This is a genomic window from Streptomyces sp. G45, from assembly GCF_049542095.1.
GTDB lineage: Bacteria > Actinomycetota > Actinomycetes > Streptomycetales > Streptomycetaceae > Streptomyces.
This window is the reverse complement of record NZ_JBMUZU010000001.1, coordinates 2,823,015-2,880,685: the sequence shown is the minus strand read 5'-3', so window position 1 is coordinate 2,880,685 and position 57,671 is coordinate 2,823,015. Positions and strand designations below refer to the sequence as shown.

47 protein-coding genes, 5 tRNA genes and 2 pseudogenes (2 of these 54 cut by a window edge) are annotated in these 57,671 nt (G+C 73.0%); 36 read left to right on the top strand and 18 right to left on the bottom strand.

Annotated features, from left to right (window positions below; all coding sequences use genetic code 11):
* The 12 genes and pseudogenes from ACOBQU_RS11425 to ACOBQU_RS11370 all read left to right on the top strand — a co-directional run.
* A protein-coding gene (locus tag ACOBQU_RS11425; RefSeq protein WP_423626307.1) for a 3-isopropylmalate dehydrogenase crosses the window boundary here: on the top strand, positions 1-682 show its 3' portion. 359 nt of this gene lie to the left of the window's left edge; only the last 682 of its 1,041 coding nucleotides appear in the window; its start codon lies beyond the left edge, outside the window; its stop codon occupies positions 680-682.
* A gap of 245 nt (positions 683-927) precedes the next feature.
* Positions 928-2,016 carry a branched-chain amino acid aminotransferase gene (locus tag ACOBQU_RS11420; protein WP_423626306.1) on the top strand — a complete coding sequence of 363 codons (1,089 nt, stop codon included), beginning with the start codon at positions 928-930 and terminating at the stop codon, positions 2,014-2,016.
* A 311-nt stretch (positions 2,017-2,327) separates the two neighbouring features.
* Positions 2,328-3,007: pseudogene (gene ureA / locus ACOBQU_RS11415) on the top strand (urease subunit gamma).
* Positions 2,980-4,686 (top strand): urease subunit alpha, encoded by a 1,707-nt coding sequence (locus ACOBQU_RS11410; RefSeq protein WP_423634406.1) that lies wholly within the window; start codon positions 2,980-2,982, stop codon positions 4,684-4,686. Before ureA ends, ACOBQU_RS11410 begins: the two are co-directional and overlap by 28 nt.
* Before the next feature lie 11 nt (positions 4,687-4,697).
* A complete protein-coding gene (locus tag ACOBQU_RS11405; RefSeq protein ID WP_423626304.1) occupies positions 4,698-5,723 on the top strand; it encodes an agmatine deiminase family protein in 1,026 nt (341 codons plus the stop codon).
* 16 nt (positions 5,724-5,739) lie between these two features.
* On the top strand, positions 5,740-6,339 hold the full coding sequence (locus ACOBQU_RS11400; protein ID WP_423626302.1) for a TetR/AcrR family transcriptional regulator: 600 nt from the start codon (positions 5,740-5,742) through the stop codon (positions 6,337-6,339).
* A 221-nt stretch (positions 6,340-6,560) separates the two neighbouring features.
* Positions 6,561-7,802 carry a TolB family protein gene (locus tag ACOBQU_RS11395; protein ID WP_423626300.1) on the top strand — a complete coding sequence of 414 codons (1,242 nt, stop codon included), beginning with the start codon at positions 6,561-6,563 and terminating at the stop codon, positions 7,800-7,802.
* Positions 7,803-7,940: 138 nt separating this feature from the next.
* Positions 7,941-9,044 (top strand): TolB family protein, encoded by a 1,104-nt coding sequence (locus ACOBQU_RS11390; protein WP_423626299.1) that lies wholly within the window; start codon positions 7,941-7,943, stop codon positions 9,042-9,044.
* The gene (locus ACOBQU_RS11385; protein ID WP_423626297.1) at positions 9,041-10,150 is read left to right on the top strand and encodes a TolB family protein; all 1,110 of its coding nucleotides are present in this window, start codon (positions 9,041-9,043) and stop codon (positions 10,148-10,150) included. The genes ACOBQU_RS11390 and ACOBQU_RS11385 overlap by 4 nt, the downstream gene beginning before the upstream one ends.
* A 384-nt stretch (positions 10,151-10,534) precedes the next feature.
* On the top strand, positions 10,535-12,142 hold the full coding sequence (cimA, locus tag ACOBQU_RS11380) for a citramalate synthase (protein WP_423626295.1): 1,608 nt from the start codon (positions 10,535-10,537) through the stop codon (positions 12,140-12,142).
* 43 nt (positions 12,143-12,185) lie between these two features.
* Complete coding sequence (locus ACOBQU_RS11375; RefSeq protein ID WP_423626293.1) at positions 12,186-13,544, top strand: hypothetical protein; 1,359 nt, start codon at positions 12,186-12,188, stop codon at positions 13,542-13,544.
* Positions 13,545-13,668: 124 nt separating this feature from the next.
* The gene (locus tag ACOBQU_RS11370; protein WP_423626291.1) at positions 13,669-14,568 is read left to right on the top strand and encodes an alpha/beta fold hydrolase; all 900 of its coding nucleotides are present in this window, start codon (positions 13,669-13,671) and stop codon (positions 14,566-14,568) included.
* A gap of 4 nt (positions 14,569-14,572) precedes the next feature.
* Here ACOBQU_RS11370 and ACOBQU_RS11365 read toward each other — a convergent pair whose 3' ends face one another.
* Together ACOBQU_RS11365 and ACOBQU_RS11360 are read right to left on the bottom strand one after the other, a co-directional pair.
* Positions 14,573-15,115: a hypothetical protein gene (locus tag ACOBQU_RS11365; protein ID WP_423626289.1), complete on the bottom strand. Its 543-nt coding sequence runs from the start codon at positions 15,113-15,115 to the stop codon at positions 14,573-14,575.
* A gap of 944 nt (positions 15,116-16,059) precedes the next feature.
* On the bottom strand, positions 16,060-16,668 hold the full coding sequence (locus ACOBQU_RS11360) for a YceI family protein (protein ID WP_423626287.1): 609 nt from the start codon (positions 16,666-16,668) through the stop codon (positions 16,060-16,062).
* A gap of 388 nt (positions 16,669-17,056) precedes the next feature.
* On the opposite strand from ACOBQU_RS11360, the gene ACOBQU_RS11355 reads away from it, so the two are divergent.
* From ACOBQU_RS11355 to ACOBQU_RS11340, 4 genes are all read left to right on the top strand, one after another.
* A complete protein-coding gene (locus ACOBQU_RS11355) occupies positions 17,057-17,584 on the top strand; it encodes a toxin-antitoxin system HicB family antitoxin (protein ID WP_423626285.1) in 528 nt (175 codons plus the stop codon).
* A 157-nt stretch (positions 17,585-17,741) separates the two neighbouring features.
* Positions 17,742-18,581 carry a DUF4097 family beta strand repeat-containing protein gene (locus ACOBQU_RS11350; RefSeq protein ID WP_423626283.1) on the top strand — a complete coding sequence of 280 codons (840 nt, stop codon included), beginning with the start codon at positions 17,742-17,744 and terminating at the stop codon, positions 18,579-18,581.
* 489 nt (positions 18,582-19,070) lie between these two features.
* Positions 19,071-20,663, top strand: a complete 1,593-nt coding sequence (locus tag ACOBQU_RS11345; RefSeq protein ID WP_423626281.1) for an acyl-CoA carboxylase subunit beta — start codon at positions 19,071-19,073, stop codon at positions 20,661-20,663.
* A 26-nt stretch (positions 20,664-20,689) separates the two neighbouring features.
* Positions 20,690-20,881: an acyl-CoA carboxylase subunit epsilon gene (locus ACOBQU_RS11340; RefSeq protein WP_423626280.1), complete on the top strand. Its 192-nt coding sequence runs from the start codon at positions 20,690-20,692 to the stop codon at positions 20,879-20,881.
* 172 nt (positions 20,882-21,053) lie between these two features.
* Here the strand turns inward: ACOBQU_RS11340 and ACOBQU_RS11335 are convergent, their stop codons facing one another.
* From ACOBQU_RS11335 to ACOBQU_RS11300, 8 genes are all read right to left on the bottom strand, one after another.
* On the bottom strand, positions 21,054-21,638 hold the full coding sequence (locus ACOBQU_RS11335; RefSeq protein WP_030361923.1) for a GTP-binding protein: 585 nt from the start codon (positions 21,636-21,638) through the stop codon (positions 21,054-21,056).
* Positions 21,619-22,272, bottom strand: a complete 654-nt coding sequence (locus ACOBQU_RS11330; RefSeq protein ID WP_423626278.1) for a DUF742 domain-containing protein — start codon at positions 22,270-22,272, stop codon at positions 21,619-21,621. The genes ACOBQU_RS11335 and ACOBQU_RS11330 overlap by 20 nt, the downstream gene beginning before the upstream one ends.
* 62 nt (positions 22,273-22,334) lie before the next feature.
* Entirely contained in the window at positions 22,335-22,748 is a 414-nt protein-coding gene (locus tag ACOBQU_RS11325) for a roadblock/LC7 domain-containing protein (protein ID WP_030676106.1), read from the bottom strand.
* 10 nt (positions 22,749-22,758) lie between these two features.
* Positions 22,759-26,118: a nitrate- and nitrite sensing domain-containing protein gene (locus ACOBQU_RS11320; protein ID WP_423626276.1), complete on the bottom strand. Its 3,360-nt coding sequence runs from the start codon at positions 26,116-26,118 to the stop codon at positions 22,759-22,761.
* A 341-nt stretch (positions 26,119-26,459) separates the two neighbouring features.
* Positions 26,460-27,062: a GTP-binding protein gene (locus ACOBQU_RS11315; RefSeq protein WP_423626274.1), complete on the bottom strand. Its 603-nt coding sequence runs from the start codon at positions 27,060-27,062 to the stop codon at positions 26,460-26,462.
* Complete coding sequence (locus ACOBQU_RS11310; protein ID WP_423626273.1) at positions 27,043-27,450, bottom strand: DUF742 domain-containing protein; 408 nt, start codon at positions 27,448-27,450, stop codon at positions 27,043-27,045. Before ACOBQU_RS11310 ends, ACOBQU_RS11315 begins: the two co-directional genes overlap by 20 nt.
* Positions 27,451-27,588: 138 nt before the next feature.
* Positions 27,589-28,002 carry a roadblock/LC7 domain-containing protein gene (locus ACOBQU_RS11305; protein WP_190139150.1) on the bottom strand — a complete coding sequence of 138 codons (414 nt, stop codon included), beginning with the start codon at positions 28,000-28,002 and terminating at the stop codon, positions 27,589-27,591.
* 9 nt (positions 28,003-28,011) lie between these two features.
* Positions 28,012-32,256 (bottom strand): nitrate- and nitrite sensing domain-containing protein, encoded by a 4,245-nt coding sequence (locus ACOBQU_RS11300; RefSeq protein ID WP_423626271.1) that lies wholly within the window; start codon positions 32,254-32,256, stop codon positions 28,012-28,014.
* A 572-nt stretch (positions 32,257-32,828) separates the two neighbouring features.
* Here ACOBQU_RS11300 and ACOBQU_RS11295 point away from each other — a divergent pair.
* From ACOBQU_RS11295 to ACOBQU_RS11255, 9 genes are all read left to right on the top strand, one after another.
* Entirely contained in the window at positions 32,829-33,008 is a 180-nt protein-coding gene (locus tag ACOBQU_RS11295) for a hypothetical protein (protein ID WP_423635017.1), read from the top strand.
* Between the two features lie 177 nt (positions 33,009-33,185).
* Positions 33,186-33,962 carry a fumarylacetoacetate hydrolase family protein gene (locus tag ACOBQU_RS11290; protein ID WP_423626269.1) on the top strand — a complete coding sequence of 259 codons (777 nt, stop codon included), beginning with the start codon at positions 33,186-33,188 and terminating at the stop codon, positions 33,960-33,962.
* Complete coding sequence (gene gltX, locus ACOBQU_RS11285) at positions 33,955-35,442, top strand: glutamate--tRNA ligase (protein WP_423626267.1); 1,488 nt, start codon at positions 33,955-33,957, stop codon at positions 35,440-35,442. The genes ACOBQU_RS11290 and gltX overlap by 8 nt, the downstream gene beginning before the upstream one ends.
* A 197-nt stretch (positions 35,443-35,639) precedes the next feature.
* A complete protein-coding gene (locus ACOBQU_RS11280) occupies positions 35,640-36,365 on the top strand; it encodes an HAD family hydrolase (RefSeq protein WP_423626266.1) in 726 nt (241 codons plus the stop codon).
* An 87-nt stretch (positions 36,366-36,452) separates the two neighbouring features.
* Positions 36,453-36,524 (top strand) — tRNA-Gln (locus tag ACOBQU_RS11275).
* Positions 36,525-36,564: 40 nt separating this feature from the next.
* Positions 36,565-36,637: transfer RNA gene (locus ACOBQU_RS11270), tRNA-Glu, on the top strand.
* Positions 36,638-36,699: 62 nt separating this feature from the next.
* Positions 36,700-36,772 (top strand) — tRNA-Glu (locus ACOBQU_RS11265).
* 21 nt (positions 36,773-36,793) lie between these two features.
* Positions 36,794-36,865: transfer RNA gene (locus ACOBQU_RS11260), tRNA-Gln, on the top strand.
* Between the two features lie 37 nt (positions 36,866-36,902).
* Positions 36,903-36,978, top strand: a tRNA-Glu gene (locus tag ACOBQU_RS11255).
* A 176-nt stretch (positions 36,979-37,154) separates the two neighbouring features.
* On the opposite strand, the gene ndgR is transcribed toward ACOBQU_RS11255, so the two are convergent.
* Positions 37,155-37,871, bottom strand: coding sequence for an IclR family transcriptional regulator NdgR (gene ndgR, locus ACOBQU_RS11250; RefSeq protein WP_423626264.1), 717 nt, complete (start codon positions 37,869-37,871; stop codon positions 37,155-37,157).
* 193 nt (positions 37,872-38,064) lie between these two features.
* On the opposite strand from ndgR, the gene leuC reads away from it, so the two are divergent.
* The 4 genes from leuC (at position 38,065) to ACOBQU_RS11230 (ending at position 41,454) form a co-directional block, all read left to right on the top strand.
* Entirely contained in the window at positions 38,065-39,489 is a 1,425-nt protein-coding gene (leuC, locus tag ACOBQU_RS11245; protein WP_423626262.1) for a 3-isopropylmalate dehydratase large subunit, read from the top strand.
* Positions 39,490-39,495: 6 nt separating this feature from the next.
* Positions 39,496-40,101, top strand: a complete 606-nt coding sequence (leuD, locus tag ACOBQU_RS11240; protein WP_423626260.1) for a 3-isopropylmalate dehydratase small subunit — start codon at positions 39,496-39,498, stop codon at positions 40,099-40,101.
* A 259-nt stretch (positions 40,102-40,360) separates the two neighbouring features.
* Complete coding sequence (locus ACOBQU_RS11235; protein ID WP_423626259.1) at positions 40,361-40,597, top strand: hypothetical protein; 237 nt, start codon at positions 40,361-40,363, stop codon at positions 40,595-40,597.
* Between the two features lie 161 nt (positions 40,598-40,758).
* The gene (locus ACOBQU_RS11230; protein ID WP_423626257.1) at positions 40,759-41,454 is read left to right on the top strand and encodes an HU family DNA-binding protein; all 696 of its coding nucleotides are present in this window, start codon (positions 40,759-40,761) and stop codon (positions 41,452-41,454) included.
* Between the two features lie 102 nt (positions 41,455-41,556).
* Here the strand turns inward: ACOBQU_RS11230 and ACOBQU_RS11225 are convergent, their stop codons facing one another.
* Both ACOBQU_RS11225 and cofC read right to left on the bottom strand, forming a co-directional pair.
* A complete protein-coding gene (locus ACOBQU_RS11225; protein WP_030676060.1) occupies positions 41,557-41,760 on the bottom strand; it encodes a hypothetical protein in 204 nt (67 codons plus the stop codon).
* 143 nt (positions 41,761-41,903) lie between these two features.
* Entirely contained in the window at positions 41,904-42,539 is a 636-nt protein-coding gene (gene cofC, locus ACOBQU_RS11220; RefSeq protein WP_423626253.1) for a 2-phospho-L-lactate guanylyltransferase, read from the bottom strand.
* Positions 42,540-42,748: 209 nt separating this feature from the next.
* Between cofC and ACOBQU_RS11215 the strand changes: the two genes are divergently transcribed.
* The 3 genes from ACOBQU_RS11215 to ACOBQU_RS11205 are packed head-to-tail and all read left to right on the top strand — an operon-like array spanning position 42,749 to position 45,864.
* On the top strand, positions 42,749-43,651 hold the full coding sequence (locus ACOBQU_RS11215) for a lysophospholipid acyltransferase family protein (protein WP_423626251.1): 903 nt from the start codon (positions 42,749-42,751) through the stop codon (positions 43,649-43,651).
* Positions 43,648-44,658: an NAD(P)H-dependent glycerol-3-phosphate dehydrogenase gene (locus ACOBQU_RS11210; protein ID WP_423626249.1), complete on the top strand. Its 1,011-nt coding sequence runs from the start codon at positions 43,648-43,650 to the stop codon at positions 44,656-44,658. Before ACOBQU_RS11215 ends, ACOBQU_RS11210 begins: the two co-directional genes overlap by 4 nt.
* A 60-nt stretch (positions 44,659-44,718) precedes the next feature.
* Entirely contained in the window at positions 44,719-45,864 is a 1,146-nt protein-coding gene (locus tag ACOBQU_RS11205) for a D-alanine--D-alanine ligase family protein (RefSeq protein WP_423626248.1), read from the top strand.
* A 147-nt stretch (positions 45,865-46,011) separates the two neighbouring features.
* Here the strand turns inward: ACOBQU_RS11205 and ACOBQU_RS11200 are convergent, their stop codons facing one another.
* The gene (locus tag ACOBQU_RS11200; RefSeq protein WP_423626246.1) at positions 46,012-46,497 is read right to left on the bottom strand and encodes a DUF3515 domain-containing protein; all 486 of its coding nucleotides are present in this window, start codon (positions 46,495-46,497) and stop codon (positions 46,012-46,014) included.
* A 20-nt stretch (positions 46,498-46,517) separates the two neighbouring features.
* Positions 46,518-46,751 (bottom strand): Lrp/AsnC family transcriptional regulator, encoded by a 234-nt coding sequence (locus ACOBQU_RS11195; protein WP_055698135.1) that lies wholly within the window; start codon positions 46,749-46,751, stop codon positions 46,518-46,520.
* Between the two features lie 215 nt (positions 46,752-46,966).
* Here ACOBQU_RS11195 and ACOBQU_RS11190 point away from each other — a divergent pair, with 215 nt between their 5' ends.
* Positions 46,967-47,935, top strand: coding sequence for a thiamine-phosphate kinase (locus tag ACOBQU_RS11190; protein ID WP_423626244.1), 969 nt, complete (start codon positions 46,967-46,969; stop codon positions 47,933-47,935).
* On the top strand, positions 47,932-48,768 hold the full coding sequence (thiD, locus tag ACOBQU_RS11185; protein WP_423626242.1) for a bifunctional hydroxymethylpyrimidine kinase/phosphomethylpyrimidine kinase: 837 nt from the start codon (positions 47,932-47,934) through the stop codon (positions 48,766-48,768). The genes ACOBQU_RS11190 and thiD overlap by 4 nt, the downstream gene beginning before the upstream one ends.
* Here the strand turns inward: thiD and ACOBQU_RS11180 are convergent.
* From ACOBQU_RS11180 to rpmB, 3 genes are all read right to left on the bottom strand, one after another.
* Positions 48,743-50,143, bottom strand: coding sequence for an FAD-dependent monooxygenase (locus ACOBQU_RS11180; protein WP_423626240.1), 1,401 nt, complete (start codon positions 50,141-50,143; stop codon positions 48,743-48,745). The two genes, thiD and ACOBQU_RS11180, sit on opposite strands and share 26 nt — an antisense overlap.
* Before the next feature lie 145 nt (positions 50,144-50,288).
* Positions 50,289-53,453: a BTAD domain-containing putative transcriptional regulator gene (locus tag ACOBQU_RS11175; protein ID WP_423626238.1), complete on the bottom strand. Its 3,165-nt coding sequence runs from the start codon at positions 53,451-53,453 to the stop codon at positions 50,289-50,291.
* Between the two features lie 212 nt (positions 53,454-53,665).
* Positions 53,666-53,851 carry a 50S ribosomal protein L28 gene (gene rpmB, locus ACOBQU_RS11170; protein ID WP_030195073.1) on the bottom strand — a complete coding sequence of 62 codons (186 nt, stop codon included), beginning with the start codon at positions 53,849-53,851 and terminating at the stop codon, positions 53,666-53,668.
* A gap of 252 nt (positions 53,852-54,103) precedes the next feature.
* Between rpmB and ACOBQU_RS11165 the strand changes: the two are divergent.
* Both ACOBQU_RS11165 and recG read left to right on the top strand, forming a co-directional pair.
* A pseudogene (locus ACOBQU_RS11165) lies at positions 54,104-56,312 on the top strand (DAK2 domain-containing protein).
* A gap of 109 nt (positions 56,313-56,421) precedes the next feature.
* A protein-coding gene (recG, locus tag ACOBQU_RS11160) for an ATP-dependent DNA helicase RecG (protein ID WP_423626236.1) crosses the window boundary here: on the top strand, positions 56,422-57,671 show its 5' portion. It continues 967 nt past the right edge of the window; the window shows 1,250 of its 2,217 coding nt (coding positions 1-1,250); the start codon lies at positions 56,422-56,424; its stop codon lies off the right edge, out of view.

Here is a 57,671-nt window from a genome sequence, read left to right as displayed (position 1 = left end):
GGAGATCGACTTCGTCGTCGTACGCGAAGGCACCGAGGGCCCCTACACGGGCAACGGCGGCACGATCCGCACGGGCACCCCGCACGAGGTCGCCACCGAGGTGTCGGTGAACACCGCGTACGGCGTGGAGCGCGTGGTCCGCGACGCCTTCGCCCGCGCCCAGGCCCGCCCCCGCAAGAAGCTCACCCTCGTCCACAAGAACAACGTCCTCGCCTACGCGGGACACCTGTGGACCAACGTCTTCAACGCGGTGGCCAAGGAGTTCCCCGAGGTCACCACCGACTACATCCACGTCGACGCCGCGACGATCTACCTGGTCACGGACCCCGGCCGGTTCGACGTGATCGTCACCGACAACCTCTTCGGCGACATCCTCACCGACCTCGCCGCGGCCGTCTCCGGCGGCATCGGCGTCGCGGCCTCCGGCAACATCAACCCCAGCCGCGAGTTCCCCTCGATGTTCGAGCCCGTGCACGGCTCGGCGCCCGACATCGCGGGCCAGGGCAAGGCCGACCCCACCGCGACGGTCCTGTCCGTGGCCCTGCTCCTGCGCCACCTCGGGTACGACGCCGAGGCGAGCCGGGTCGAGCAGGCCGTCGCCGCCGACCTCGGCGCCCGCGGCACCGCGCCTCGTACCACCGACGAGATCGGCGACGCGCTCGCCGTACGCGTGGCGGGCTGAACCGACAGCACCCCGCCCACCCGCGGGAGCCGCCGGGTTGCATCGGACACCCGGCGGCTTCTCGCCGCCCGCTACCGGGTGTCACCATCGGATCCCAGGGGCCGCGGACACCGCCGTTTCGACCACCCGGACCCACGAGCGATAATCGGACGTGGGGCCGCGACACGGCGCACGCCCGGACGTCGCCAGACGCGTCCGGCCTGAGCGCGGTCCGTCACACACGAACCGGTGAAGGACACGCAACCATGACGACGCCCACGATCGAGCTCAAGCCCTCCTCGACCCCGGCCTCCGCCGCGGAGCGCGAGGCGGTCCTCGCCAACCCCGGGTTCGGCCGCCACTTCACCGACCACATGGTGACCATCCGCTGGACCGAGGGCCGCGGCTGGCACGACGGCCAGCTCGTGCCCTACGGCCCCCTCTCGCTCGACCCGGCGACGAACGTCCTGCACTACGCGCAGGAGATCTTCGAGGGCATGAAGGCCTACCGCCAGCCCGACGGCTCGGTCGCCCTGTTCCGCCCCGAGGCCAACGCGCGCCGCTTCCAGTACTCCGCGCGCCGCCTCGCCATGCCGGAGCTGCCCGTCGACACGTTCATCGAGGCCTGTGACGCGCTGGTGCGCCAGGACATCGACTGGGTGCCCGCGCACGGCGGCGAGGAGTCGCTCTACCTGCGCCCGTTCATGATCGGGACCGAGGCCGGGCTCGGCGTGAAGCCCTCCAACGAGTACCTGTTCGTGGTCATCGCCTCCCCGGCCGGTGCCTACTTCCCCGGCGGCGTCAAGCCCGTCTCCATCTGGCTCTCCGAGGACCGCGTGCGGGCCGTGCCCGGCGGCATGGGCGACGCCAAGACCGGCGGCAACTACGCCGCGTCGCTGCTCGCGCAGGCCGAGGCCGCCGAGAAGGGCTGCGACCAGGTCGCCTACCTCGACGCCGTCGAGCACAAGTGGGTCGAGGAACTGGGCGGCATGAACCTGTACTTCGTGTACGGCGACAAGATCGTCACGCCCTCCCTGTCCGGGTCCATCCTGGAGGGCATCACCCGCGACTCCCTCCTCACCGTCGCCCGCGACCTCGGGTACGAGTCCGAGGAGGCGCGCGTCTCCATCGACCAGTGGCAGGCGGACAGCGAGTCCGGGGCGCTGACGGAGGTCTTCGCCTGCGGGACCGCGGCGGTGATCACTCCCGTCGGCACGGTCAAGTCGCGGCGCGGCGAGTGGACGCAGAGCGGCGGGGAGCCGGGGGAGGTCACCCTGCGGCTCCGAGAGGCGCTGCTGGACCTTCAGCGGGGGGTTGGCGAGGACCGCCACGGCTGGATGCACACGCTGGCGTAGGCGCCCAGCACCGCGTTCATCGGCGCTCCGCGCCTCGTCCTCAAACGCCGGACGGGCTTGATTGTCGCGCTGCGCGCTCGTCCTCAAGCGCCGGACGGGCTTTCCTCGCCCGCCCACCCCGATCGGGGTGGGCGGGCGAGGTTTTTCGTGGGGGCGGGGCCTAGGGGAATCAAGCCCGCCCGGCGTTTGAGGGCGAGGTGCGGAGCGCCGATTGGGTTTGAGCGGTGCTCTAAGGGGTGCGGCCAGGGGGTTACCTGAACCTGCCGGAAAGGTTAGAGTGCCGTTCAAACACGCGCCCCCGCGAGGAAAACGTGAGACTGACTCCCACCGAACGCGACCGCCTCCTTCTCTTCGGCGCCGCCGAGCTGGCCCGGGCCCGCAGGGCCAGGGGACTGCGGCTGAACGTGCCGGAGGCCACCGCCCTGATCGCCGACGAGGTGTGCGAGGCGGCCCGCGACGGCGCCCGCCTCGCCGAGGCCATCGCGCGGGCGCGGGCCCTCCTGGGCCCGGACGACGTGCTGCCCGGCGTCGCGGACATCGTCACCGAGGTGCACGTGGAGGCCGTCTTCGACGACGGGTCACGGCTCGCCGTGGTGCCCCGGCCGATCGGCGGGGAGAGGACGCCGCCGCCCCGGGCGCCCTGCTGCCGGGCCCCGCGCACGCGGACCCCGAGCCGGTCGCACGGCTCACCGTGCACAACACCGCCACCGTCCCGGTCTCCGTGACCTCGCACTTCCACTTCTTCGAGGCCAACCCCCGGCTCGACTTCGACCGGTCCGCCGCGTACGGCACGCGGCTCGCCGTCCCGGCCGGGTCATCCGTGCGGTTCGGCCCCGGCGAGCGCGTCGACGTCGGCCTCGTACCCCTCGGCGGCGACCGGATCGCGATCGGCTTCGCCGGGCTCGTCGACGGGCCCCTCGACGCGCCGGGCGCGAAGGACGAGGCGCTGCGCCGGGCCGCCGCCTGCGGATACCTGGGGGCCGACCGGTGAACCCGTACCAGTACGCCGCCACCCACGGCCCCCGCGCCGGGGACCGCGTCCGCCTCGGCGACAGCGGCCTGACCGTCCGCGTGGAGTCCGACGCGCAGAAGTACGGCGACGAATTCCTCGCCGGATTCGGCAAGACCGCACGCGACGGGCTGCACCTGAAGGCCGCCGCGGTGCGGGACACCTGCGACGTCGTGATCAGCAACGTGCTGGTGATCGACGCCGTGCAGGGGATACGGAAGGTGTCCATCGGCATCCGCGAGGGGCGGATCGCCGCCGTCGGGCGGGCCGGGAACCCGGACACCCTCGACGGCGTCGACGTCGTCGTCGGGACCGGCACCTCCATCGTCTCCGGCGAGGGGCTGATCGCCACGGCCGGGGCCGTGGACACCCACGTCCACCTGCTGTCGCCGCGCATCATGGAGGCCTCGCTCGCCTCCGGGGTGACCACGATCATCGGGCAGGAGTTCGGGCCCGTGTGGGGGGTGGGCGTCAACTCGCCCTGGGCGCTGCGGCACGCGTTCAACGCCTTCGACGCCTGGCCCGTCAACATCGGCTTCCTGGGCCGTGGTTCGTCGTCCCACCCGGCCCCGCTGGTCGAGGCGCTGGCCGAGGGCGGGGCGAGCGGCTTCAAGGTGCACGAGGACATGGGCGCCCACACCCGCGCCCTGGACACCGCGCTGCGCGTCGCCGAGGAGCACGACGTCCAAGTCGCCCTGCACAGCGACGGGCTGAACGAGTGCCTGTCCGTGGAGGACACCCTGAAGGTCCTGGAGGGGCGGACCATCCACGCCTTCCACATCGAGGGCTGCGGCGGCGGCCACGTGCCGAACGTGCTGAAGATGGCGGGCGTGCCGAACGTCATCGGCTCCTCCACCAACCCCACGCTGCCCTTCGGCCGCGACGCGGTCGCCGAGCACTACGGGATGATCGTCTCCGTACACGACCTGAAGACCGAGCTGCCGGGCGACGCCGCCATGGCGCGGGACCGCATCCGCGCCGGGACCATGGGCGCCGAGGACGTCCTGCACGACCTCGGCGCCATCGGGATCACCTCGTCCGACGCGCAGGGCATGGGCCGCGCCGGGGAGACCGTGCGCCGCACCTTCGCCATGGCCGGGAAGATGAAGGCCGAGCTGGGCCCGCTGGAGGGCGACGGGCCCGACGACGACAACGCGCGCGTCCTGCGGTACATCGCCAAGCTCACCCTCAACCCCGCCATCGCGCACGGCCTCGCCCACGAGGTCGGCTCCATCGAACCCGGCAAGCTCGCCGACATCGTGCTGTGGCGCCCCGAGTTCTTCGGCGCCAAGCCGCAGCTCGTACTGAAGGCGGGCTTCCCCGCGTACGGCGTCGTCGGCGACCCCAACGCCGCCACCGACACCTGCGAACCCCTTGTCCTCGGCCCCCAGTTCGGGGCGCACGGCGCGACCGCGGCCGAGCTGTCCGTGGCCTTCGTCGCCCGCGCCGCCCTCGACCAGGGCCATGACCTCATGCCCACCCGGCGCCGCCGCGTCGCCGTGCGCGGCACCCGCGGCATCGGCCCCGCCGACCTGCGCCTGAACTCCCGCACCGGCGCCGTCGACGTCCACCAGCGCACCGGCCTGGTCACCCTCGACGGCGACCCGCTGCGCTCCGAGCCCGCCGACTCGGTCCCCCTGAACCGCCTGTACTTCCTCTGAGGACGCCACCGATGACCCTGTACATGCCCCCGGAGTGGGCCCCGCACGAGCGCACCTGGATGGCCTGGCCCGGCCCCAACCCCACCTTCGCCACCCCCGACGACCTCGACGCGGCCCGCCGGGCGTGGGCGTCCGTCGCCCGCGCCGTACGCCGCTTCGAACCCGTCACCATGGTCTGCGGCCCCGGCCAGGCCGCGTCCGCCCGCGCGCTCCTCGGCCCCGGCGTGGAGCTGGTGGAGCGGGAGCTGGACGACGCCTGGATGCGCGACATCGGCCCCACCTTCGTACGCGACACGGCGACCGGCCGTCTCGCCGCCGTGGACTGGACGTTCAACGGCTGGGGCGCCCAGGAGTGGGCCCGCTGGGAGCACGACGCGAAGGTCGCCCGGCACGTCGCCGACCTCGTCGGCGCCCCCGTGCACAGCACGCCCCTGGTCAACGAGGGCGGCGGCATCCACGTCGACGGCGAGGGCACCGTCCTGCTCACCGAGACCGTCCAGCTCGGCCCCGAGCGCAACCCCGGCTGGACCAGGGAGCGCGTGGAGGCCGAGATCCACGCCCACCTGGGGACGCGCAAGGCCATCTGGCTGCCGCGCGGCCTCACCGCCGACTACCCCGGGCACGGCTTCGGTACCCTCGGCCACGTCGACATCGTCGCCGCGTTCGCCGCGCCCGGCGTCGTCCTCGTCCACAGCCAGCGGGACCCCGCCCACCCCGACTTCGAGGTCAGCCGGGAGGTCGCCGGGCTGCTGCGGGCCCAGACCGACGCCCGCGGCCGGGCCCTCGACGTCGTGGAGGTGCCCGCGCCGACCGCCCTCGCCGACGACGACGGCTGGGTCGACCACTCGTATATCAACCACTACCTGTGCGACGGCGGCGTCGTCCTGTGCGCCTTCGACGACCCGCACGACGAGCTGGCCGCGGGCATCTTCCGGCGGCTGTTCCCCGACCGGACCGTGACTCTCGTCGACGCCCGTACGATCTTCGCGGGCGGCGGCGGCATCCACTGCGTCACCCAGCAGCAGCCCAGGATCTAGGAGTACGGGAGTACGGATGGCCGGTGCGCGCAGGAACGCGCCCCCGCGCGAGGACGTCCTCGCCGCCGCCATGGAGATGATCGCCGAGCGCGGCCTGGAGAAGCTCACCATGGCCGCGCTCGGCCGCGAGGTCGGCATGAGCAGCGGCCACCTCCTGTACTACTTCGGCTCCAAGGACGAGCTGCTGCTGCGCACCCTGGAGTGGAGCGAGGGCCGCCTCGGGGCCGAGCGGCGCCGACTGCTCGCCCGCGACACCACGGCCTGCGAGCGCCTGGAGGCGTACGTCGACCTGTACGTGCCCCGCGGCCACCGCGACCCGCACTGGACCCTCTGGCTGGAGGTGTGGAACCGCTCGCTCGGCGCCGACGCGGGCGCCCGCGAACGGCAGGCCGCCATCGAGGGCGCCTGGCACCGCGACCTGGTCGCGCTGCTCGCGGAGGGCGCCTCACGGGGCGAGTTCCGCGCCGTCGACCCGGACCGCGTCGCCACCCGGCTGCGGGCGCTCCTCGACGGCCTGAGCATCCAGCTGGCCATCGGCCTGCGCGGCACGGAACGGGGTCAAGTCCTCGGCCACGCAAGGGAGTTCGTCGCCGATTCGCTCGGTGGCGGGAAGTAGCCGGGCCCGCGCGGGCGACGACGGGACGGGCGTGCGGGTGGTACGCCAGACGTCCGATTGACCCGTACCCGGTGGTGCGCTTGTATCCCTCGGGGGCCCTCGGTGTCGGGCCGGGGCAACGCGCTCTGGGGGGATCGATGTCCTGTGCCGGACGGGTGTGCCGAGGCGCAGCCAGCGGACGTGCCGCACGCGGCCCCGCGGCTCGGCGCACGACCACCGCCGTGGCCCTCGCGCTCGCCGTCACCGTCCTCGCCGGGGCCGCCCTCGCCGGGGCCGCCCTCCCCGTCGCCGCGCTCGCGACCGCCCACGCGGACGCGTCCGGCGAGCCGCCCGCGCCGCGCGTGGCGCGCCTGTCCGTGGCCGCCGACGGCGGGCAGGCCGACGGTCCCTCCGGCTCCCCGGTCATCAGCGCCGACGGCCGGGTCGCCGCGTTCACCTCCGCCGCCACCAACCTCGTCCCCGGCGACACCAACGGCCGCCCCGACCTGTTCGTACGGAATCTGCGCCACGGCACGACCCAGCACGTCACCGACCCCCACGGCGAGCCGTCCTCGCCCGCGCTCAGCGCCGGTGGACGCTACCTCGCCTACACCGCCCAGGACGGCGCCACGTCCGCCGTCATCGTCCGGGACCTGCGCACCGGCCGCACCGAGCGCGCCGACGTCGACCTGTCCATGGAGCACGAGAACGGCCACGCGCCCGCCCTGTCCGCCGACGGCCGCACCGTCGCCTTCGCCGTCACCAGCACCGAGCCGGGCGACACCGGCGGCGCCGCCGTCTACCTGCGCGACCTGCGCGCCGGGCGCACCGAGCGCGTCAGCTTCCCCGTCCCCACCGGCCAGGGCTTCCGCAGCTTCCGCGCCCCCACCCTCTCCGCCGACGGCCGCACGGTCGCCTACCAGTTCGCGCACGGCACCCCGCCGCGCGGCGACTGGTCCGACCTGTACGTCCACGACCGCGACACCGGCGGCGAGACCCAGGCCGACACCACCCCCGACGGCGCCCCCGCGGACGGCGCCGCCACCGACCCGCTGCTCAGCGCCGACGGCACCACGCTCGCCTTCACCTCCGGCGCGTCCAACCTGGTGCCGGGCACCGACCCCAACGACAGCGTCAACCCGTTCGTCCGCGATCTGCGCACCGGCACCGTCACCCGCGTCGACGCCGTCGACCCGGGGCCCGAGGGCGTGCTGTCCGCCGACGGGATCTCCGCCGACGGGACGAAGCTGCTGCTCGACACCTGGCCGGTGCTGACCACCGACGACGCGGAGTTCGTCCGCGACCTGCGCACCGGCGCCCACACCCTGGTCTCCCCGGACCGGGAGGGGCGCCCCGCCAACGCCGTGGCCGCGCGCATGGACGCCCGCGCGCGGACCGTCGTCTTCGCCGGGTCCGACGAGGAGCACTTCGTCGCCGGTGACACCAACGGCGTCCCGGACGTGTTCGTCCGTACGCCGCGCTAGGCACTGCCCGGCCCACCCAGCCCCACGGGCCACCCCGCGCCATCCCTGAACCATCCCTGAGGCACGCCAGAGCCATCCCTGAGCCACCCCTGAGCCAGCCCGCACGGGCCATCCATGAGCCACGCCAGGAGGCAGTCGATGACCAGCAGCACGACGCACCCGACCGGCGTCAGCAGAGCCGCGCTCGCGGCCGCGCTCACCGCCCTGCTCACCACCGGCGGCCTGAGTGCCGCCCACGCCGAGCCGCCCGTGGCGCCCGCGGGGGCGCCCCGCGTGGAGCGCGTCTCCGTCGCCGCCGACGGCACCGAGGGCAACGGCGGCTCCTCCCACGGCAGACTCTCCCGCAACGGCGCCTTCACGCTGTTCAGCAGCGCGGCCACCAACCTCACGCCGGAGCCCACGCCCCGCCCGCCCGGCCCGGTGCACCTGCGCGACAACGCCACCGGCGAGATCACCCGCATCCGCGAGTCCCTCCAGGACCCGGCCGTCAGCGACGACGGCCGGTACGTCACCTACCTGGGCTGGGGCAGCCACACCACCAACGTGAAGCTCGTCAACCTGGAGACCGGCCAGACCATGATCATCAGGCATGGCTCGTCCAAGGCCGGGTCCGGCCAGGCCGTGATGAGCGCCGACGGCCGCTACATCGCCTTCCGGCAGAACAGCGAACACCCCCAGGACCCGGACCGCGTCGAGGTCTACGACCAGGAGACCGGCACCTACGAGGTCGTCAGCGACGGCCCGCCGGTCTCCGACCGCGACATGGTGCAGCCCGCCATCAGCGCCGACGGCCGCTACGTCGCCTACCGCGACAGCAAGACCGGCGACGTCTGGCTCACGGACCGCCAGAGCGGCACCCGCACCCGCGTCGACGACGGCGGTTCCAGCCAGCTCGTCCAGCTCAGCGACGACGGCCGCGTCATCGCCGTCAACGCGGCCGACGGCGCCTACGTACGCGACGTACGCACCGGGGAGACCACCCGCTTCCCGGGCAAGCGGGCCGCCGCCCTCAGCCCGGACGGCCGCCGTCTGCTCTACCAGGACGCCGGGCCCACGGCCTACTCCGAGCTGCGGCTGCGCCATCTGCCGAGCGGCAAGGAGACCGTCGTGCACGGCCACGCGCGGGGCGTGCCCGGCGCGCTCGCCGACAAGGGCCGCGTCGTCTTCGACAGCGACGCCGCCGACGTCGTCCCCGGCGACACCAACGGCGTGCCCGACGTGTTCCAGTGGAGCGCCCGTTGAGGGGCCCGGCCAGTCGCCGCCGTGCGCTGACCCTGCTGAGCGCGGCCCTGGTCGCCGCGCTCGGCGCCACCGCCGTGCCCGCCGCCGGGGCCGGTCCGCGCGCGCCGGGCACCGAGCGGGTCAGCGTCACCGCCGACGGCGGCCAGGCCGACGGCCCCTCGGAGAACGCCGCGCTCAGCGGCGACGGGCGGCACGTCGCGTTCGTGTCCCGGGCGCCCGCCTTCGGCTGCGGCGGCTTCTTCGCCTGCCTGCGCCTCAAAGACCTGCGCACCGGCGAGGTCACCGGCGTCGAGCAGGACGGCTACTGGGCGGGCGCCCCGCTGCTCAGCCACGACGGCGGGCGCGTCGCCTACGCCGTGGGCCGCAGGTTCCCCCAGCCCTACCTGTACGACGCGGCCACCGGCACCGCCGAGCGCCTGTGGCCCGCGGACCCGCCCGGCTTCAATGAGCTGGGCGCCCCCGGCTCCCTCAGCCCGGACGGCACCCACGTCACGTACACCCTCGGCAACCGGCACGGCAACGCCTCCGCGCACCTGCTGTACGTCCGCGACACCGCCACCGGCACCGACGAGCTGATCTCCCCGCCGGAGGAGGGCCAGAAGCACGCGTCGTCGGTCAGCGGCGACGGCGGCCTGGTGGCCTACCAGATCCGCCGCGACGACGACCAGGCAGACGACCAGGCGGACGTCCTCCTCAAGGACCGCGGCACGGGCGCGCGCACCCAGGTGGACACCGGTCGCGGCACGGCGGCCCTGGTGCGGATCAGCGAGGACGGCCGCCGCGTCCTGTTCAACGCCGACGACGGCCTGTACGTCCACACCGTGCGCACCGGCGCCACCGAGCGCGTCGCCCCCGAGCAGGCCCTCTCGGCCTCCGCCGACGGGCGGCACGTGGTGGTCGCCGGGGACGCGGGCCCGCTCCTCGTGGACCTGCGCACGGGGAAGCGCACCCCGGCCGGACCGCCGGACGCCCGCGTCGGCCCCACCGCGGTGACCGCCCACGGCAAGGCGCTGGCGTTCAGCTCGGCCGCCGCGGACCTGGTGCCGGGCGACACGAACGGCGCGGTGGACGTCTTCGTACGCGAACTGAGCCCGTCCGGCGTTTGAGGACGAGGCGCGAAGCGCCAAAGAAGGGGAAAGGGGCGGAGCCCCATCCGAAGCGGGGCGCGGGGCGGCAAGCCCCGGGAGCCCAGCCAGGGGCCCGCATGCTGAGACGCCACACCCGCGCGCCGCGCGGGTGTGGCATGGTGCCTCCATGCTCGTGTTCGCCATGATTATTGGCAGCAGGCGCGCCGGTCCGCAGTGACCGCCCGTACGCACCCCGTACGGGTGGGCACCGTCGTCCCAGACCCGCGCGCAGACCTCTCGCACCCGCGAGGGGTCTTTTCGTTTTCCGGCCCACCCGTGCCGGGAGGCGGCGGCGCGCGGGATCATGAGGGCGGTGGAGCCGGTTCTTCCGGTAGACCGAGATCCGACACAGGAGCCAGACAGATGACGACGGAAACCAGCAGGCCCGACGACGCTTTCCACGTGTTCGACACCACGCTGCGCGACGGCGCGCAGCGCGAGGGCATCAACCTGACCGTCGCGGACAAGCTGACCATCGCCCGGCACCTGGACGACTTCGGCGTGGGCTTCATCGAGGGCGGCTGGCCCGGCGCCAACCCGCGCGACACCGAGTTCTTCGCCCGCGCCCAGGACGAGCTGACCTTCCACAACGCCCAGTTGGTCGCGTTCGGCGCCACCCGCCGCCCCGGCGCCAAGGCCGCCGAGGACCCGCAGGTCAAGGCGCTGCTCGACTCCGGCGCCCCGGTGATCACGCTGGTCGCCAAGTCCCACGACCGGCATGTGGAGCTGGCCCTGCGCACCACGCTCGACGAGAACGTGGAGATGGTCCGCGACACCGTCTCGCACCTGCGCGCCCAGGGCCGCCGCGTCTTCGTCGACTGCGAGCACTTCTTCGACGGCTACCGCGCCAACCCCGAGTACGCCAAGGCCGTCGTGCGCGCCGCCCACGAGGCGGGCGCCGACGTCGTCGTCCTGTGCGACACCAACGGCGGCATGCTGCCCGCCCAGGTCCAGGCCGTCGTCGCCACCGTCCTCGCCGACACCGGCGCCCGCCTCGGCATCCACGCCCAGGACGACACCGGCTGCGCGGTCGCCAACACCCTCGCGGCCGTCGACGCGGGCGCCACCCACGTCCAGTGCACCGCCAACGGCTACGGCGAGCGCGTCGGCAACGCCAACCTCTTCCCGGTGGTCGCCGCCCTGGAGCTGAAGTACGGCAAGAAGGTGCTGCCCGAGGGCGCGCTGCGCGAGATGACCCGGGTGTCGCACGCCATCGCCGAGGTCGTCAACCTCACCCCGGCCACCCACCAGCCGTACGTCGGCGTCTCGGCCTTCGCGCACAAGGCGGGCCTGCACGCCTCCGCGATCAAGGTCGACCCGGACCTGTACCAGCACATCGACCCCGAGCTGGTCGGCAACCGCATCCGCATGCTGGTCTCCGACATGGCGGGCCGCGCCTCCGTCGAGCTGAAGGGCAAGGAGCTGGGCGTCGACCTCGGCGGCGACCGCGAGCTGGTCGGCCGGGTCGTGGACCGCGTCAAGGAGCGCGAGCTGAAGGGCTACACGTACGAAGCGGCGGACGCGTCCTTCGAGCTGCTGCTCCGCGCGGAGGCCGAGGGGCGCGCCCGGCGCTACTTCCGCACCGAGTCCTGGCGCGCCATCGCCGAGGACCGCCCCGACGGCTCCCACGCCAACGAGGCCACCGTGAAGGTGTGGGCCAAGGGCGAGCGGATCGTCGCCACGGCGGAGGGCAACGGCCCGGTCAACGCCCTCGACCGGGCGCTGCGCGTCGCCCTGGAGCGGATGTACCCGGAGCTGGCCAAGCTGGAGCTGGTGGACTACAAGGTCCGCATCCTGGAAGGCAAGCACGGCACGTCGTCCACGACCCGCGTCCTGATCTCCACCTCGGACGGCGACGGCGAGTGGTCGACCGTCGGCGTCGCGGACAACGTCATCGCGGCCTCCTGGCAGGCCCTGGAGGACGCCGTCACGTACGGCCTGCTCAGGGCGGGTGTCGAGCCCGCCGAGTAGACGCGGGCGGCACGAACCGGGCCGGGCCGGGTTAGCGTGGAGTATGAGGCCCACCCGGCAGGCGGCGTCCCGGCTGACCGTCATCCTGTCCGGACCGCTCCTGGCCCTGGCCGCCGTCCTCGCGACGGCGCCCGCGGCCGGGGCCGCCACGGACGTCCAGACGGTGGCCGACGCCTTGCGCGAGAATCCCGTGTACGTCGACGAAGCGGCGGCGTCCCAGGTGTCCCAGGCCGACGCCGACGCCCTCGCCGACAAGATCAAGAAGGCCGACAAGCCGGTCTTCGTGGCCGTGCTCCCGGCGGACTTCCCGAAGCGCGACCTGTTCCGGAACCTGCGTACGGCGACGGGGATCACCGGCGTGTACGCGATCCGGCTCGGCGACGCCTTCGACGCGAAGGCGGACGGAGCGGCCCTGTCGAAGAACGCCGTGAGCAACCTCGCGGCCCTCGTCCAGGGCGAGAGCGCGACCCGGCAGCTCAACGACTTCGTGGACCGCGCCCTCACCCAGACCTCGGGCCGCGCGCCCGCCTCCTGGGGCGACACCGGCGGCGACGACGGCGCGCCCGTCGGGGCGCTGATCGGCGTCGGCGCGGCGCTCGTCGCGGGCGGCGCGGGCGCGTACGCGCTCACCCGGCACCGGCGCCGCAAGCGCGCCGAGGAGGAGCGCGCGGCCCTGGAGAAGCTGCGGGTCGTCGTCGACGAGGACATCACCGCCTTCGGCGAGGAGCTGGACCGGCTCGACTTCCACCCGGCGGAGCCCGGCGCGGACGACGCGATGCGCGCCGACTACGAGCGCGCCCTGGACGCGTACGAGAAGGCGAAGTCCTTCATGGCGGCGGCGGAGCGCCCCGAGCAGGTGCGGGCCGTCACCCAGGCCCTGGAGGGCGGCCGCTTCAGCCTGGCCCTGCTCGCCGCGCGCCGCGAGGGCCGCGCGCTGCCCGAGCGGCGGCCTCCCTGCTTCTTCGACCCCCGGCACGGCCCGTCGGTCAAGGACGCCGAGTGGACCCCGGCGGGCGGCGCGCCCCGCGAGGTCCCGGTGTGCGCGGCCGACGCGGTGCGCCTGGCCGACGGCGCCGACCCGATGGCCCGCACGGTGGAGTCCGAGTCCGGCGAGCGCCGCCCCTACTGGGAGGCGGGCCCGGCCTACGGCCCCTGGGCGGGCGGCTACTTCGGCGGCGGCCTGCTGCCGGGCCTGCTCGTCGGCACGATGCTCGGCACCATGATGTCCAGCCCCGCCTACGCGGCGGCCTACGGCTCCGGCTACGGCGACTTCGGCCCGGGCGCGGGCTACGAGGGCGGCGACGTGTCCGGGGCGGACTTCGACGCGGGCGACTTCGGGGGCGGGGACTTCGGAGGGGGCGGCGACTTCGGGGGCGGCGGGGACTTCGGGGGAGGGTTCTAGGACCGCGCGGGGCGCGGGCCGAGCGGGACGGCGCTTGACGGCACTTGACGGCACTTGACGGCACGAGAATGAAGCGAGACGATACGTATCGTCTAATTCTCGTCCCGCACGCACCGGAGGTCCCATGCGTCACCCCGTCACCGAGCAGTACGTGACCCCCGCCCCCGGCGTGCGCCTGTGGACCGAGCGCCGCGGCGCCCCGGACGCGCCCCCGCTGCTCCTCGTCATGGGCGCCGGGGCCTCTGGTCTCGCCTGGCCGGAACCCTTCGTGGACGCGCTGGCCGAGCACCACCGGGTGATCCGCTACGACCACCGCGACACCGGCCGCTCCACGGCCGCGTACGACGAACACCCGTACTCTGTACGGGACTTGGCGGGCGACGCGGTCGCGGTCCTGGACGCCCTGGACGTCCCCCGCGCGCACGTCGCCGGACTCTCGCTCGGCGGCCTGCTGACCCAGCTCCTGCTGGCCGACCACCCCGACCGCGTCCTGAGCGCCACGCTCATGGGCACGGCCGCCCTGAGCGCCCTCCCGTACGAGGCTCCGGACGGCACGGTCACGGCCGCGGCCGAACTGCCCCCGCCCGCACCGGAGGTCCTGGAGTTCTGGTCGCACTTCGGGGACGACCGCGACCCGGAGGCCGAACTGGAGTGGCGCCTCGCGCACTGGCGGCTCCTCGCGGGCGGCCGACTCCCGTTCGACGAGGACTTCTTCCGCGACCAGGAGCGCCGGATCATCGCGCACACGGGTACGCACCTCACGTCGACGGCACACGCCCGCGCGGACGCCTCCGGTCTGCTGCGCACGGAGGAACTGGCCCGCAACGAGGTGCCGACCCTGGTGATCGCGGCCCCGGAGGAGCCGGTGTTCCCGCCGCCGCACGCGCGGCACCTGGCCCAGGTCATCGGCCGCGCCCACCTGGCCGAGATCCCCGGCATGGGCCACGCCCTGCCCCCGGCCGTCCACGGCCCGCTGGCGGCGGCGGTCCTGCGGCACACGCTCGGCGCCGGGGTGCGCGCGTGACGCGTCAGCTCCGAGGCGGCCTGGGCGGGGACACCTCCCACCGGCCGGAGTGCCCGGGCGGCAGCCCCAGGTCCTCGCGGACGGCGGCGTAGTAGGCGCTGCGGGCGGCGCGCTGCCGGGCCAGCAGCGCGGACCAGGTCTCGGGCTCGCGCGCGCCCGAGCGCAGGAAGGCCTCCATCTCGATGACCACGACCACCCACTCCCGCGCCCGCTTCACCACCGCGGGCGCGCCGAGCAGCAGCAGCGCCTCACCCGCCGGGTCCCGCGCGTCGGCCGCGGCGGCCAGCTGCTCCTCCGCGTCCCGGGCGGACAGCGGGTGCGGATGCGGGTCGTTGCCCTGGTGCGCGGCGATCCGGTAGGTCAGCGTGACGGTCTGCTTCAGCACCCGCGCGTACTCGACGTACACCCCGAGCCGCCGCTCCTCCCACCGAGCGTCCCGCTCCCGCCGAAACCGCACCTGCTCGCCGCGCATGACGACGAAGAACGACCCCACGGCCCCCACGACCACCCCAATGAGCGCGGGCAGTTGAGCCAGAAACCCAGACATCACCGCACCCTATCCCCCCGCCCCAGGACCCACGCACGGCCGGGCCTGCCGCGCGGAGGGGGGCGAGTGCCCCTTCCAAAGCCCCGGTCACTTGGGGACAAGCCCGGCTTCCCGGCCTGTCTGGCGTTTGAGGAGGGCCGCGCTAGCGCGATGAACCCGTGCCGGGTCTGGCAGGCGGCGACGAGCCCGCTTTCCAAGCCTGTCTGGCGTTTGAGGAGAGCCGCGCTAGCGCGATGAACCCGCGTCCGGTTTGGCAGGCGGCGACGAGCCCGCTCTTCAAGCCCGCCCGGCGTTTGAGGGCGTGCGCGGCAGCGTGATGGGCCCGCGCCCGGTCCGGCAGGCGGTGACGAGGCCGCTTTTCAAGCCTGTCTGGCGTTTGAGGACGAGCGCTCCAGCGCGATGAGCCCCGCGCCCGGTCCGGCAGGCGGCGACGAGCCCGCTCTTCAAGCCTGTCTGGCGTTTGAGGAGAGCCGCGCTAGCGCGATGAACCCGTGCCGGGTCTGGCAGGCGGCGACGAGCCCGCTTTTCAAGCCCGTCCGGCGTTTGAGGGCGTGCGCGGCAGCGTGATGGGCCCGTGCCGGGTCGGGCAGGCGGTGACGAGCCTGCTTTTCAAGCCTGTCTGGCGTTTGAGGACGGGCGCGCGTTAGCGCGATGAGCCCCGCGCCGGATCAGGCAGGCGGTGACGAGCCCGCCTTTCAAGCCTGTCTGGCGTTTGAGGACGAGCGCGCTAGCGCGATGAGCCCCGTGCCGGGTCGGGCAGGCGGTGACGAGCCCACCTTTCAAGCCCGTCCGGCGTTTGAGGACGAGCGCGCCAGCGCGACAAACCCCACCGCCACCGCCACCGCCACCCGAAGACGAGACCCCCCGACAAAGCCGGTCCGGCGCTTGAGGACGCGCGCGGAGCGCGAACCACCGCCGAAGGCCCGGCCCCCCAGGGGGTGCCCCTAGGCGTTCTTGATGGCCGAGATGTCGAACCGCAGCTTGATCTTGTCGGAGACCAGCACGCCGCCGGTCTCCAGCGCGGCGTTCCACGTCAGCCCCCACTCCGACCGCAGGATCTCCGCCTTGCCCTCGAACCCCACGCGCTCGTTCCCGAACGGGTCCTTCGCCGAGCCGTTGAACTCCAGGTCGATGGTGATCGGCCGCGTCGTACCGAGGATCGTGAGGTCGCCGGTGAGCCGGTAGTCGTCCCCGCCCAGCGCCTCCGCCTTGGTGGAGCGGAAGGTCATCGTCGGGAACTCGTCCGTCTTGAAGAAGTCGGAGCTCTTCAGGTGACCGTCGCGGTCCGCGTTGCCCGTGTCGATGCTGTCCATCCGGACGTCGAGGGTCGCCGTGGACGCGGACGGGTCGGAGCCGTCCAGGTGCAGGGACCCGGTGAAGTCCTGGAAGGAACCCTTGACGTTGGTGACCATGGCGTGCCGGGCGACGAAGCCGATCGAGGAGTGCGCGGGGTCGATCGTGTAGTCGCCGGACAGCGCCGAGAGGTCCGGTCCGGCCGCGGCGGGCGCGGAGGTGGCGGGGGTGGTGTCGTTCTTGCGGTTGAAGAGACCCATGACGTGCTCCTGGGGACGAGTAGTTGAATGCTCAACGAGATTCACCGTAGCGCGATTCAGTTCAATATTCAACATCAAGCGGAGGGTGTCGAGTCGATTACGCGCCGAGTCGATTGCGTGCCGAGTCGATTACACGCCGAGCCGGGGGAGAGGCGAGCGGGGAAGGGGAATCGAGGGAATGTGATGGCGCCACGCGTGGTGCCACGGCGAGGGCTTCCGGTGATGGCGGATGCGGCTGCCACGTCGTGCCGGATGTGCCGGGCGCTCACTCGTCGGGCGTCGCGAGCCTCAAGCTGACCTGCCGCGAAGGGGTGCGCGGGGGCGACGGGCTGCGATGTCGGGGCGCGGGGAACTTGCCATGGTGCCACCGTGGTGCCATAGTGATGCCATGAATCTCACGCCGTATGTCGACCAGCTCCGTCAGGAGCTCGCGGTCGCCGCCGAGGCGGGCGGGGAGGACGCTCGCGCGGTCGCCGAGCGTCTGATCGCGCCGCTGGAGTCGGCCACGCGACTCACCATGCTGAACGTGCTGTCCGCAGCCATGGACGAGATTACCCGAGACCTCGCTCCCGGCTCGGTCGACGTGCGCCTGCGCGGGGGAGACCCGGACTTCGTGGTGACGCCGCCGCCCGTCAGCGAGGCGTTCGAGGCGCCGGTCATGGAGGTGCCCGTGGCGCGCCCCGCCCCGGCCCCCGCCCCCGACGCGGAGGAGGGCGGCACCGCGCGGATCAACCTGCGGCTGCCGACGCACCTGAAGGCGCAGGCCGAGGAGGCCGCCGCCGCGGAGGGCCTGTCGGTCAACGCCTGGCTGGTCCGCACCGTCGCCGACGCCCTCAAGGCCGGGGACGCGAGCCGCCAGACCGCGCACCGCGGCGCCCAGGGCGCAGGACACAGCTTCACGGGATGGGCGCGGTAGCGCTGCGCGAACCGCCGATACTCGTCTGCGGCGCCGTCGTGGCTGAGCGCGCCCACGCGGCGGAAGCCGCACAGCGGCACGGCCCCGCGCCCCTCCGGGACGCTCCGGCGCCGCACCCACCACGCCCGCTCAGGACCCCCACGCCGAGGACAGCACCATGCCCACCTTCGACACCGCCAAGCCCGTCTACGTCACGGTGATCCTGGAAGTCGGGACACTGCGGATCACGGCCGACGACCGCACGGACACGGTCGTCGACGTCCGCCCCACCACCGAGTCGCGCGCCGCCGACGTGCGCGCCGCGGAGCAGACCCGGGTCGAGTACGCGAGCGGCAAACTGCTGGTGAAGGGCCCCAGGGACCGCTCCCTGTTCGGCAGGGGCTCCTCCGTCGACGTGACGATCGCGCTGCCCGAGGGCTCCCACGCGCAGGTCACCACGTCCATGGCCGACCTCACCACCGAGGGCCGCCTCGGCGAGGTCGCGTTCAAGACCACCAGCGGCGACGTCCGCATCGCCCGGGCGGGCTCGGTCCGCGCGAACACGGGATACGGGGAGGTCCTCGTCGACCACGCCGAGGGCCCCGTCGACATCACCACCGCGTCCGGCGCGGTGCGCCTCGGCACGGTCGGCGGCACGACCCTGGTGAAGAACTCCAACGGGACCACGGAGATCGGCGAGGCCACCGGCGAGCTGCGGGTCCGCTCCGCCAACGGCTCCGTCAGCATCGGCCGCGCCCACGCCGACGTCACCGTACGCACGGCCAACGGCCCCATCGAGGTCGGCGAGGTGGCCCGCGGCACCGTCGTCCTGGAGACCGGCACCGGGCGGCTCGGCATCGGCGTCCGCGAGGGCACCGCCGCCTGGCTCGACGTGCGCACCAAGTCCGGGGCGGTGCGCCAGGCCCTCGGCTCCGCCCAGGGCCCCGGCGACTCCGGCGAGACCGTCCAGGTGCGCGGCCGCACCAACTTCGGCGACATCGTCGTCCACCGCGCCTGACCGGATCCTTGCGGCGGCCCGGGGGCCCGCGCGCCCGCCGGGCCGGGCGCGCGGGCGGCGGACGACGCGCCCCCGACGGCCCCGGCGACCTCGCCCGAGGCGCCTCGCGGAGCGTCCCGGACCCCGCCCCCGGTTGTCGGCCCCCGCCAATTCGGTGGCACGGCGAAACGGCGCGCCCCCCTCCGCCGACCGCACCCCGACTAGGCCCCGGCCGCCGCGCGGCGGCCGGGCCCGGCGGGGAAAGTCAGGGGCCGCTAGGGGGCGTAAGCTGCGACATCGCGGTCCGGGCGGAGCACCCCGCTCCACCGCGGAGTGTGAGCCGAGTCTCATTCGGCGGCCTTGTGGAATCCCTACAGCCGAATGGGCCTCTGAGCAGTGGCTTCGGCTGTACCGCACAAAACTTCTGTCCGGGGGTGCCAGGAAAACGGTCCGGAGACTGTGCAGAGTCGACGGTCCGTTTTCCTCGGTCTCCTTCGTAAGGTCGAGAGCATGACCGTTTTGGACGAAGCTGGATCTTCGGCGGGGGAGCCCACCGACGCGCGGGGCCGAGTGGCCGAATTGGCCGAGATCCGTGCCCGGGCACTGGCGGGACCCAGCGAGAAGGCGACCGAGGCGCAGCACGCCAAGGGCAAGCTGACGGCACGCGAGCGCATCGCGCTGCTCCTCGACGAGGGCTCGTTCCAGGAGGTCGAGCAGCTCCGTCGGCACCGCGCCCAGGGCTTCGGCCTGGAGGCCAAGAAGCCGTACACGGACGGCGTCATCACCGGCTGGGGCACCGTCGAGGGCCGGACGGTCTTCGTCTACGCCCATGACTTCCGGATCTTCGGAGGTGCCCTCGGCGAGGCGCACGCCACCAAGATCCACAAGATCATGGACATGGCCATCGCGGCGGGCGCGCCCCTGGTCTCCCTGAACGACGGCGCGGGCGCCCGCATCCAAGAGGGCGTCTCCGCCCTCGCCGGGTACGGCGGCATCTTCCAGCGCAACACCAAGGCCTCCGGTGTCATCCCGCAGATCTCGGTGATGCTCGGCCCGTGCGCGGGCGGCGCGGCCTACAGCCCCGCCCTGACCGACTTCGTGTTCATGGTGCGCGACACCTCGCAGATGTTCATCACCGGCCCGGACGTGGTCCGCGCGGTGACCGGTGAGGAGATCTCCCAGAACGGCCTGGGCGGCGCCGACGTGCACGCCGAGACCTCCGGCGTGTGCCACTTCGCGTACGACGACGAGGAGACCTGCCTCGCCGAGGTGCGCTACCTCATCGCGATGCTCCCGCAGAACAACCGCGAGAACCCGCCCGTCACCGCCTGCGACGACCCCGTCGACCGCCGCTCCGACGTGCTGCTCGACCTCGTCCCCGCCGACGGCAACCGGCCGTACGACATGGCGAAGGTCATCGAGGAGCTCGTCGACGACGGCGACTACCTGGAGGTCCACGAGCGCTGGGCGCGCAACATCATCTGCGCGCTCGCCCGCCTGGACGGCCAGGTCGTCGGCATCGTCGCCAACCAGCCGCAGACCCTCGCGGGCGTCCTGGACATCGAGGCCTCGGAAAAAGCCGCCCGGTTCGTCCAGATGTGCGACGCCTTCAACATTCCGATCGTGACCCTGCTCGACGTGCCCGGCTTCCTGCCCGGCGTCGACCAGGAGCACGGCGGCATCATCCGCCACGGCGCGAAGCTGCTGTACGCGTACTGCAACGCGACCGTGCCGCGGATCTCCCTCATCCTGCGCAAGGCCTACGGCGGCGCGTACATCGTGATGGACTCCCAGTCCATCGGCGCCGACCTGACCTACGCCTGGCCCACCAACGAGATCGCCGTCATGGGCGCCGAGGGCGCCGCCAACGTGATCTTCCGCCGCCAGATCGCTGCGGCCGAGGACCCCGAGGCCATGCGGGCCCGCATGGTCAAGGAGTACAAGGCCGAGCTGATGCACCCGTACTACGCCGCCGAGCGCGGCCTGGTCGACGACGTCATCGACCCCGCCGAGACCCGCGCGGTGCTCATCAACTCGCTGGCGATGCTCCGCAACAAGCACGCCGACCTGCCGTCCCGCAAGCACGGGAACCCGCCGCAGTAGCGGCGCGCCACAAGGAGACGCCCACCATGACCACACCCGACATCCGCGTCGAGAAGGGCCACGCCGAGCCCGAGGAGGTCGCGGCCCTCACCGCGATCCTGCTCGCCCGTGCGGCCGCGCAGCCCGACGCGCCCGCGCGCCGGGGGCGCGACAAGGCCGGTTGGCGCCGCCTGGAGCGCACGCCGGGCTTCCGCGCCCCGCACAGCTGGCAGGGCTAGCCCGGCCCGGCCCGGAAACGCCTGTGGGCCCCGTACTCAAGCGAGTACGGGGCCCACAGCCATGTCACGACAACGATGGGAAAGCGCTCCGCGCCACCGTCCACCCCTTGACGGGGAGTCACGGGCGGGCGGGTGGGAGAAAGTAAACACCCACCCACCCGCGCCCGGAGGACTACCGCAACCGAGCCATCAGCGCATGCTCGACCAGGGTGATCAGCGCGGACTTCGCGTCGGCGCGATGCCGTGCGTCCGTCGTGATGATCGGCGTGTCTGGCCCGATCTGAAGGGCCTCCCGGACCTCGTCCGGGGTGTACGGCTGGTGTCCGTCGAAGCCGTTCAGGGCGATCACGAACGGAAGCCCCGAGTTCTCGAAGTAGTCAACGGCGGGGAAGCAGTCGGCGAGCCTCCTCGTGTCGACCAGGACGACCGCGCCGATGGCACCGCGCACGAGGTCGTCCCACATGAACCAGAAGCGGTCCTGTCCCGGCGTACCGAACAGGTAGAGGATCAGGTCCTGGTCCAGGGTGATGCGGCCGAAGTCCATGGCGACCGTCGTGGTCGTCTTGTCCCCGGTGTGGGTGAGGTCGTCGATGCCCGCGGAAGCGGACGTCATGACGGCCTCGGTGCGCAGCGGGTTGATCTCGGAGACCGCCCCGACGAACGTGGTCTTGCCCACGCCGAAGCCGCCCGCCACCACGATTTTCGCGCTGGTGGTGGAGCGGGCTGTTGCTCCGCCGCTAGAGCTTGCGAAGTCCACTGAGCACCCTTTCGAGCAGTGTCACGTCTGGCTGGCCGCCGGCGGACTCGTCACCGCCGGGCTGATGGATGGCGACGAGACCGGCCTCCGCCAGGTCGGCGACGAGGATCCGGGCGACGCCGAGAGGAATGGAGAGCAGCGCCGAGATCTCGGCCACTGACTTGATCTCGCGGCACAGGTTGCAGATCCGCTGGTGCTCGGGCAACTGCCCTTGCAACTGGTGCGGTTGCGCGGTGGTGTGCACCAGCGCCTCGATGGCGAGCTGGTACCGCGGCCTGGTCCGCCCGCCCGTCATGGCGTACGGACGCACCAGCGGATTGCTCGCGGGAGGCGCCGGATCGGGAGCGCGGTGCTGCTGCGGCCGCGGTTGCGGCTGCGGCGCGTGCTGCACGCGCGGTGCGTACGGCTGCTGGTCGTACGGCTGCTCGTACGGGCCGGGCGGGGCCGGTGCCTGCGGACCCGGCTGCCGGTACGGCGGCTGGCGGCGATGGCTGGGCGCGGAGGGGAAGTTGTACCGGTTCTGCGAACCGTCACCCTGGCCCTGGCCGTGGCCCGAGGGCCAGTGGGCCGATGACGAACCGTCTGGGGGTGTTGCAGCCACGTACTCCTCCTCCGAAACTGTGCCCGGCGCCATCACTGTGGAGCCGCGTCCCGAAACCTTACGGCCCCGGGACGCGAATACGCACCGTCTGTCTGTTAGTTGAGCAGGCTCCCCTGAAGCTCCGCGCGCAGGTCCGGAGTGAGGACGGTGCCCGCACGGTCGACGAGAAGTGCCATCTCGTACCCAATGAGGCCGATGTCCGCCTCTGGGTGGGCGAGTACGGCGAGGGACGAACCGTCCGAGATGGACATGATGAAGAGAAATCCTCGCTCCATCTCCACAACGGTCTGGGTCACCGAGCCGCCCTCGAAGATCCGGGAGGCCCCGGCGGTGAGGGACGTCAGACCTGACGCGACGGCCGCGAGCTGATCGGCTCGGTCGCGGGGGAAGCCTTCGGACATCGCCAGAAGGAGTCCGTCGGCGGAGACCACCACGGTGTGGGACACCCCGGGGGTGTTCTCCACGAAGTTGGTGATCAACCAGTTCAGGTTCTGCGCCGCCTGGCTCATCGGGCTCACACTAACGCTCCTGGTTGTAGGTGCTATCAGGGCTGAAGCCCTGGCCATTCGTGTCACTGCCCGCGCTGCGGCCCCGCTGGACGCCGCGGCGCAGGTTGCTCAGCCTGCCCCTGACCTCCTCGGGGTCGCGGGAGACCTGGGGGCCGCCCTGCGGGGACTGTTCCGCGGTGCCCTCGACCAGGTTGGCCTTGGGCACCCGCCGCGGCAGGCCGGACGAGGTGACTCCGCCCGCCTTCGGCTCCTTCAACTGCTCGGCACGGTGCCAGCGCTCGTCGTTGGCCGAACGCCAGCCGCTGCCGCCGGGCCCGCCGTTCGGGCTCGCGCCCTCCTGGCGGTCCTCGCCCTGCGCGGCGGGGACGTCACCGCCGCCGTTCGGCACGGAGCTGCCGCGGCGCGGAAGACCCGCGTCGGTCAGCTCGTGCACGACCGGGGACGGCGGCGCCTGATCGGTCGGGGTCACGGTCTCCGGGGCCACCGGGGTCGCGGAAGCAGCTCCCGGACCCTCGAAGCCTACGCGCTCCCGGTCGTCCGCGTCAGCGGCCGAGCCGGGTTCCGCTTCCGGAGCGTACTCGCCCTGGTAGCTCTCCTGGTAACCGTCGCGCAACGGCCAGTCGTCCTGGTGGGACCGTTCCGGATAAGAGAGGAACGGTTCCTGCACCCCGCCCGCGTGCGCGTCCTGACCGCCGTGGACGGACTCCGCATGCGCGCCGTCCTGGTAGCCGTCCGGCGTCGGGTAGTACGGCTCCTCGTACGCGGGCGCACCCTGGTCGTAGGTCGGCTGTCCGTCGTAGGACGCCTCGTAACCACCCTGGACCTGGTCGTAACCGGGCGTCTGCGCGGGGTCGTACGCGGCCTGCTGCGGGTCGTACGCCGACTGCTGTCCGGCGAATCCGTCGACTGCGGCGTGCCCGTCCGCTCCGCCACGGCCGTCGTAGCCGTGCTCGTACGCCGCCGGGGACCCGGGCTGGACCTCGTCGCGGAAGAGCGGTCGGCCCGCCGCCGGGTCGGGCTGGCCCGGCTGCGCCGACTGGGCCTGCGCCTCAAGGGCGGCACGGCGCTCCTCGCGCAGCAACGAGCGGCCCACCGGGTCGAGTTGGCCGTCCTGCCCCTGCTGGCCGTCACCGGAGTAGCGGCTGTCGTCGAAGCCCAGCTCGGCGGCCGTGCGGATCGGCTCGGTGGCCGTGGCCTGCTGCTCGGGGATGATCTGGGAGACCGTGAACTCGGGGTCCTGCGGCTGCTGCTGGCCACCGCCGCCGTGCGTGATGTTCTCCGGCAGCATGACGAGCGAGGTGGTGCCCGCCTGCTCGCCCGAGGGGCGCAGCTGGACCCGGATGCCGTGCCGGTCGGACAGGCGGCCGACCACGAACAGGCCCATGCGCTGCGAGATCGCGGCGTCCACGGTCGGCGGGTTGGCCAGGCGGTGGTTGATGTCCGCGAAGTCCTCGGCGGTCAGGCCGATGCCCTTGTCGTGGATCTCGACCATCACGCGGCCGTCGGGCAGCCGGGTCGCGGTGACCTTGACCTTGGTCTGCGGCGAGGAGAACGTCGTGGCGTTCTCAAGCAGCTCGGCGAGCAGGTGCACGAGGTCGGTCACGGCCAGGCCGTGGATCTCGGCCTCCGGCACGCCCTCCAGCTCGATGCGCTCGTACTGCTCCACCTCGGAGGAGGCGGCGCGCAGCACGTCGACGAGCGGCACCGGCTGGTCCCAGCGGCGGCCCGGCTCCTCACCGGAGAGGACCAGCAGGTTCTCGCCGTTGCGGCGCATGCGGGTCGCCAGGTGGTCCAGCTTGAACAGGGACTCCAGCTGGTCCGGGTCGGCCTCGTTGTTCTCCAGGTCGGTGATGAGGGACAGCTGGCCCTCGATCAGCGACTGGTTGCGCCGCGACAGGTTGGTGAAGATCGCGTTGATGTTGCCGCGCAGCAGGGCCTGCTCGGAGGCGAGCCGGACGGCCTCGCGGTGCACTTGGTCGAAGGCGCGGGCGACCTCGCCGATCTCGTCGGTGGTGGTGATCGGGATGGGCTGCACGCGGGTGTCGACGCGGCCCGGGTCGGTGCGCGAGAGCTGGTCGACCAGCATCGGCAGGCGCTGCTCGGCGATGCCGAACGCGGCGGTGCGCAGACTGCGCATGTTCTGGCTCATCTGGCGGGCCATGAACCCAGCCAGGACGAAGGCGGCGAGCAGCGCGACCACGACCGCGGCGCCGGTGATGAAGGCGTCGGTCTTGGCGTCGTCGGCGATGCCGGAGGCCTCGGACACGGCCTTGTCGGCGAGGTCCGCCTCGATGGTGCGGTACGCGTCGAACTTGGCGGTGGTCACGGCCCACAGCGCGGGGGCCGTGATGCCCTTGCCCGCCAGCTCCACGCGGGCGCTCGGCTGGGTGCTCTCCAGCGAGGCGATCAGGTTGATGGCCTTCTCGCCGTCGGGCATCGGCACGTACTTCTCGCCCTTGGCGCGCGCGTCGGCCTCGCCCTTCTCGGCGATCCGCTCGGCCTCGGCCGCGAGCTTCTTCTTCGCGTCGTCGAGCTTCTTGATGTCGGAGGGCGTGCCGCCGCCCGTGTACTCCTCGATGGCGATGCGCTCGAGGTAGGCGTACGAGGAGAAGGTGACGCGCTGCTTGGACAGCTCGTCCGGCGACGGGCCCGGCTTGACCAGCAGGTGGGTGCCGATGGAGCGCTCCAGGGAGAGCGCGGCCTTGGCGAGGGACACCGCGTAGACGGTGCGGCCGTAGGAGGTGATGTTGCCGGTGCCCAGGCCCAGCTCGTTGGCGAACTCCATCAGGGGGTGCTGGATGGCGACGTACGCCTCCTCGGTCCCCACCCCGGGCAGTTTGCTCGTGTAGGCGGCTTCGCGCAGGCCCGTCAGCTTGGGCTCGACCTTCTTGAAGGCGGCGAGGCGGCGCTTGAGGCCGTCCTTCTGAGGCATGTCCTTGGCGGCGTCGGCGAACGCCCGGGCTGCCTCGTCGGTGGCCTCGCGGGCCTTGGCCACCGCGGGGTCGTTCTTCTTGCCCCGCAGGAGCGGCGCGGCGGACACGTCGCGCTCTTCGATCAGACGGTTCCCGTAGTCGAGGGAGGCGCGCACCAGGCGGGCCGTGGCCTCGGCGTCGCGGGCCTCGTCCCAGGTGTCGATGGCGGCCTTGACCTGGAAGCCGCCCATGACGAGGCCGACGAGCACGGGTATGAGGAGGATCGCGTTCAGGCGGGTCGGCACACGCCAGTTCCTGGGTGACCACCGACTCCCGGAGGCGGCTCGGGGCCCGCCGTCCGGTGCGTCCGCGGACGGCGCTGCTGCGCGCGGCGGCGGGGTGAAGTTGCCCCGCGTGTCCCGGTCCGGGGGTGCGGGGCTCGTTTTGCTTCGCCTCACTCGACCAACAACCTCTCGGCGGCGGCTCCTGCGCTGGTGCCGCTGTCGTCTCCAAAGGCCCGTGCTACTGGGCAGTTCAGCGCATTCCAGCACGTCAGGTGGTGCTCTTCCAAACAGTAGGAAGGAAGCGTTCCGAGTGGTGTAAGCCTCAGATAAATCGGTCATAAAGAGCGAGCCCCGCCAAAAGGCGGGGCTCATGTGAGCACAGTGATACGAGCCGACCGCGTGGGGTTGCGGGGTCGGCTGAATTCTCTGTCGAAACGTTATGAACACGGCTGGCGCCCGTGTCAAAGGACACAGATCGTTCCGTGCGATATACGGCAACTTCCGTATGACCTCGCCTACTTGAGTCGTGCCATAAGTGCGTGCTCGACCAGTGTGATCAGGCCACTCTTTGCTTCCGCACGCTGTCGGGCGTCCGTGGTGATGATCGGCGTGTCCGAACCGATCTGCAGCGCCTCGCGGACCTCTTCGGGGGTGTAGGGCTGCTGGCCGTCGAAGCCGTTGAGGGCGATGACGAAGGGCAGCCCGGAGTTCTCGAAGTAGTCGACGGCCGGGAAGCAGTCGGCCAGGCGCCGGGTGTCGACCAGCACGATCGCGCCGATCGCGCCGCGCACCAGGTCGTCCCACATGAACCAGAAGCGGTCCTGACCCGGCGTGCCGAACAGATAGAGGATCAGGTCCTGGTCGAGCGTGATGCGGCCGAAATCCATCGCCACCGTGGTGGTGGTCTTGTCCCCGGTGTGGGTGAGGTCGTCAATACCGGCTGACGCCGACGTCATCACGGCCTCGGTGCGCAGCGGGTTGATCTCCGAGACCGCGCCCACGAACGTGGTCTTGCCCACGCCGAAACCACCGGCCACCACGATCTTGGCGGAGGTGGTGGAGCGGGCCTCGGCGCCGGAGTCCGGGTAGCCGCCCGCACTAGAGCTTGCGAAGTCCACTGAGCACCCTTTCGAGCAGCGTCACGTCAGGCTGGCCACCGGCGTTCTCGTCACCGCCGGGCTGGTGGATCGCCACGAGCCCGGCCTCGGCCAGGTCGGCGACCAGGATGCGGGCGACGCCGAGGGGCATCGAGAGGAGCGCGGAGACCTCCGCCACCGACTTGACCTCGCGGCACAGGTGGCAGATCCGCTGGTGCTCGGGGAGGAGCCCCATCAGCTGGGCCGGGTCGGCCGTGGTGCTCACCAGCGCCTCGATGGCGAGCTGGTAGCGGGGCCGGGTCCGGCCGCCGGTCATCGCGTACGGACGCACCAGCGGCTGGTCGCCCTCGATCCCGTAGTCGGCATGTGTCGCACCGTACGGGTCGTGAGAGGCGGTAGGCGGGGTCATGGATCCTCCGGGCGGGACAGCAGTGGTCTGCGTTCCGTCTGACTGAAGCCGGGTGGGGGCATGAGTGGCGGCCGGACGGTGGATGGTTGCGGTCGGTCGGGCGGCACCCGGCCGGTGGGGCGACCGGGGCGGGCCGGGCTAGTGCAGCAGGCTGCCCTGGAGCTCGGCCCGCAGGTCCGGGGTGAGGACGGTGCCCGCCCGGTCCACGAGCAGCGCCATCTCGTACCCGACGAGGCCGATGTCGCACTCCGGGTGCGCGAGCACCGCGAGCGACGAGCCGTCCGAGATGGACATGATGAACAGGAAGCCGCGCTCCATCTCCACCACGGTCTGCGTCACCGCCCCGCCCTCGAAGATCCGGGACGCCCCGGCGGTGAGGGAGGTCAGGCCGGAGGCGACGGCCGCGAGCTGATCGGCGCGGTCGCGCGGAAAGCCCTCGGACATCGCCAGAAGCAGGCCGTCTGCGGAGACCACGACCGTGTGGGACACCCCTGGGGTGTTGTCCACGAAGTTGGTGATCAACCAGTTCAGGTTCTGTGCCGCCTGGCTCATCGGACTCAACTAACGCTCCTGCTGGTGAGTGGGGCGAGGGTAACTGCCGGTCTGGCCGGTACCGGCCTGGCGACCCTGCTGGATGCCCCGACGGAGATTGGTCAGCCGACCGCGCACGTCGTCGGGCGCGCGCGAGACCTGCGGACCAGTGCTGTCCTGCGACTGCTGTGCGGTGCCCGCCACGAGGTTCGCCCGTGGTACGCGGCGCGGCAGCCCGGAGGTGGTGACGCCGCCCGCGGAGGGCTGCCGGACGCGCTCGGCCTGGCGGCCCAGCTCGTCGTTCGGCGAGGTGCGCCAAGCGGTGGTGCTGGTGGTGCTGTTGTTCGTGAAGCTTCCGGTGTCCGCGAAGCTCCCGGTGTCCGTGAGGTTCGCGGGGCCCGTGGTGTCCGCGGTGTTCGCCGGGGCGGCGTTGCCCACGCCGTGGGTGGCGCCGCGGGCCGGAGCCGCCGCGCCGCCCGGGCGCTGCGGCAGCGGCGCGTTCCCCGGGGACTGCGGGCGCGACGGGGCGCCCTGGCCCTGCGACGGGCGGGAGCCGCCCAGCGGGCGCCGCGGAAGCAGCGGCTCGCGCTGGGGCAGGCCCTGCTCGCGCGGGGACTGCGGCGACTGCGACGACTGCGGGGTCTGCTGCGGGGGCGTGCCCTCGGGGGAGCGCTCGCCGCGCCGCGGGAGCCGGGCGGCACCCGGGCGCTGCGGCAGGTCGGGGCGGTCGGGACCGGCGCCCCGCTCCTGCTCGGCCTGGCGCTGGGCCTCGGCCTGCCGCTCCCGCTCCGCCTGGCGCTCCTGCTCCGCCCGGCGCTGGGCCTCGGCCTGGCGTGCCTGCTCGGCCTGCCGCTCCTCCTGCGCCTGGCGCTCCTGCTCGGCCTGCTGCTGCGCCTGCTGCGAGAACCAGTTGGTCTCCAGCGTGTCGTACAGCGGAGTACGGCCGTCCAGCGGACCGGACGCGGGCGGCAGGGACTCCTGCCCGGGCTGCTGCTGGGGCTCGTGCGGCTGGTGCTGCTCGGGCGCGCCCGGCAGCTGGGCCTCGGGGCGCGGCGCCTGCGGCTGCTGCGGGATGCCCTGGTCCAGGTCGGCGCGGGGGGCCTGGCCGCGGCGCGGCGCGGGCGGCCGCGGCACGTGCGCGCCGCCGTCGGTGGCGTCCGTGCCGACCTGGGCGCCCTGGCCGAAGTCGCCCTGCCCGAAGTCGCCGCTGAACTCGCCGGTGGCGTGCGGGATCTGGCCCGGCGCGCCGGGGGTGGGGCCGCCGAAGACGTCGGAGCGGACGAACTCGCCGGTGCCCTGCACGCCGCCGGGGACGCCGGGGTCGGCCGAGCCGGGGGGCGGGCCGTCGTAGTCGGGGCGCGCGAACTGCGCGGTCGAGCCGGGGCCCTGACGCTCGTCGGTCAGGCCCGCGGGCTGCGGGAACTGGCCGGTGGACTCGTGCTCCTCGTGGCCGCGGGGCGCGTCGAAGGGGTCGCGGGAGACCTGCGGCAGGGCGTTCTCGTCGCTCCAGCTCGGCACGCGGGGGGCGGAGCTGGCGCCGGGCAGCTCGGCCCGGGGCCCGCCACGCGGCGGAAGCTGCGGCCTGCGGCCCTGGCCCTGGTCGGAGCCCGCCGGGCCGTCGGCGTTGTTCGTACGCTGCTGGGGCACCGGGGGCTGCGGCAGGCCGCCGCCCTGCGGGAAGCCACCGGGAGCGGCCGTCTCGGCCCCGCGCGTCCCGCCCTGGGAGCGCTGCGGAAGCTGCGGCGCCTGCGGGCGCCCTGCGGCGGGACCGGCCGGACCGCCGGGAGCCCCGGGGCCACCGGCGCCCGAGGGGCCGCCCGTGCCCGCACCGGCGAGGCCGCCCGGCGCCACCGGCGAACCGGCCGCGGGGCCGCCCGCCGACGGGCCCTGGGCGCCGCCGCGCGCGGGCAGCGCCGCCCGCGGACCGGAGCCCGCGACCTGGCCGCGCTGCGCTCCGGCGCCGGGACCGACCTGGTTGCCCTGGCCCGCCTGGTTGCCCTGGACCTGGTTGCGGGCGCGGGCCGCGCCGCTGAGACCGGCCGCCACGCCGCCGCCGCGCCGGGCCGCCGCGGGGCCCGCGGGTGCCGAAGGGCCGCCGGTCGGGGCGGGGGCGCCCGGCTTGCCGGGGGCCTTCTTGCCCTGGGCGACGTCCACGGGAAGCATGACGAGCGCGGTGGTGCCGCCGGAGTCGGACGGCCGCAGCTGAATGCGGATGCCGTGCCGCTGGGAGAGGCGGCCGACCACGAACAGGCCCATGCGGCGGGAGACCGACACGTCCACGGTGGGCGGCGAGGCGAGCCGCTCGTTGATCGCGGCGAGGTCCTCGGGGGAGAGGCCGATGCCGGTGTCGTGGATCTCGATGAGCACGCGGCCGTCGGGCAGCGCGTGTCCGGTGACCTTGACCTTGGTCTGCGGCGAGGAGAACGAGGTCGCGTTCTCGAGCAGCTCGGCGAGGAGGTGCACGAGGTCGTTGACGACGCGGCCCGCCACGTCCGTCGCGGGCACCGAGGCCAGCTCGATGCGCTCGTACTGCTCCACCTCGGACGCGGCGGCGCGGAGCACGTCGACGAGCGGCACCGGCCGGGTCCAGCGGCGGCCCGGTTCCTCACCGGCGAGGACGAGGAGGTTCTCGCCGTTGCGGCGCATGCGGGTCGCGAGGTGGTCGAGCTTGAACAGCGAGGACAGCTGGTCCGGGTCGGCCTCGCGGGACTCCAGCTCGGAGATGAGCGAGAGCTGGCGCTGGATGAGGCCCTGGGAGCGGCGCGAGAGGTTGGTGAACATCGCGTTGACGTTGCCCCGGAGCAGGGCCTGCTCGGCGGCGAGGCGGACCGCCTCGCGGTGCACGTCGTCGAAGGCCGCGGCCACCTGGCCGATCTCGTCCCGGGAGTGCACACCGACCGACTCCACGGACGTGTCGACGTCCTGCGGGTCGGACTCGGAGAGCTGCTTGACCAGCTCGGGCAGGCGGTCCTGGGCGACCTTGGTGGCGGTGTCCTGGAGGCGGCGCAGCGAGCGGATCATGGACCGGGCCACGACGAAGGCGCCGACGAGCGAGACGCCGAGCACGAGCAGGATGAGCGCACCGCTGATGATGGCCTCGCGCTCGGACTCGTTGCGCAGCTCGCGGGCCTTCTGCTCCATCTCGTTGAGGAGCGTGCGCTCGATGCGGGACATCTCCGCGATCTTGGTGGTGTCGGAGTCCACCCAGTCCTTGTAGGACCGCTTGCCGCGGAGCTTGATGCCGTCGGGCTGCTCCAGGACGCGCTTGGCGTAGGAGTTCGCCGACTCGATGGAGGAGTTGCCCTCGCTGATGGGCTTCAGGAGCTTCTCGTCGTCGCCGGTGTAGATCCGGCTGAAGGACTGGAGCTCGTCGCCCTCCTTCTCGAAGGCGGCGTAGGCGTAGCGGCGGTCCAGCTCGGAGAGCTTGCCGTACTCGCGCTTGTTCGGGGGCAGCGCGGCCGCGATGACGGCGCGCTGGATGGAGGCGTACTCCTTGGCGGACGAGAACGACGCCAGCGCGCGGGTGCGCTGGATCATCTCGGGGTTGCTGGTCGCCTTCGCCATGTCCTCGGAGAGGCCGAGAAGCTGCTCGATGAGCTGGCTGTAGGCGTCGACCGTCTGCGAGATCGTGTTCTTGTCGCGGTACGCGGTCTTGCGGACGTCGTTGATCTTCTGGAGCTGCCGGGTGATCTGGACCGTGCTCTGCCGGACGCCCAGCAGGCCCTTGTCGCCCTCGTTGCCCTCGAAGTTCTGCGTGGTGGTGAGGAAGTTCTTGTAGGCGTGGTCCGTCTTCTCGCGGACGCCCTTGACGGTGAAGTCGGTGGCGTTGGCGCCGTGCGCGAGGGGGCCCGCGGACTGGTCGCGCTCCTCCTGGAGGGCGGCGGCCAGCTCGGTGGCCTTCTGCGTCATGTCGGTGAGCAGCTTCATGTTGTCGAGCTGCTCGATCTCGTCGAGGGACGAGTTGATGCGCAGGGCGCCGAGGGAGGTCGCCGTGATGACGGGGAGCGCGAGGAGCGACACCAGACGGGTCGAGATGCGCCAGTTGCGCAGGGCTATTCGGGGGCCGGGACCGGGGGTGGCCTTGCCGCCCGACGCCTTGGGGTCGGTGGTGGGCACACCGCCGCCCGTCACTCCCCGACCGGCGGCCCCGGGGCCGCTGTCACCGGACTGCACCGGTGGGGGGTTCTGGGCGTGCTGGGGCGAGGAGCCGCGGTCACTTCCGCCGCGCTCCGGCTCCGCCGCAGCGCTGCCATCCCTCTTGAAACGTCCCTGCACTAGCGTCGCAACCTCTGGACCAGGCGTCCTGCCGTGTGCACGGCGGGACGGTGTCGGCGTCGTGGGGCGCCAGGGCACCCCATGGTGGTCGTGAGACCGGCGCTGCCCCCCTTCCCGCCGCTCTCGGCGCTGCGTTGCGCCCTTGTGCGCCGGTTCCATGCCGCGGCGGTCCCGGGAATTCCAGCACAGTGCCGGATCTCCAACAAGGCCCGTGGGCAACGCGGGGGCGGTGGTGACCGGGTGTGATTGGCGCGTTACGAGACGTAGAAAGTGAAGTCGGCTATATCGGACTTTCCCGTACGAGACGTGCGTGGCGTTCCGGTGTCCCAGTCTTCATGATCAGGAGCGGAATGCGCGCTTCAGTGGCGCATTGTCCGTTTTCAATGGGCGGACCACCAGCCGGAATTGACCGTTTTGCCCGCACCTCCGTGAGCAAACTCACACGAAGATCATGGCCTCTTCTCGCCATTGGTCGGGAATTGCATGTTTAGCCTGACGCTTTACAGGGATGGCGAATCCGACAACCCGGCGTCCCGCACGGGGCGCCCCGACCGACAGGGCCAGAACGGCAGATGAAGTCTGTGAAGTCGACGCTGATGTTCCGCAACATAGCCAACCCGCGCCGCACCACCCTCGCGCACCTCAAGGACGCCGACGAGGTCAAGCCCGCGGCGGAGCAGCCGGAGCACCCCGTGGAGCTGCCCACCCAGACCGCCAACCCCAAGCGCACCATCCTCACCGAAGCCCCGTAAGCGGAGCGTGTGAGCCCGTCCGGCGATCGAGGGCGCCTGAGAACGTCTGAGGACGCCTGAGGTCGACCGAGCGGCGAGTGAGGGCGAGCCGCGAAGCGGCGAAAAAGGGGGAGAGGGGCGAAGCCCCATAGACTGGATCCACCCAGATCCCCCGCACAAGCAAAGGGCACTGTCCACGTGCGTATCGCCAGATTCTCCATCGACGGCAATGTCGCCTTCGGCGCGGTCGAGGGCGACAAGCCGGACGAGCTCGTCGTCGACATCATCAAGGGCAGTCCCTACGCCGACTTCGAGCTGAGCGGCGTGAAGGTCCCGCTGAGCAAGGTGCGCCTCCTCGCCCCCGTCATCGGCCACAAGATCGTGGCCTTCGGGCGGAACTACGCGGCGCACGCCAAGGAGCTCGGCAACGAGGTCCCCGAGGCCCCGTTCGCCTTCTTCAAGCCCGCCACGTCGATGATCGGCTCCGGCGACGCCATCCAGTACCCGCCGTTCTCCGAGGAGCTGCACCACGAGGCGGAGCTGGCCGTGGTGATCGGCCGGATGTGCCGCGAGGTGCCGCGCGAGCGCGTACGGGACGTGATCTTCGGCTACACCTGCGCCAACGACGTCACCGCGCGTGACGTGCAGAAGCGCGAGAAGCAGTGGGCGCGGGCCAAGGGCTTCGACACCTCCTGCCCGCTGGGCCCCTGGGTCGAGACGGACCTCGACCCGGGCGACCTGACGATCCAGTGCACGGTCAACGGCCAGCAGCGCCAGCTCGGCCGCACCTCCCAGATGATCCACTCCATCGAGGACCTGATCGTCAACATCTCCGAGGCCATGACGCTGCTCCCCGGCGACGTCATCCTCACCGGCACCCCGGAAGGGGTCGGCCCCCTCCACGTCGGCGACGAGGTCGCCGTCACCATCGAAGGCATCGGCACTCTCACCAATAAGGTGATCAAGCGTGGCTAACGCGAATCCCGGCAGCGCTGTCCGGGTACGTTTCTGTCCCTCCCCGACCGGCAACCCCCACGTGGGCCTGGTCCGCACCGCCCTGTTCAACTGGGCCTACGCCCGGCACAACGAGGGCACCCTGGTCTTCCGCATCGAGGACACGGACGCCGCCCGCGACTCGGAGGAGTCGTACGAGCAGCTCCTGGACGCCATGCGCTGGCTGGGCTTCGACTGGGACGAGGGCCCCGAGATCGGCGGCCCGCACGCGCCGTACCGCCAGTCGCAGCGCATGGACATCTACAAGGACGTCGCCGCCAAGCTCATCGACGCCGGTCACGCCTACCCCTGCTACTGCACCACCGAGGAGCTGGACGCCCGCCGCGAGGCCGCCCGCGCCGCGGGCAAGCCGTCCGGCTACGACGGCACGTGCCGCGACCTGACCGCCGAGCAGAAGCAGGCGTACGAGGCCGAGGGCCGCAGCCACATCATCCGCTTCCGCATGCCGGACGAGGCGACCACCTTCACCGACCTGGTCCGCGGCGAGATCACCGTGCAGGCCGAGAACGTCACCGACTACGGCATCGTCCGCGCCAACGGCGCCCCGCTGTACACGCTGGTCAACCCGGTCGACGACGCCCTGATGGAGATCACCCACGTCCTGCGCGGCGAGGACCTGCTCTCCTCCACCCCGCGCCAGATCGCGCTCTACAAGGCACTGATCGAGCTGGGCGTCGCGAAGGAGATCCCGCAGTTCGGCCACCTGCCGTACGTCATGGGCGAGGGCAACAAGAAGCTCTCCAAGCGCGACCCGCAGGCGAGCCTGAACCTCTACCGCGAGCGCGGCTTCCTGCCCGAGGGCCTGCTGAACTACCTGTCCCTGCTCGGCTGGTCCTTCTCCGCCGACCAGGACGTCTTCACGATCGACGAGATGATCGCGAAGTTCGACCTCGCGGACGTGAACTCCAACCCGGCCCGCTTCGACCTGAAGAAGGCCGAGGCGATCAACGCCGACCACATCCGCATGCTGGACGTGAACGCGTTCGCCGCGGCCTGCGAGCCCTGGCTGAAGGCCCCGCACGCCCCCTGGGCCCCCGAGGACTTCGACGAGGCCGCCTGGGCGGCGATCGCCCCGCACGCCCAGACCCGCCTCAAGGTCCTCTCCGAGATCACGGACAACGTCGACTTCCTGTTCCTGCCGGAGCCGGTCTTCGACGAGGCCTCCTGGACCAAGGCCATGAAGGAGGGCTCCGACGCCCTCCTCACCACGGCCCGCGCCAAGCTGGAGGCGGCCGACTGGACGTCCCCCGAGTCCCTCAAGGAGGCCGTCCTCGCCGCGGGCGAGGAGCACGGCCTGAAGCTCGGCAAGGCCCAGGCCCCGGTCCGCGTCGCCGTCACCGGCCGCACGGTCGGCCTGCCCCTCTTCGAGTCCCTGGAGATCCTGGGCAAGGACCGCGCGCTGGCCCGCATCGACGCGGCCCTGGCGAAGCTCACCGCGTAAGCACCGCGGGTGCGCGCAGGCACCCCCCGAAGGGCCCGGAAGCCGCATCGGCTCCCGGGCCCTTCGGCGTACCTTCGCCCCGTGACGGCCGGGGCCGTGGTCGTGGACACCGCGGTCTGGGACATCGACGCTGTGTTCTTCGGGGGATAACCCCCGAGCCCCCAGCCGGTCGGGGCGGGGCCGCTACCGTCGGTGTCATGACGATCAGAGCCGTGGTCTGGGACATCGATGACACGATCTTCGACTACGCCACCGCCGACACCGTCGGCATCCGCGCCCACCTCACCGCCGAGGGCGCCCTCGCCAGATACGGCACGGCGGAGCGCGCCCTCGCCCTCTGGAAGGACCTCACGCGGCGGCACTGGGCCCGCTTCGGCGCCGGTGAGGTGGACTTCGAGGGCCAGCGCCGCGACCGCGTGCGCGACTTCGTGGGCGCCGCCCTCGACGACGCCGAGGCCGACGCCTGGTTCCACCGCTACCGCGCCCACTACGAGGCCGCCTGGGCCCTGTTCCCGGACGCCCTGCCGGTCATCGACGCCCTCGCCGGGGACTTCCGGCAGGCGGTCCTGTCCAACTCCGCCCTCGCCGTGCAGGACCCCAAGCTGCGCGTCCTCGGCGTGCGCGACCGCTTCGAGGCCGTCCTGTGCGCCGCTGACCTGGGCGTCTCCAAACCCGAGCCGGAGGCCTTCCACGCCGTCTGCGCCGCGCTCGACCTCGCCCCCGAGGAGATCGCGTACGTCGGCGACGAACCGGAGATCGACGCGCGCGGCGCCCGCGACGCCGGACTGCTCGGCATCTGGCTCGACCGCAACGGCGCGTCCCGGGAAGGGCCGTCGGGCGTCCACCGCATCACGGGCCTCACGGAGCTGCCCGCGCTGCTGCGCCCGCATACCCGTTTTGGAGCGCCGTCCACCTTCGGGTAATGTTCTTCCTGCGCCGCCCGAGAGGGCCGAAAGGTCCGGCCGGGAAGCGCAACCGGAACAGAACCCCTCCCGGGGGTTGCGTTCCAGTGGCCTATGGTGTAATTGGCAGCACGACTGATTCTGGTTCAGTTAGTCTTGGTTCGAGTCCAGGTAGGCCAGCTCGCAGAGCTCTTCTGCACCTGCGGATCCTGTCCGCAAAGCCCCCGTTGTGTAGCGGCCTAGCACGCTGCCCTCTCAAGGCAGTAGCGCCGGTTCGAATCCGGTCGGGGGTACAGATCCTTCCCGCGAGGACAGTGAGGGTAGCTCCCCCTGACCTCGATGCAGGATCGCTAGGGCCCCCGTTGTGTAGCGGCCTAGCACGCCGCCCTCTCAAGGCGGTAGCGCCGGTTCGAATCCGGTCGGGGGTACAAACTGGTCTAAACCATCATTGGTCTATGGTGTAATTGGCAGCACGACTGATTCTGGTTCAGTTAGTCTAGGTTCGAGTCCTGGTAGACCAGCTCGGATCTGCGGCGGTCTACCGCCCGCAAGATCCTCGCCCCCGTTGTGTAGCGGCCTAGCACGCCGCCCTCTCAAGGCGGTAGCGCCGGTTCGAATCCGGTCGGGGGTACCAGACGGCCCTCCCCTCGCGGGGAGGGCCTTTTGCGTCGCTCCGCCACCGGTGGCCGCCGGTGGATACGGAAGTGCCCCAACTCCCGCCCGCGACTGCGGCGTTGGAGCCGCGAGGGGAGTGGGGCACGTCGTACGGGTCGCACGGACAGTCGTACGGAGATCAGCGCGCAGACGGCGTCAGTTCGCGCGGCGCAGGGCGTCCGAGAGGCGGCTGGCCGCGTCGATGACCGCCTGGGCGTGCATCCGGCCCGGGTGCCGCGTCAGGCGCTCGATGGGGCCGGACACCGAGACGGCGGCCACCACGCGGTTGGAGGGGCCGCGCACCGGCGCCGAGACGGACGCGACGCCCGGCTCCCGCTCGCCGATCGACTGGGCCCAGCCCCGGCGCCGTACGCCCGACAGGGCCGTCGCCGTGAAGCGGGCGCCCTGCAGGCCCCGGTGCAGCCGCTCCGGCTCCTCCCAGGCCATCAGGATCTGCGCGGAGGAGCCCGCCTTCATCGTCAGCGTCGACCCCACCGGGACCGTGTCCCTCAGGCCCGACAGGCGCTCCGCCGCCGCCACGCAGATGCGCATGTCGCCCTGGCGGCGATACAGCTGCGCGCTCTCGCCCGTGACGTCCCGCAGGTGCGTGAGCACCGGGCCCGCCGTCGCCAGCAGGCGGTCCTCGCCCGCCGCCGCGGCCAGCTCCGCCAGGCGCGGGCCGAGGATGAACCGGCCCTGCATGTCCCGCGCCACCATCCGGTGGTGCTCCAAGGCCACGGCGAGACGGTGCGCCGTGGGTCGTGCGAGCCCCGTGGCCGCGACCAAGCCCGCGAGGGTGGCCGGACCGGACTCCAGAGCGCTCAGGACAAGGGCCGCCTTGTCCAGAACGCCTACGCCGCTAGAGTTGTCCATGCAACGATACTCGCGTCTCACTCTGTGAAACGCAAGTTCAAAATTCCCAGGAACCCGCCACCCTGTGAGGAGCGCGGGCCGCGGACCAACGGACCCGCGGCCGACGCCCCGGCGCGAGCTACGAGGGGTACGGCGTCGGCGAACTCTCATTCTCTAGTTGGGTCGGCGCACGACGCCGGTCGGAGGGAAAGCGATGGGTAGGACACTCGCGGAGAAGGTCTGGGACGACCACGTCGTCCGGCGCGCCGAGGGCGAGCCCGACCTCCTCTACATCGATCTGCACCTGCTGCACGAGGTGACCAGCCCGCAGGCCTTCGACGGCCTGCGCCAGGCGGGGCGCACGGTGCGGCGGCTCGACCTCACCATCGCCACCGAGGACCACAACACTCCGACCCTCGACATCGACAAGCCCATCGCGGACCCGGTCTCGCGGGCCCAGCTGGAGACGCTGCGCAAGAACTGCGCCGAGTTCGGAGTGCGGCTGCACCCGCTCGGCGACGTCGAGCAGGGCGTCGTCCACGTGGTGGGCCCCCAGCTGGGACTGACCCAGCCCGGCACCACGGTGGTCTGCGGCGACTCCCACACCTCCACGCACGGCGCGTTCGGCGCCCTCGCGTTCGGCATCGGCACCTCCCAGGTGGAGCACGTCCTCGCCACCCAGACGCTGCCCATGGCGCGCCCCAAGACCATGGCCATCACCGTCGACGGCGAACTGCCCGAGGGCGTCACGGCCAAGGACCTCATCCTCGCCATCATCGCGAAGATCGGCACCGGCGGCGGCCAGGGCTACGTCCTGGAGTACCGCGGCCCGGCCATCGAGAAGCTCTCGATGGAAGCCCGCATGACCATCTGCAACATGTCCATCGAGGCGGGCGCCCGCGCCGGGATGATCGCCCCGGACGACACCACCTTCGCGTACCTCAAGGACCGCGCCCACGCCCCCCGGGGCGCCGACTGGGACGCCGCCGTGGCGTACTGGAAGACCCTGCGCACCGACGACGACGCCGTCTTCGACGCCGAGGTGTACATCGACGCCACGAGCCTGTCGCCGTTCGTCACCTGGGGCACCAACCCCGGCCAGGGCCTGCCCCTGTCGGCCGCCGTCCCCGACCCGGCTTCGTACGAGGACGCTTCGGAGCGCCTCGCCGCCGAAAAGGCCCTGGAGTACATGGGGTTGACCGCCGGGCAGCCGCTGCGCGAGATCAAGGTGGACACCGTCTTCGTAGGCTCCTGCACCAACGGCCGCATCGAGGACCTGCGCTCGGCCGCCGCCGTGCTCGACGGCCGCAAAGTCGCCGACGGCGTACGGATGCTGGTCGTGCCCGGCTCGGTGCGGGTGGCGCTCCAGGCCGTCGAGGAGGGGCTGGACAAGGTGTTCACCGCCGCGGGGGCCGAATGGCGGCACGCGGGCTGCTCGATGTGCCTGGGCATGAACCCCGACCAACTCGCTCCCGGCGAGCGCTCCGCGTCCACCTCCAACCGCAACTTCGAGGGCCGACAGGGCAAGGGCGGCCGCACCCACCTGGTCTCGCCCCAGGTGGCCGCCGCCACCGCGGTCACCGGCCGCCTGGCCTCGCCCGCCGACCTCACCGACACCCCCGCGACCGCCGGAGTCTGATCAGCCATGGAAGCCTTCACCACGCACACCGGCCGGGCCGTCCCGCTGCGCCGCAGCAACGTGGACACCGACCAGATCATCCCCGCCCACTGGCTCAAGAAGGTCACCCGCGACGGCTTCGAGGACGGGCTCTTCGAGGCCTGGCGCAAGGACCCCGAGTTCGTGCTCAACCGGCCCGAGCGCCGGGGCGCCACGGTCCTGGTCGCGGGCCCCGACTTCGGCACCGGCTCCTCCCGCGAGCACGCCGTCTGGGCGCTCCAGAACTACGGCTTCAAGGCCGTCATCTCCGCCCGCTTCGCCGACATCTTCCGGGGCAACTCGCTCAAGAACGGCCTGCTCACCGTGGTTCTGGAGCAGCAGGTCGTGGACCGGCTCTGGGCCCTGACCGAGGCCGACCCGACCGCCGAGATCACCGTCGACCTGCGCGACCGCCAAGTCCGCGCCGAGGGCGTCACGGCGGACTTCGAACTCGACGAGAACGCCCGCTGGCGGCTCCTGAACGGCCTGGACGACATCAGCATCACGCTCCAGAACGAGGCCGATATCGCCGCCTACGAGGCCGGACGCCCCGCCCACAAGCCGAGCACGGCACAGCTCCAGGGGCAGGTCTGACGGTCCCTCGCGACCCGCCGCGGGCCCGGCCCGCACCCGATGTACCCCCAATCGTGGACGGTTGGGGGTACATCTGCGTCTGGCTCCGGAATGACCCGGATGACCTGAACGGGTGGACCCAACTGCCTTGATCTGTAGGGTAGAAGAGGCCGGAAATCCCCTTGCACCCATCGGGTGCGGGTATCCTCAGGAGGGCGCCGAGGGAGGGTAGTTACCCCCTGCGGAGGCGACAACTCGCCCCAGATGGCACAATCGGTGCATGGGACGCGACGACCAACTCAAGCTCTACGGACTCGTCGCCGACCAACTGAAGGAAGCGCACTCCCGGGTGCGCGCACTGCAAGTCCCGGAGGGCGTACGGATGGCGCTGACCCGGAAGCTGCTGGTCATTACGGCCGCGGCCAAACACGATCTGCCCGATGCGGCAAGGCGTCTGGAGCGACTGATGGCGTCCCTCGACGAGGTCGACGAGGGACGAATCCCCGAAGGCGACTGAGCGACAAGGCTCAACGGGCCTGCGAGGAACTCCTCAACAGCTCAGGACGTTGCGGCACAAGGGTGATTAGCCCGTTTCGTGTTTGATTTGCGGTATATATCTGCCTAACGTGCGAAAAAGCCTGGCGCATTCGCTCAGGCAATGTCTCCGAAGGGGAAGACGTGAACAAGGCGCAGCTCGTAGAAGCGATTGCCGACAAGCTCGGCGGCCGTCAGCAGGCCGCCGACGCCGTGGACGCGGTCCTGGACGCCATCGTCCGTGCCGTCGTCGGCGGTGACCGGGTTTCGGTCACCGGCTTCGGCTCGTTCGAGAAGGTCGACCGCCCCGCCCGGTACGCCCGCAACCCGCAGACGGGGGAGCGCGTCCGGGTCAAGAAGACCTCGGTGCCGCGCTTCCGCGCGGGCCAGGGCTTCAAGGACCTGGTGAGCGGCTCGAAGAAGCTCCCGAAGAACGACGTCGCGGTCAAGAAGGCCCCGAAGGGCAGCCTGTCCGGCGGCACCAAGGCCACCGTGAAGAAGGCCGCGGCCAAGAAGGCCACGACCGCCAAGAAGGCGACCACGGCGAAGAAGGCCACCGCCGCCAAGAAGACCACCGCGAAGAAGACCACGGCGGCGAAGAAGGCGACCACGGCCAAGAAGGCCACCGCCGCGAAGAAGACCACCACCGCCAAGAAGGCCACGACGGCCAAGAAGGCGGCCCCGGCCAAGAAGGCGGCTCCGGCGAAGAAGGCGACCACGGCCAAGAAGGCCGCCGCCAAGAAGGCCCCCGCCAAGAAGGCCACGGCGAAGAAGGCGCCCGCGAAGAAGTCCACGGCGCGCAAGACCACCGCCAAGAAGACCACGGCCCGCAAGCGCTGAGCGGCGCCACCAGGGCACGAGGTACTCACGCGCCGGGCCGGGCTCCCGCAGGGGAGCCCGGCCCGCGGCGTGCCCGGACGCGCCCCGCGCGGGGCGCGTCGGTCAGAACGTCTGGAGCGTGACCAGCGTGATCCGGCGGGCCTCGCCCTCGCCGGTCACCTCGATCCGCACCCGCTGGCCCGGACGCAGCAGCCGCAGGCCGCCCGCGTCGAACGCCGGGGCGTCGAACGGCACCGGCGTGCCGTCGTCGAGCAGCACGCTGCCGGTGCGGGTGTCGGAGTCGTACGTGTACGCGGTGGCCTGCATGCGCAGCAGCGTACTCAGCGCGGCGCGCGGGCCGCGGCGCAGCCCGCCGTCCGGGGCGGCGGCCCCGGGCCGGGTGCGCGGCCCGCGTACCCGACGCGTGCGCCCGGCCGGGTGCTCAGTGCCGGGTGCTCAGTGCCGGGCGCTCAGTCCGGGATGAGCAGCCCCGCGGCCACGGCCGCCGTGTGCGGGCCGAGCCCGAGGGCGAGCGCGGCCCGCAGGTCGTCGCCGGTGTCCACGTCCTGGCGGAGCGACGCGACGTCCACGAGCGGCAGCTCCCTGGCGCCGGACGCCGTGTGCCGGGCGCGGGAATCGGCGCCGAATCGGGGGTCCAATTCCGAGCCGGGGGCGGCGGTCAGGAGTGTCGTCCCGATTCCGGCGGCGTCCGGGAGAAACGCGCGCGGGAATTCCGCGGCGGCGTCGAGCGCGCGGACCAATTCGGCGGGGCGCAGCGCGGGCAGGTCGGCGTTCAGGGCCGCGACGGGCGCGTCGGGCCGGGCGCCGCGGGCCAGGTCGGCGCCGTGCGCCAGGGCGGCGTTGAGGCCCGCCGCCGGTGCGTCGGGGACGGGGCGGGCGCCGAGCGCGGCCAGGGCGCGGCCCGCCCGGGCGTCGTCCGTGACGACCACCACATCGCGCACCGCCGCGCAGGCCAGGGCCGCCGCCACGGTGTCCTCGGCGAACGCGAGGGCCAGCGCGGGGCGCAGACCGTCGCCCGCGGCCGGGGTGAGCCTGCTCTTGGCCCGTGCCAAGGGCTTGAGCGGTATCACCAGGGTCCACTGCACGGGCGGCTCCGTCCTTCGCGTCGGCGCCCATTGTGGCCCCCGGGGCGCGCCCCAGGGGGTGCCGGGGTGGGCGAACGGGCCGGTCAGAGGGGGCGTGCGGGCTCGTGGGGCGGTGCCGGGGGACGCGTGGGCGTACGGTGTTCTCGACAGGACGGCAGCCTGGGGCGACACTTGTGCGGCCGACCAGGCTCATGGAGGAAGGTGTCCGAGTGTCCCGCCGCAGAATCGGCTTCTGGTACCGCCTGGCAGCGGTGATCTGCAAACCGCCGCTGTTGGTTCTGTTCAAGCGGGACTGGCGGGGAATGGAGCACATTCCGGCCGACGGCGGCTTTATCACCGCCGTGAACCACAATTCGTATCTGGACCCGTTGGTCTACGCCCATTTCCAGTACAACACCGGCCGGGTCCCGCGATTCCTCGCCAAGCACAGCCTGTTCCGCAAGGGCTTCGTCGGGGCGGTCATGCGCGGCACCGGACAGATCCCGGTCTACCGCGAGACCACCGACGCGCTCAGCGCGTTCCGGGCCGCGATCGACGCCGTCGAGCGCGGCGAGTGCGTCGCGTTCTACCCCGAGGGCACCCTCACCCGCGACCCCGACCTGTGGCCCATGACGGGCAAGACGGGCGTGGCGCGCGTGGCCCTGCAGACGAGGCGGCCGGTCGTTCCCATCGCCCAGTGGGGCGCCAACCACGCCCTTCCGCCGTATGCGAAGAAGCCCGCCCTGTGGCCGCGCAAGACGCACCACGTGCTGGTCGGCGAGCCCGTCGACCTGGAGCGCTTCTACGACAAGGAGATGACCCCCGAGCTCCTGAAGGACGCCACGGAGGCCATCATGGCGGCCATCACCACGCTGCTTGAGGAACTGCGCGGGGAGAAGGCCCCGCCGAAGCGCTACGACCCCCGTGAGGCGCGGATCGCGCAGCGCCGGAAGGCACGGCAGTCCGCCGTCGCCAGCGCCGACGGCACCGCGCCCAGCAGCACCAGCACCACCAGCACCGACAGCGCCGACGGCGCGAGCGAGAGCGCCAGCGGCCTTACGGGGCAGGGCAGTTCGGCCCGTACCAAGGGCGGAGCGGCCCGTACCGAAGGCAGCGCGGAGGAGAGCAAGTGACCCGAACCCTGAAGGCCGCCGTCTTCGGAACCGGCTCGTGGGGGACGGCCTTCGGCATGGTCCTCGCCGACTCGGGCTGCGACGTGACGCTGTGGGGCCGCCGCGCCGAACTGGCCGACGCGGTCAACTCCACGCGTACGAACCCGGACTATCTGCCGGGCGTCGAGCTGCCCCGGAACCTGCGCGCCACCGCCGACCCCGCCGAGGCCGCCGACGGCGCCGACTTCACCGTGCTCGCCGTGCCGTCCCAGACGCTCCGCGGCAACCTCGCCGCCTGGACGCCGCTGCTCGCCCCCGACACCGTCCTCGTCTCCCTGATGAAGGGCGTCGAGCTGGGCTCCGCGATGCGCATGAGCGAGGTCATCGAGGACGTCACCAAGGCCCCCGCCGAGCGGATCGCCGTCGTCACGGGGCCCAACCTGGCCCGGGAGATCGCCGCCCGGCAGCCCGCCGCGTCCGTGGTGGCCTGCACCGACGAGTCGGTCGCCCAGCGCCTCCAGGCCGCCTGCCACACCCCGTACTTCCGCCCGTACACGAACACGGACGTCGTCGGCTGCGAGCTGGGCGGCGCCGTCAAGAACGTCATCGGGCTCGCCGTGGGCATCGCCGACGGCATGGGGCTCGGCGACAACGCCAAGGGCTCCCTCATCACCCGCGGCCTCGCCGAGACCACCCGGCTCGGCCTCGCCATGGGCGCCGACCCGCTGACCTTCTCGGGGCTCGCGGGCCTCGGCGACCTGGTGGCGACCTGCTCCTCGCCCCTGTCGCGCAACCACACCTTCGGCACCAACCTCGGCAAGGGCATGACCCTGCAGGAGACGATCGCGGTCACCAAGCAGACCGCGGAGGGCGTCAAGTCCTGCGAGTCCGTGCTCGATCTGGCCCGCAGGCACGGCGTCGACATGCCCATCACGGAGACGGTCGTGGGCATCGTCCACGAGGGCACGCCGCCCGTGGTGGCCCTCAAGGAACTGATGTCCCGCAGCGCCAAGCCGGAGCGCCGCTGACCCTCCGGCCACGGGCGGCACACTGACGGAGCCATGGCCAAGGGGTACCCTCGACCCGATATGAGCAGCGAGAACCTCTCCCAGAGCCCCCGCAAGCCGCGTGTCGCCGTCGTGTTCGGCGGTCGCAGCTCGGAGCACGGCATCTCCGTGGTGACCGCCGGTGCCGTCCTGGGCGCCATCGACCGGACCAAGTACGACGTGCTGCCCATCGGCATCACCGCGGACGGCCGCTGGGTGCTGACCGCCGACGAGCCCGAGCGGATGGCCATCACCGACCGCCGGGTGCCGGACGTCGCCGACCTCGCCGAGTCGGTCGAGGGCGGCGTGGTCCTGCCGCTCGCCCCCGGCGACCGCGCCGTCGTCCTCAGCGAGCCCGGACAGGTGCCCAAGGCGCTCGGCGAGGTCGACGTGGTCTTCCCGGTGCTGCACGGCCCCTACGGGGAGGACGGCACCCTCCAGGGCCTCTTGGAGCTGTCCGGCGTGCCCTACGTGGGCGCCGGTGTGCTCGCCTCGGCCGTCGGCCAGGACAAGGAGTACATGAAGCGGGTCTTCACCTCCTTCGGGCTGCCCGTCGGCCCGTACCTGGTGGTCCGGCCGCGCGAGTGGGAGCGCGACGAGAAGGCCGCCCGCGCGCGGATCGCGGACTTCGCGGGCGAGCACGGCTGGCCGCTGTTCATCAAGCCCGCCCGCGCGGGCTCCTCGATCGGCATCACCAAGGTCGACTCCTTCGAGGGGCTGGACGAGGCCATCGCGGAGGCCCAGCGCCACGACCCGAAGATCATCGTGGAGGCGCTGCTCCGCGGCCGGGAGATCGAGTGCGGCGTCCTGGAGTTCGAGGACGGCCCGCGCGCCAGCGTCCCCGCCGAGATCCCGCCGGTGCAGGCGCACGACTACTACGACTTCGAGGCCAAGTACATCGACTCGACGCCCGGCGTCGTGCCCGCCCCGCTGACGCCCGAGGAGACCGCCGAGGTCCAGCGGCTCGCCGTCGAGGCCTTCGAGGCCACATCCTGCGAGGGGCTGGTGCGCGCGGACTTCTTCCTCACCGAGGACGGGCGGTTCGTGATCAACGAGATCAACACGATGCCCGGGTTCACGCCCATCTCGATGTATCCGCAGATGTGGGAGAAGAGCGGGGTCTCCTACGAGGAACTCGTGGACCGCCTGGTTCAGGCGGCGCTTCGCCGGTCTACCGGGTTGCGCTGACGCGCGGGTTTGCGCTGGCGCGCGGCTTGGGGGCTCTCGCTTTCGGGGGATCTGCGGGCTCGAGTGGGCTGGGCGCGCAGTTCCCGCGCCCCTTCGGGGCGCGCTGCCCCGCGCCGGGGCGTTGGACGTACTGGCGTGGGCTCGTTGTTACGCGATGCCCTTGGGGATGGCCTTCTCGATGGGGGCGGCGAAGTCCGTCAGGGGGCCTACGCCGTCCTGTGTGCGCTCCTCGGGGATCGTCACCTCCACGTACGCCTTGCGCAGCGTCGTGGTGAAGCGGAACGAGCCGTCGTCGCGCTTCTGGAGGAGCCAGCCCACGCCGTTCACCGTCACGCCGTCGGCCTCGGGGTCGTTCATCTTCGCCGGTCGCGGGACGCCGCAGCGCAGTATGATCGCCGGGTCTCCCCACCCCGCGGTGAGCGGCGACGCGGGCTTCGGGTCGTGACGGGCCAGCCCGTTCACCTTCCGCGGCAGTTCCCCGTCCAGGTCCCGGCACAGTCGTGCGACGCCGGAGCCCGGAGAGGGAACCGCGGCCGTCCCGCCGTCGTCCGTTGATGAGCAGCCCGCACACGCGATCAACAGCGCGAGGGAGCAGGGGACGAGCGGGGAGCGGAGCCGGCGGGAAGCGTTCACCGGCCAAGGGTAGACGGGGGCTACAAGTGGACGACCGGGCAGGTCAGCGTGCGGGTGATGCCATCCACCTGCTGGACTCTGGCGACCACCATCCGGCCGAGTTCGTCGACCGTGTCCGCCTGCGCGCGCACGATCACGTCGTAGGGTCCGGTCACGTCCTCGGCCTGGATCACTCCCGGGATCTTGCCGATCAGCTCGGCGACGGTCGACGCCTTGCCGACCTCGGTCTGGATCAGGATGTACGCCTGTACCACGGAACCTCCAGGGCGGCCACGAGGATCATGTGGGGAGAAGGGACGCCACGGTACCGCGTCGCCGCTCGCCACGGGGAGACCCGGGGGAGCCGCGCCGCGCACATCACGGCGGACGGACAACAGAGGTTGACGGTCACGTCGACCGTACCGACGACAGGGACGGCTCGCGACCGCAAGCGGACCGCGGCGACCGTGGCAGAAGGAGCAGCACGCGCATGAAGGGCACCGTCGGCGAGTTGGGGGAGTTCGGGCTCATCAGGGAGCTCACCTCGCGGCTCACCTCCACTCCGGCCGTACGCATCGGCCCCGGCGACGACGCCGCCGTGGTGGCCGCCCCCGACCGCAGGGTCGTGGCCAGCACCGACGTCCTCCTGGAAGGGCGGCACTTCCGGCGCGACTGGTCCACGGCGTACGACGTGGGCCGCAAGGCCGCCGCGCAGAACCTCGCCGACATCGCCGCCATGGGCGCGGTGCCCACCGCGATCCTGCTCGGCCTGGTCGTGCCCGCCGAACTGCCCGCGACCTGGCCGACCGAGCTGATGGACGGCCTGCGCGACGAGTGCCAGGTCGCGGGGGCCGCGGTGGTCGGCGGCGACGTCGTGCGCGGCGACACCATCACCGTCGCCATCACCGCGCTCGGCGACCTGCGCAACCACGAGCCGGTCACCCGCGCCGGGGCGCAGCCCGGCGACGTCGTCGCCGTCACCGGCTGGCTCGGCTGGTCCGCCGCCGGGCACGCGGTGCTCTCCCGGGGCTTCCGCTCGCCGCGCGCCTTCGTGGAGGCCCACCGCAGGCCCGAACCGCCCTACCACGCGGGCCCCGCCGCCGCCGGGCTCGGCGCCACCGCCATGACCGACGTCAGCGACGGCCTGATCGCCGACCTCGGGCACATCGCGGAGGCCAGCAAGGTGCGCATCGACATCCGCTCCGGGGACGTCGACGTGCCCTCGCAGATGAACGACATCGGGCAGGCCGTTGGCGTCGACCCGCTCCAGTGGGTGCTCGGCGGCGGCGAGGACCACGCGATCGTCGCCACGTTCCCGCCGGACGTGAAGCTGCCCGCGCGCTGGAAGGTCATCGGCGAGGTCCTCAACCCCTCGGCCATGCCCCAGGTGACGGTCGACGGCGCCCCCTGGACCAGCAAGGGCTGGGACCACTTCGGGGACAACGGGGACGCGGAGTGAGTACGCCGCCGGGTGCCGGGGCGGGCGCGCCGCCGCGGGTCCTCACGGTCGCGGGCTCCGACTCCGGGGGCGGCGCGGGGATCCAGGCCGACCTGAAGACCATGCTGGCGCTCGGCACCCACGGCATGAGCGTCCTCACCGCCGTCACCGCGCAGAACTCCCTCGGCGTCCAGGGCGTCTGGGAGCTGCCCGTGGACGCGGTGCGCGCCCAGTGCCGCAGCGTCGTCGACGACATCGGCGTGCAGGCCGTGAAGACCGGCATGCTGGCCTCGGCCGAACTGGTCGAGGCCGTCGCCGAGTTGCTCGCGGGTACCGACGCGCCCGCGGTCGTCGACCCCGTCGGCGTCTCCAAGCACGGCGACGCGCTGCTCGCCGCGTCCGCGCTCGACGCCGTCCGCACTCAGCTGCTGCCGGTCGCCACCGTCGCCACGCCCAACCTCGACGAGGTCGCCCAACTCACCGGCGTGCGCGTCGAGTCCGAGGACGGGATGCGCCGGGCCGCCGCCGCCCTGCTCGGGTACGGGCCCACGTGGGTCGTCGTCAAGGGCGGCCACCTGCCCGGCGGCAGCGCCGCCGTGGACCTGCTGACCGACGGCGCGGAGGAGCACTGGCTGCGGGCGCCGCGGCACGACAACCGGCACACCCACGGCACGGGCTGCACCCTCGCCAGCGCCATCGCCGCGCACCTCGCCAGGGGCGCGTCCGTGCCGGACGCCGTGACCGCGGCCAAGGAGTACGTCACGGGGGCCATCGCCGCCGGGTTCGCGCTCGGCGGCGGGATCGGGCCCGTGGACCACGGGTGGCGGTTCAGGGGCGGCGCCCGGCCGTCGTAGGCCCGCTCTCCGTGGGGGCGGGGGTGGGGAGGCGGGTGCCCGCCGGGTGCGGCTCGGGGGCGTCGGGGGTGCCGGGGGTGTCGGGGGTGCCGGGGGTGGGGCGGTCCAGGGAGTCCGGGTAGCTCGGGTGGTCCGGGTGGTCCGGGTAGTCCGGGTAGTCCCTCAGGTCGATGTTGGTCGCGGCCTTCTCCGTCATGCGCTTGAAGAAGCCCGCGAGGAAGCGGGAGCTGAGCATCCGGTACGCCCGGTCGCGGCTGCGGATCTTCCGCTCGGTGGGCGGCGCGAGGAACGGGCCCGCGTTGCCCGCGATCTTCTGGCAGCCCTTCGCGAAGTCGGTGACCTCCGCCTCGTACGCGGCGAACGCCGTCCGGTGGTCGCCGTGTGCCAGGGCCAGCTCACCGGCCAGGACGTACGCCCCCACCAGGGCGGCGCCGGTGCCCATGCCGCCCATCGTGGCGCCGTACCCCGCGTCTCCGAGGAGGGCGACGCGCCCCTGGGAGAGCCGGTCGACGTGGACCTGCGCGATGGCGTCGAAGTACAGGTCGTCCGCGTCCTCCAGGGCCCTGAGGACCCCCGGCGCGTGCTTCCAGGGCACGTCGGCGAAGCGCTCGGCGAGGATCCGCTTCTGCCCGGCCACGTCGCGCCGGTCGTAGGCCAGCTCCTCGGACTGGAACAGCAGGAACGCGCTCGCCGCGTCCGGGGCGAGCCCGTGGTGGGCGACGCCGATGAGGCGGCCCGGCACGCTGCACAGGCGCGTGGTCCGTTCGAGGCCCAGGTGGTTGGGCATGTCGAAGCCCGCCACGTAGTAGCGCAGGAAGCGCACATACCGCGCCTCGTCCCCGAAGACGAGGCGGCGGGTGTGCGAGCGCAGCCCGTCCGCGCCGACGACCAGGTCGAAGCGGCGGGGCGCGCCCCGCTCGAAGGTGACGTCGACACCGTCGGCGTCCTGTTCGAGGCGCGCGATGGAGTCCCCGAAGACGTACTCCACGGAGTGCCGTGTCCGCTCGTACATGATCTTGGAGAGTTCGCCGCGGAGGATCTCCACGTCGCCGCTCATCAGGAACGCGGGCAGGTCCACCCTCTCGCGGTCGTCGGCGTCGACGATCGTCTGGCGGCCCATGCGGGTCTGGCGGCGGTGCACCTCGTCCCAGATGCCCATGCGGCGCAGCACCGTGCGGTGGGCGTGCCCCCGGAAGTCGACCGCGAAGCCGCCCTCGCGCAGTGCGGGCGCCCTCTCCACGACGGTGACGCGGGCGCCGTACCGGGCCAGCCACAGGGCGGCCGCGGGCCCCGCGACGCTGGCTCCGGAGACGAGCACGTCGAGGTGGGCGAGGGGGCGGGGAGCGGGCTGCGGGGGGTGCGTCGATGTCGTCATGCCCCACAGGGTGGGTGGGGGTGCTGACCGGGGGCCTACCGTCGGCTGACGGTTGCTGACAGGGCTGGCGGGGCCTGGCGGGGGCTGGCGGGGCTGCCGGGGCTGGCGGAGCCTTCAGGGGTTGCCGTGGGCTGGCGGGTGCCGCCTACGGCTCGTCCAGCGCCGCCGCCCCCTCCTCGCGGCCCCGCTCGAAGGCCTTCTCGTACGCCGTCCCGCCGAGCCGGTCACGGGCCGCCGCCGCCAGGGGCGTCACCTCGGGGTCGCCCGCGATCAGCGTGCCCCGCAGCCCGGCTGCCGCGCCCAGGAGGCGGGCGACCTCCTCCGGAGCGGTCGCGGCGGACGCCAGGGCCTCCGCCACCTCGGCCTGTTCGCGCGCGCCCCTGAAGCCGGTGGCCAGCTCCCTGGCCTGCGCGAACCAGTCGAGGGCCTCGTCCCGGCGGCACTCGGCCAGGGCGGCGCGGCCGAGCCCGATGAAGATCCGTGCCGTCTCGGTCCTGCTGAACCAGGTGGCCGCGCACGCCTGCAGGGCCTCTTCGTAGAGACGGCGCGCGCGGGCCGTGTCTCCTTGGAGGCGGGCCACGTCCCCCAGCCCCCGCAGGCCGGTCGCCACCTTGTCGCGCGTGCCGATGGACCGGGCCAGGTCGCGGGCCTGCCGGAAGTCCTCGGCCGCCGCCTCCAGGGCGCCCTGGTGCAGCAGGACCGAGGCGCGTCGGTGCAGCAGGTCGCTGATCTCCTCCGGGGCGGCGAGTTCGCGTACGGCGAGAAGGCCCTCGTCGAGCAGTTCCAGGGCGCGGGTCCGCTCGCCGCGCCAGTCGGCGAACATGCCCAGCGCGTCCAGGCAGTTGGCCGCGCCCCAGCGGTCGCCGTTGTCCCGGAAGGCCGCCAGCGCCCGCGCGACGCGCGCCTCGGCGGCGCCGGGCCGCCCCGCGAACAGCTCCTGGAACCCGACCCCGAGGTCCAGCAGTGCCCGCCCCCACGGGGTGGCGCCGACCTGCGTGCGCACCTGGTCCTCCACGGCCGTGCGCGGGCCGCCCGCGAGTGACCACAGCACGATCAGGAAAGGGAGCTTGAGCGGACGCTCAAGCGCTGTGAGGAGGGTGTGGACGCGCGCGAGCCGGTCGGGCCCGCCCGGGGCGTCGCCCTCGTCCCACACCGTGTTGATCAGGCACAGGACGTATTCCTCCGTGAGGCCGTCCGGCACCTCGTCGCCCACGGCGGCGAGCAGCCCGGTGGCGAGCCGGGACCGCTGGCCGTAGAGCCCGCGCAGCCGCCAGTACCAGGACAGGGCCGCCATCAGGCGCAGGCCCGCGCGCGGGTCGGTACCGGTCAGGCGCCGCAGGGCCGCGTCCAGGTTGCCGTCGTCGGCGGCGAGCCGGGCCAGCCAGGGCAGCTGCTCGCCGCCGTGCAGGTGCGGCGCGCCCCGCTCGGCGAAGCGCAGGAAGTACGCGGCGTGCGCGTCCCGCAGCCGGTCCGCCTCGCCCGCGGCGTCGAGCCGCTCGGCGCAGAAGGCGCGGATGGTCTCCAACATGCGGTAGCGACCACCGGCGGCGCCCGCGCCCCCGTGCTCCACCGCTTCCGCGCCCTCCGCGCCCCCTGCGACCTTCCCGCTCCTCACGATCTCCGTGACCTCCACGACCTCCACGAAGGACTTCTCGACGAGCGAGGCCAGCAGGTCCTCGGCGCCCGGCACCCCGCACACCGCCTCGACCGCGTCGAGGGTCGCGCCGCCGGTGAACACGGTGAGCCGCCGCGCCAGTTCCCGCTCCGCCTCGTCGAGCAGCTCCCAGCTCCACTCCACGACCGCGTGCAGCGTCCGGTGCCGGGGCGCCTTGGTGCGGTCCCCGCGCGACAGGAGCCGGAACCGGTCGTCCAGGCGGGCGGCCAGCTCGTCGAGCGTGAGCGTGCGCAGCCGGGCCGCGGCCAGCTCGATGGCCAGCGGCAGGCCGTCCAGGGCGGCGCACACGGCGTCGACGAGCGCGGGGGCGCCGGTCTCCGCGGGGGCGCCGGTCTCTCCGGGCGCGGGCGGTGCGAAGTCCGGCCGTACGGCGCGGGCCCTGTCTACGAAGAGCCGTGCCGCGGGCCCGGCGGCGAGCGGCGGCACCGGGCACAGCACCTCTCCGGTGATGCCGAGCGCCTCCCGGCTGGTGGCGAGGATCCGCACTCCGGGGCAGGCGGCGAGCAGCAGCCCCACGACGCGGGCCGCGTCGTCGACCACGTGCTCGCAGTTGTCGAGGACGAGCAGCGGCGCACTGTCCTCCAGGGCGGTGATCAGCCGCTCCATGGGGTCGCCCCCGCGCGTGCGGAAGCCGTCGCGCACACCGAGGGCGCCGAGGATCGCGTACGTCACCTGGGAGCCGTCGGCGAGCGGCGCCAGCTCCACGAAGCACACGCCGTGCCCGTCGTCGGCCGCCGCCCGCTTCTGCGCCGCCTCCACGGCGAGCCGGGTCTTGCCGGTCCCGCCGGGCCCGGTGAGCGTCACCAGGCGGGCACCGGCCAGCAGCTCCCGGACGCGGTCGAGGTCCCGCTCGCGCCCCACGAGCGGGGTGAGCTGCGCCGGGAGGCGACCGGACGTCCGGGCGGGTTCCGTACCCCGCAGCAGCTCCAGGTGGAGCGCGGACAGCTCCGCGGAGGGATCGGCACCCAGCTCCCGCGCGAGCGCGCCCCGCGCCTCCTCGAACACCGCGAGCGCCTCGGCGGTGCGGCCGCCCGCGTGCAGCGCCCGCATGAGCTGCCCGTACAGCCGCTCGCTCAGCGGCCGTTCGGCCAGCAGCCCGCGCAGCTCCGGTACGAGTCCGGGGCCGCCGCCGGTCGCGAGGTCGGCGTCGATCCGGTCCTGTACGGCGGCGAGGCGCAGCTCGTCGAGCCGGGTCACGGCCGCGTGCGCACCGGGCAGGTCGGCGAGCGCGGGGCCCCGCCACAGGCCGAGCGCCGCGCGCAGCAGCCCGGCGGCCCGCCCGGGGTCCCCGGCGGTCAGGGCCTCGCGGCCGTCGCTGGCCAGGCGCTCGAAGCGGTGGGCGTCGACGTCGTCGGGGGAGACGGCCAGCCGGTACCCGGCGGGCGTCGCCTCGATGGCGGCGCCGTCCGGGCCCAGGCGCCCGCGCAGCCGGGACACCTGGGACTGGAGCGCGTTCGCCGCCCCGGCGGGCGGCCGCTCTCCGTAGAGGCCGTCCAGCAGGCGCTCCACGGGGACCGGGCGGCCCGCGTCCAGGAGGAGCAGCGTCAGCAGCGCCCGGGGGCGGGGGCCGCCGGGGGCGACGGGGGTGCCGTCGGGAGCGCGGACGTCGAGGGGTCCGAGGATGCCGAAGCGCATCCGCCCGATTCTGGCAGGGCGGGTGCGGGCGGCGCGGCGCTGGTCGGGGGTCTCTGGAGGGACGGGGCGTGTGTCAGGGGGACGGGGCGTGTCTCTGGAGGGCCGGGGCGTGGGGGCCGGAGGGGCCGGGGCGTGGGTGGGCGCGCGAAAAAGCCGGTCCCCGAGGGGACCGGCTTCTCAGTAACCGGCCAGGTGGCCGCGCGGACCGAGCGTCAGCGCGAGACCTTGCCGGCCTTGATGCACGAGGTGCAGGCGTTGAGCCGCTTCGGCGTCCCGCCGACCACGGCACGCACGCGCTGGATGTTCGGGTTCCAGCGACGGGGCGTACGGCGGTGCGAGTGCGAGATGTTGTTGCCGAAGCCCGGCCCCTTGCCGCAGACGTCGCAGTTGGCAGCCACGGGTCACTCCAAAGACTTCAGATGCACTTACGGTTAAACCCGGCATGCCGGGATCAGTGCGATGATCTGGGTGGCGTTGCCAGGGGAATGGCCCGATGAGTATCGGGCAACCGGAGCAGCATACAACGACCGCTTCGGTAGAACGAAACTACCATGCCTCGCCCGGGGCCCGCCCCGGGCACCCCTCCCACCCCTGCTTCACCCCAGGTCTACGCTGCGTCCCATTCCCGGACGCTATCTAGGAGGCGACTGTTGCCGCAGAACCTCGACGCTGCCGCGGTCCGCGCCTGGAGCACTCGCGCACTGGACGCGCTGGGGCAGGCCCGCGAGGAGATCGACGCGATCAACGTCTATCCGGTCGCGGACGGGGACACCGGGACCAACCTCTATCTGACGCTGGAGTCGGCGGCCCAGGCGGTCGACGCGGCGTTCTCGGGCCTCGAACCGGCCCGGCCCTCCCTGGCCCAGGCGGTGCGGGCGATGGCGCACGGGGCGCTGATCGGGGCCCGCGGCAACTCCGGGACGATCCTCGCGCAGCTGCTCCGGGGGATGGCCCAGGTCCTGGCGGCGGCCCCCGACGCCATGGGTGGCCCCGACGCCGCGGGCGCTCCGGAGGGGGCGGCCGTCTCCGGCGGTGACGAGCCTCACGCCGACGGCGTCCGCCTGGCGCTCGCCCTGACCCACGCCGCCGACGCCGCCTACCAGGCCGTCGCGCACCCCGTGGAGGGCACGGTCCTGACGGTCGCCAGGGCGGCGGCCGACGCCGCGGGCGCGGCCGGGGGCGACTGCGGGACGGTGGCGCGGGCCGCCTACGACGGTGCCCGCGCCGCCCTCGCCGCCACTCCGGAGCAGCTGGCCGCGCTCGGCAGGGCGGGCGTGGTGGACGCTGGCGGCCGGGGCCTCGTGGCGGTGCTCGGCGCGCTGGTGGGGGTCCTCGCGGGGGAGAGCAGCGTGGGGTCGCGGGCGGGAGGGCACGGGGCGCGGGGCCTGCCGGACGGCGTCCCGTTCTTGGGGGCGGCCTTGTCCGGGGGGACCGCTTCCGGGGGTGCCGCTTCTCCGGGGGCGGCCTTGTCCGGGGGAGCCGCTTCCCGGGGTGCCGCTTCTCCGGGGGCGGGCGTGCTCTCGTACGGGGGGGTGTCTTCGGAGGGGGCCGCTTCCCCGGGGGGCGCCGTGTCCTCAGAGGGCTCCGTGTCCCCGGGGGGTGCCGTGGAGCAGGGGGTGGCCGTCTCACTGAACGGCGCCGTGCCCCAGGGGACGCCCGTCACCTGGGACGGTGCCGCACCCCCGGAGCGCAGCGAGCCCCCAGAGCAGCCGGAGCACCCCGAGCCCTCGGGGCCCGCCGCCCCTCCGGAGCCCACCGCACCCTCGGAGCGGACCGCCTCTCCGGAGGCCACCGCACCCCCGGCGCGGACCGCCCCTCCAGAGGCCACCGCACCCCTGGAGCGCACCGCACCCCCAGAGCACACCTCTCCCCCGAACCCGCCACCCCCCTGGAGTGCGCCGACCCCCACCCCGACCCCGCCGAAGGCCCCGGCCCCGGGCCCGCCTTCGAGGTGATCTACCTCCTGGAGGCGGACGACGCCGCCGTGGACCGGCTGCGCGCCCGGCTGGACGCGCTCGGCGACTCGCTCGTGGTCGTCGGCGGCGACGGCCTGTGGAACGTGCACGTCCACGTGGACGACGCGGGCGCGGCCGTGGAGGCGGGCGTGGAGGCCGGACGCCCGTACCGCATCCGCATCACCCACTTCGGGCTCGGCGACGCCCACACCGCGCGCACGGCCAAGCCCCGGCGCGAGCGCGTCCAGCGCGGCATCGTCGCCGTCGTACCGGGCGAGGGCCTGGCCGGGCTGTACGCGGAGGCCGGGGCGACGACCGTGCCCGCGCGCGCGGGGAGCCGCCCGCGAGCGGCGAACTCGTCGAGGCGGTGCGCCGCGCCCACGCGCGCGAGGTGGTGCTGCTGCCGAACGACCCCGAGCTGCGCCACACCGCGGCCGCCGCCGCGGCCCAGGCCCGCTCCGAAGGCGTACGCGTCGCCCTGATCCCCACGCGCTCGCCCGTGCAGGGCATCGCGGCGCTCGCCGTGCACGAGCCCGACCGCCGCTTCGACGAGGACGTCGTCGCGATGACCTCGGCGGCGGGCGCGACCCGGTACGCCGAACTGGCCGTCGCCGAGCGGCAGTCCTGGACGACCGCGGGCATCTGCCAGGCCGGGGACGTCCTCGGCCTGATCGACGGGGACGTCGCGGTGATCGGCGCGGAGGTCGCGGCGACGGCGCGGTCCGTCCTGGACCGGATGCTGGCCGCTGGCGGCGAGATGGTCACGCTGGTCCTCGGCGACACGGTCACCGACGCGGTGGCCGACGGCCTGGAGAAGCACGTGCGCGACGGCCACCTGGCCGTGGACACGGTGGTCTACCGGGGCGGCCCGCAGGCACCGCTGCTCCTGATCGGGGTGGAGTGACCCGCCGCCGGGCCGAAGGGACCGCCCCCGCGGCGGACTTCCCCCGCCCACCCGCTCCTCACCGGGCCCCTGGCGTGACCCCGGCGGATTGTCAGTCCCATGGTGTCCAATGGATCTCGTGCTCGCGCTCCAAGAACCGCTGAAGAACGCCCTCGGCCAGGCCACCGCCAAGGTGATGGCCGAGCACCTAGGCCTGCACACGGTCGGTGACCTGCTCCACCACTACCCGCGGCGGTATGCCGAGCGGGGCGAGCTGACCCGCCTCGCCGACCTCCCGCTCGACGAGCACGTCACGGTCGTGGCGCAGGTCGCGACGGCCCGCGTCCTGAAGTTCAACGCGGGCCGCGGCCAGCGCCTCGAAGTCACCATCACCGACGGCAGCGGCCAGCTCCAGCTCGTCTTCTTCGGCCGCGGCATCCACAAGCCGCACAAGGACCTGCTGCCCGGCACCCGCGCGATGTTCGCGGGCAAGGTCTCCGTCTTCAACCACAAGACCCAGCTCGCCCACCCGGCGTACCAGCTCCTGCGCACGGACGGCGAGTCCGCCGCCGAAGCCGTCGACTCCTGGGCCGGGGCCCTCCTGCCGATCTACCCGGCCACCGCCAAGCTGGAGTCCTGGAAGATCGCCAAGTCCGTGGACGCGGTCCTGGACCGGGCGCGGGAGGCCCTGGACCCGCTGCCGCCCTCCCTGCGCGAGGGCCGCGGCCTGCTCCCGCTCCCCGAAGCCCTGGTGAAGATCCACCGCCCGCGTACGAAGGCCGACATCGCCGCCGCCCGGGAGCGGCTGAAGTGGGACGAGGCGTTCGTGCTCCAGGTCGCCCTGGCCCGCCGCCGCTTCGCCGACGCCCAGCTCCCCGCGGTGGCCCGCCGCCCGGCCCCGGACGGCATCCTGGCCGCCTTCGACGCGAAGCTCCCCTTCACGCTCACGGACGGTCAGCGCCGCGTCTCCGAAGAGATCTTCACCGACCTGGCGACGGAGCACCCCATGCACCGCCTCCTCCAGGGCGAGGTCGGCAGCGGCAAGACCCTGGTCGCCCTGCGCGCCATGCTCGCCGTCGTGGACGCGGGCGGGCAGGCCGCGATGCTCGCGCCGACCGAGGTGCTCGCCCAGCAGCACCACCGGTCCATCACGGAGATGATGGGCGAGCTGGCCCAGGGCGGCATGCTCGGCGGCGCGGAGCAGGCCACCAAGGTCACGCTGCTCACCGGCTCCATGGGCGCCGCCGCCCGCCGCCAGGCGCTGCTCGACCTCGCGACGGGCGAGGCGGGCCTCGTCATCGGCACGCACGCGCTGATCGAGGACAAGGTGCAGTTCCACGACCTGGGCCTGGTCGTCGTCGACGAGCAGCACCGCTTCGG

Bases quoted from the DNA above. Each gene is read 5' to 3' on its own strand.
- ACOBQU_RS11360 (WP_423626287.1), bottom strand. From the start codon at position 16,668: ATGGGTCTCTTCAACCGCAAGAACGACACCACCCCCGCCACCTCCGCG.
- ACOBQU_RS11305 (WP_190139150.1), bottom strand. From the start codon at position 28,002: ATGAGCCAGGCGGCACAGAACCTGAACTGGTTGATCACCAACTTCGTG.
- ACOBQU_RS11400 (WP_423626302.1), top strand. From the start codon at position 5,740: ATGGCCGGTGCGCGCAGGAACGCGCCCCCGCGCGAGGACGTCCTCGCC.
- leuC (WP_423626262.1), top strand. From the start codon at position 38,065: ATGGGTAGGACACTCGCGGAGAAGGTCTGGGACGACCACGTCGTCCGG.
- ACOBQU_RS11180 (WP_423626240.1), bottom strand. From the start codon at position 50,143: ATGACGACATCGACGCACCCCCCGCAGCCCGCTCCCCGCCCCCTCGCC.
- ACOBQU_RS11325 (WP_030676106.1), bottom strand. From the start codon at position 22,748: ATGAGCCAGGCGGCGCAGAACCTGAACTGGTTGATCACCAACTTCGTG.
- ACOBQU_RS11280 (WP_423626266.1), top strand. From the start codon at position 35,640: ATGACGATCAGAGCCGTGGTCTGGGACATCGATGACACGATCTTCGAC.
- ACOBQU_RS11235 (WP_423626259.1), top strand. From the start codon at position 40,361: ATGGGACGCGACGACCAACTCAAGCTCTACGGACTCGTCGCCGACCAA.
- ACOBQU_RS11330 (WP_423626278.1), bottom strand. From the start codon at position 22,272: ATGGCGCCGGGCACAGTTTCGGAGGAGGAGTACGTGGCTGCAACACCC.
- ACOBQU_RS11175 (WP_423626238.1), bottom strand. From the start codon at position 53,453: ATGCGCTTCGGCATCCTCGGACCCCTCGACGTCCGCGCTCCCGACGGC.
- ACOBQU_RS11345 (WP_423626281.1), top strand. From the start codon at position 19,071: ATGACCGTTTTGGACGAAGCTGGATCTTCGGCGGGGGAGCCCACCGAC.
- ACOBQU_RS11295 (WP_423635017.1), top strand. From the start codon at position 32,829: ATGAAGTCTGTGAAGTCGACGCTGATGTTCCGCAACATAGCCAACCCG.
- leuD (WP_423626260.1), top strand. From the start codon at position 39,496: ATGGAAGCCTTCACCACGCACACCGGCCGGGCCGTCCCGCTGCGCCGC.
- ACOBQU_RS11225 (WP_030676060.1), bottom strand. From the start codon at position 41,760: ATGCAGGCCACCGCGTACACGTACGACTCCGACACCCGCACCGGCAGC.
- ndgR (WP_423626264.1), bottom strand. From the start codon at position 37,871: ATGGACAACTCTAGCGGCGTAGGCGTTCTGGACAAGGCGGCCCTTGTC.
- cimA (WP_423626295.1), top strand. From the start codon at position 10,535: ATGACGACGGAAACCAGCAGGCCCGACGACGCTTTCCACGTGTTCGAC.
- ACOBQU_RS11390 (WP_423626299.1), top strand. From the start codon at position 7,941: ATGACCAGCAGCACGACGCACCCGACCGGCGTCAGCAGAGCCGCGCTC.
- ACOBQU_RS11375 (WP_423626293.1), top strand. From the start codon at position 12,186: ATGAGGCCCACCCGGCAGGCGGCGTCCCGGCTGACCGTCATCCTGTCC.
- ACOBQU_RS11405 (WP_423626304.1), top strand. From the start codon at position 4,698: ATGACCCTGTACATGCCCCCGGAGTGGGCCCCGCACGAGCGCACCTGG.
- ACOBQU_RS11420 (WP_423626306.1), top strand. From the start codon at position 928: ATGACGACGCCCACGATCGAGCTCAAGCCCTCCTCGACCCCGGCCTCC.
- ACOBQU_RS11310 (WP_423626273.1), bottom strand. From the start codon at position 27,450: ATGACCCCGCCTACCGCCTCTCACGACCCGTACGGTGCGACACATGCC.
- ACOBQU_RS11370 (WP_423626291.1), top strand. From the start codon at position 13,669: ATGCGTCACCCCGTCACCGAGCAGTACGTGACCCCCGCCCCCGGCGTG.
- ACOBQU_RS11190 (WP_423626244.1), top strand. From the start codon at position 46,967: ATGAAGGGCACCGTCGGCGAGTTGGGGGAGTTCGGGCTCATCAGGGAG.
- ACOBQU_RS11340 (WP_423626280.1), top strand. From the start codon at position 20,690: ATGACCACACCCGACATCCGCGTCGAGAAGGGCCACGCCGAGCCCGAG.
- ACOBQU_RS11355 (WP_423626285.1), top strand. From the start codon at position 17,057: ATGAATCTCACGCCGTATGTCGACCAGCTCCGTCAGGAGCTCGCGGTC.
- ACOBQU_RS11365 (WP_423626289.1), bottom strand. From the start codon at position 15,115: ATGTCTGGGTTTCTGGCTCAACTGCCCGCGCTCATTGGGGTGGTCGTG.
- ACOBQU_RS11205 (WP_423626248.1), top strand. From the start codon at position 44,719: ATGAGCAGCGAGAACCTCTCCCAGAGCCCCCGCAAGCCGCGTGTCGCC.
- ACOBQU_RS11350 (WP_423626283.1), top strand. From the start codon at position 17,742: ATGCCCACCTTCGACACCGCCAAGCCCGTCTACGTCACGGTGATCCTG.